The following is a 57,671-nucleotide window of genomic DNA, read 5'->3' as shown; positions in this document are numbered from 1 at the left end:
AGCCTTTGGAGCTGACTGTGCGCCCGCCAAAAGTCAGGGAGGCCGCAAGCCCCGCATCGTTCATGCCATCGGCCAGACCAACGATTCCCTCAACCATTCCGGCAACGCGCCGGCCACGCCAGTTGGTGGATAGCAAAGTGGATTCGTTCAGCTTTGGATCAAGGTCATAATTTCGGATCAACAATGGGCCATGATCATCTGACAACACCGCTTGGGAGCAATGCACCAGGTATCTGGGAGGGGACCAAAAGCTGAGGAACACAGCGGATTCCGGCGTATCGCCACAAACCTCAAGCCAGTTGTCCCAAAGGTTTTCGAACTCCGGCATGTGCTGGCGCAGGGCCAGACGGGCATCGCGCTCGTCTTTTGCGCCAACTGAGCGACGTTTGCGCATCCAGGCCGACCAACCCGGCCAGCCATGTTCGAACGCCTGACGCAATGCGTCACCGGGGCGTTCTTCCGTCAGGCTTCTGAAGTTCAGGTGCATAATGTTTCCAAAGGATCGAAAAGAGCAAATGACCACGCTTTGCGTGAAGGTCCACCACATTTCGTGAGTAGGTGAACATCATATACCATGGTGTAGTGTAGATTGACTTTCGCAAGCCAATTGTCAAGAACACGGCATGCTAAAATCACCTGTACCCCACGGCACTATTCGCCAAAATGACATTCCCGGCCTACTTAGCAGCTATCGGATCACGCAATATCCGACAGTTGTGCGCGTGAGGCGCACCATTCAAGGCGGGGGATATGGCGATCAGGACCGCAACCCCTACACATGGACCGTGTTCTTTCTGGTCGATGATCAGTGGATGTCGCTGGAAAGCGCAAGGGGTATGCCCCGCGAATGGGGCAGTCTGGACCGGCTAGAGGTCTGGTTGCGCGGTGTGGGGTTCGCGTTCTTTTGGGTGCGCAATGACATCGACAAAGTCGATCAGGCAAGCGGGGAGCCGGAACAGCCCCCCGTCTGAAGTCTTTCTAGAACCACTTGCCAGCGGTCATATCGGCGGGCATTGCCACTTCGGTTTCGGCGGTCAACGGTACACTCTGGAATTCAGCCTTGATCGCAGCATTCCAGCGCTTTGCGCGTTCCAGCAGTTCACGATCATCTGATTGCATCCGACCGCGGGCCAGAATGCAGCCAAGATCAGCCCCGTGATAGCAATATTCACCTTCTGCATAGACCCGTAGATAGAATGCCTCGTTTTCGTCACCAAGCGCGTTAATGTTGTGACCGGCTCGGGCAAATTCGATCGCGCCGTCATCATCCATGCGCCAGATCCCTGAACGCGGTGCCTTTGTAATCAATTCTACCTTGTCCTCGGTTTGCTTGAGGATCAACTGGGTCCAATAGTCATAATGATTCCATCGGCTTTGGACCTCTTCGACATCAATCTCATAATCCACGTCCATGAATTCCAGCAGATGAAACAAGAACAGAGGACAGCCACCATAGGTCGAGGTGATCAGGTTGGTGGGCGGGGACGCACCGGATACGCGTGGGTTGATCTCGCCCAGATAAACTTCGTTGGTGTCCGTATCGAGCAGGAAGTCGCAACAGAAGACGCCTTTGTAACCTTCCTTGTACAACTGGTCCCCCAGATTTCGCGCCATCTCGCGCACCTTGTCCGGCACCCCGTCCGGCAGGATCGCCGGTGAAATGTCATTGCCACACCAGCCACCCTTATAAGGTGTGATTTCCTCGAATCCCGTGATGTCGGTCATCACGGGGCCGACAAGCGTGCCGTGGCGCGTCGCGCATCCCTCAATCGTGCCGGGCAAGTGATTGATGCGCTTCATCACCTTCAGTTCTTCGCCAATGATCTTGCTGGAAAACTTGTCCCAGTCGGCCTTGGATTTAATAAAGAACGTCGTGCGCCCGCTGTCGCCATAGGGGGTCTGCACCACCAGATCCTTGCCCAGCTTGGCGCTGGCTGCCAACTTGTTCAATTGGTTGTAATTGTCGGCGGTGCCCATGGTGTTCGGCGCACTTTCCACTCCTGCCTCGTTGCCGATGCGGGTGGTTTCGATCTTGCTGTCCAGACGGTGACGCAGTTCATTTGAAGGCAGCGCGATTTTGACGCCAACTTCCTCGCATAGCTCTTCGGTTCGTTCGTCGAACATTACAAAGATCGCCAAACCCGGGTCTCGTTCGGCTACACGAGCGCGGAATTCCGGATGATCGACCAGATAGTTGCCGACTTCTTCCATCGATTGAAACACAGGGGCACCCAATTGGCTGGGTTTGAACACACGCGGGTGCTGACCTTCGAACACGTCGAAATAATTCACAAACTCCAACCCACCGACCCATTGGTCCAGCCCCATCAGGTTGAACGGTGTTGGCATCACTACATATATCGGCGTCTTGTTGCGCCGCAGATAGCGGTAGATTTCTGTCAATCCCACTAGTTTTTCTTTTGTCTCGGCCATCTTTGGCTCTCTCCCTGTTGTTGTTATTTTACGTTTGTTCGCTTCTGGTTGTTCTGTCTCCGTTTCCAGTATGGGCATCTCGACCCTGAGGCGACCATTCATCAATTCGTGGTCGCGCTACACTGGCGCAGTATGCTCTCTTGGCATAAAGCACCTCAATCATCAGCAGGCTTTCCATTTCTTATCTGAACCAGCGCGATAACTTATCAATAGTTGCCCTTCATGGAAGAAATTAACATTATAGTTGCGAACAGTATAGTCTATGATGTAGCGTTCCTTTTAACCCAAGTTTCAGGGTCCAAAAAAGGACAGCCAGTGCACCCGGCTGAGCCTGACATTAATGGCAAAAGAACGCCACATTCGGGAGGATATATCCAATGAGTACATTCACACGGCGCGCTGCGGCGGTTGCGATGTCTGGCGTTGTTGCCCTGACGGCATTCGCATCGGCAGCTGCGGCTGACACAACCCGCCTGCGGTTTCACACGTTTTATGGCACCGAAATCGATCCGATTTTGAAAAAATTCAAAGACACGGTTAAGGAAAAATCCGGCGGCGATCTGCGCCTGACCGTGTTCCACGGTGGCGAGCTTGTCGCGAGCGACCAGCTTTTGGACGCTGCCAAAAAAGGTTCCATTGACATCGCGCATGGCCATGGCGGCTACTGGTCCGGTCAGGTCGACATCGGCAACATCGAAGCCGGTTTGCCGGGCGGTTGGACCAGCCTTGACGAAGCGAAGGCATTTTTCGACAGCGAACCCGTCGATAGCCTGCTGAACGAAGCCTACACCGAAGCCGGTGTCGTATACCTCGGCAAAGGGTATGGACACGACTATGATCTTTTGACCAAGGAGCCGGTAACGTCACTTGCCGATCTGAAGACACGCAAAATCCGCGCCACTTCCAACGTGGCTAAAGTGTTGGAATACTTTGAAATTCCAACAGTTTACCTGCCGGCTGGTGAACTTTATATCGGCATGTCCACAGGTGTGATTGACGGCGCGATCTATGGCGGCCCAATTGAATACGAACAGCTCAAACTGAACGAAACCGCCACGCATTACACACGCCTTAACATGCTGATGCCGGGCTGGACTGAAACTTTCCTGGCAAACCCGGAAAAGTGGAACGCCCTGTCGGATGAGCACAAGGCGATCATGCAAGAAGCCACAGCGCAGTTCGCCCAAGACATCAATGACTGGCTTGCCGAAGGCAACCAATCCGTTGTCGACAAAGGTGACGTGTTTGAATTTGCAACTCTGCCAGATTCAGATTCCAAGGAACTGACAGTTGCGGCGCAAGAAGTTTGGCAGGAAGAGGCCGCACGTTCCGAGCGCAACAAAAAGTTGATTGATCTGTTGATCGAGAACGCCAAGGCGCAAGGGCGTCTGTAATGAGCTTGGTGACAAGATATCTTGTCGCTCAGGATGGCCTGTCCGAATTTGTCGGGCGGGCCATTGCCTGGCTCACGCTGGGCATGATCGGTGTTTTGATGATCGAGATTGTCTCTCGGTACTTCCTCAACGCGCCAACCCTCTGGGCTCATGAAACCAGCACCATGCTTTATGGTGCTTTTTGTATGTTGGCGGGCTGTTACACATTGCGCCATCGCGGACATGTGCGCAGTGAAGTCATCTGGGGCGTCTTGCCCAAACGTGGTCAGGCCTTTTGTGACATGCTGATTTTCTCTGCCGGTTTTGTCGTGCTTGCGATCTTCTTCAAGCTGTCCGTCAGCTTCGCCGCCGAAAGCTGGGCCGTGCTGGAATATTCCAACAAAAGCATGTGGCAACCGCCGCTTTACCCGATCAAAACGGTGATTCCTGTCGCTGTTGGTCTTGTTTTGCTGCAAAACATTGCCGAATTGGTGCGATCCGTCCTGACAGTGTTTAACGTCGACTATGATGATCCGCGCGAGCAGGAAGAAGAAATCGACATTGATCCTGAACTGTTGGCAACTGCGACCAAGGCCGACGTTACCTCGTCTTCCGACAACCGCTGATATCCGGGCGCAGCATGCTGCCACCCGCCTAAGGAATTACTAATGGAAAATCTGGACCCGCTGGTCATAACGGCCATCATGTTCTCGTCGATGCTGTTGCTGATGGCACTGGGTGCGCCGCTGGCTTGGGCCTTGACGATCTGCGGCGTGGGCAGTGCTTATGCAATTTACGGCGATGGCGGGCTTGATCTGCTGATCTCTTCGACCTTTAGCGCGATGGATAATTTCCTGCTGGTTGCTTTGCCGCTGTTCATCTTTATGGGTCTGGTCCTGCAACGCTCTGGCATCACGGATGATCTGTTTGAGATGATCCATAAGCTGATGGGCGGGCTGCCCGGCGGCCTTGGTATCGGGACGGTCATCATCTGCGCATTGATTGCCGCGATGGCAGGAGTATCCGGTGCGGCAACAGTGAGCCTTGGCATCATCGCCCTGCCTGCCATGTTGAACCGCGGTTATGATAAACGCTTGGTTACAGGTACGATCATGGCCGGTGGCGCATTGGGTTTCCTGATCCCGCCCAGCGTTCTGATGATCATCTACGCCTTCCTCAGCCGCGATTCCGTGGGCAAGCTTTTTGCCGCTGGATTGATGCCAGGCTTGATGCTGGCGACGATTTATATTTTCTACATCCTGATCCGCTGCCGGATTAATCCGACGCTTGGCCCCCCTGCCGAAGATCAATTTACCGCCGCTGAGAAATTCAAATCCCTCCGCTTTCTGATCGCGCCCGGACTGCTGATCTTTACCGTATTGGGCTGCATCATCGGTGGCATTACTTCGCCGTCCGAAGCTTCGGCCATTGGCGCTTTTGGTGCACTGGTGATCGCCGGTGTTCAACGCCGCCTCAGCTGGGACATGATGCGCTATGTCATGTTGTCCACAACCAAATTGATGGGCATGTTGATGTGGATCACCATCGCGGCGGTGTTCTTTTCCAAGATCTATGTTGGCGTTGGCGCCGGTGCTGTTGTGGGCGAGTTGATCGAGGATTATGAACTGTCCCCGAACCTCGTGATCATCGCTATGCTGGTCGCCTATTTCGTCCTTGGTATGTTTCTGGATGACTTCGCGATTGTGTTCATCACCGTGCCGCTGTTTGTGCCGATTGTGCGTGATCTGGGTTTTGACACCACTTGGTTCGCCGTGCTGTTCATCCTCAGCATGCAGTCGGCCTATCTGACGCCACCCTTCGGGTACAACCTGTTTTACATGCGGTCTGTCGCGCCCAAGGAAGTGTCGATTGTGGACATCTATTGGGGTGCCATTCCGTTTGTCGGGCTGCAAATCCTCGGCTTGGCACTGGTCTTCCTGTTCCCGCAAATTGCTCTTTGGTTGCCGAGTATCCTGTTCTGAGCCACTGGCACGCCTTGAGAGCCGATCTGAAATCCGCTGGATGGCACGATGGAACATCGGTGATGGTGTTGTTTGATATAGCGGTGGCCAAGACTTGTAGGTCAAGCGGCCGTGATTGAAACGGTCAATTGCTGTCAGGAACCGCCGCCCTCATAATGGCGATGCGATGCGCAGATACCCAGAGCTAATGGCGTATCAGGCAGACCTCTTTTGCGAACCGCCTGCGGCTCGGAAACGCTGAAGGCAGCAATGTTTAGCAACGATTGCAGACAATAGCGTCCTGTGGATTCAGGCGTGTATCTCGTGACAGTGCCAGAAAAGCGCAGTTGGCATTTCCAACCTCCAGGAACGGGCGCGCAAGGTTTCTGTCTGAAACCGAAAAGAAAGCCGGTGCAACCTGCCCCTTGTCGGGTGCCGCTATCATCCTGCGCGGAAACTACCGGGCTGTCCTTGAATTCCATCGGTTTTTCTTATGCTTCCTCGCGTGATCGGGCGGATCCGTGGATTGTCGCATGGCCTCGATTGACCCCTTTCTGGACTGCGTGAAACAGGGTATCCGGCCAGGAATGGAACATATGGATCGTGCCGCGCATCAGCATCGAAGATAGGTTTTTCAGGCAGCTCGTCAGGCCAACTCAACGGATACATCAGGCTTCCGGAAGGAACCTCCGATCAGATTTGCCTGAGACCACACACTTTTGTTACGGTTCGGCTCTCATCTGGAGTGGACCTTGATCGGGCTTTTCACGGGTGTCGCCAGGCAGCCGGACTTCCATCCAATGCGGCAAATCGTTGACGCCATCATGCAATTCACGAATTTGGCGTCGTAAAATATTCAGAAACCTGTTTGCCAGCGGCGAGGCGAGCCTATCGCGCGGTCGGAATGCAGAAAAAGTGAACTCGATGACAGGTTCAAACGGAATTGCCACGACATTTGGCCAGAACTTCTGCCGCACACCAAGCGGTTCAATAATTGCAACACCAAGCCCTCGCGATACCAGAGCATTTGCTTCGGCCGATGCAAAAACCTCAATCCGCATTTTGCGCGAAACGCGGTACTGCTGGAACACACCATCGGTGATATGGCGCATCCGTGTGTCGCGGGCAAAGGAAATAAACTCTTCGCCCTCAAGGTCCTTGGGGCCGACATGGCTACGCCCGGCCAGTCGATGATTTTGCGATACGATGCATACAGAATTTACGTGGATCAACGGTTCAATCGTAAGCGCCGGGTGCTGGAATTGTGTCGCTGAGAATCCGATATCCACATTGGAAGCCAAAACGTCGGGGCCGACGTTCGAGGACATGTCCATCAGCACATCGATCTCAGGATTGCTTTTGGAAAATTCGGCCACTGCGTCTGCAATCAATGTTAACCCGATCATTGGCGCTGTGGTGATACGCAATTCGCCGGTTCGAAAGGTTCGCAGATCTTCGGCAAAGCGTTCGATATCCGCCAGAGATGCAAACAAGCGGCGGATTTCGTTGTACATCAACTGTGCCTCATCCGTTGGGATTAGGCGCCGTTTTTCGCGGTGAAATAGGGTCAGGTCGAGATCTGTTTCAAGCCCGGCGAGCATCTTGCTCATCGCGGGTTGGGTAACAAACATTCGATCAGCCGCAGACGTAACGGTGCCGGTTTCCATGAACTGGACAAAAGCTTCTAGTTGTCGATGAGTTATGCGCATTTACGGAGGCTCCGTCTTTGGAACGTTACCTGCATAGTGCTGGAACGCAAAGGTTTTCACGCCAACCGCGCAGGTGGGTCATTGTGCCGGCCCATCGGTGTGGAGTCAAACTGCAGCGGGAGGCCAATGAGCGGCCCAGGGGAACAGCGCTTCTATCGCGCCGGCAACTGTAAGCAGCCGAGCCTCGCTATGCCAAGGCCCGACAATCTGCATCCCGATCGGAACTCCGCTGGATGACATGCCAATAGGCACCGATATTGCAGGGTGCCCACTGGCGTTTTGTGGAACGGTATACGGGTACCATGCCTCGCGCAGAGGGCCGTGTTCGATTCCGTTTACAACAAGCGGTTGGTCTTGCTTGTGATCAATTGAAAGCGAAGGAGTTGTGATTGTTGGAGTAATATAAAAATCAGCCTCATCAAATTGGCGTTCAATTTCATGAAATATTTCGGTGCGCGCGCGCATCGCCTTCGCCAGCATATCATAGGTATGTTGAAGACCGGGCGTGAGCGACATCCTGGCTGTCGGATCCATCCGGTCGCCAAATTTTTCAAGCAAATGACCAAAGCGGGAATACTGATAAGAGCGCATGTAGATAAGTGCATTGGCGTTGTCGTAAACGGGGTCTTCGATTTTATCGACTTCTTTGATACCGGCGTCGATCAGCCCGTTGACAGCATCGAGAACCGCGGCTTCCACCTCGGGATCGACCCAATCGTTGAGCGTGCGCATCACCACGCGCATACGCAAGCCTTTGAGTGCGGAGGCCGGATCGGCGGGTAGTATGATCGGTGCGGTGCTGCCACCGTGAGACCAAGGGTCCATATGGTTTGGTCCCTTCATCCCGTTCAATCCAATAGCCAAATCGCAAACCGTGCGGGCCATCACGCCAATGCAGGTAAACGAGCCGAATATATCAGTGGTGGTTTCATGTGGGATGGCACCCCAGGTAGGCTTGATTCCTGCAACCCCGCATGCCGAGGCCGGGATGCGGCCGGAGCCAGCACCATCTGTTGAAACGTGTAATGGGCCAAATCCCATGGCCGCGCAGATACCGCTTCCCCCGGATGAGCCGCCGCAGCTACGATCAAGGTTCCACGGGTTGTGGCTGATCCCGTTTGTCGGACTGTCGGTCAGAACCTTGTGGCCGAATTCCGGTGTCGCGGTCTTTGCGAAAGGAATGGCACCTTTGGCACGCAGCCGGGCGATTGCGACGGCATCATTATCGATAATCTGCCCCTCAAATGCGAAAGAGCCCATTTCCATTGGCAGGCCTTTGACCTTCAAAAGGTCTTTAACAGTAACAGGAAGCCCTTGCATTTCGCCCGCCGGTTCACCCGCTGCAAGAGCGGCGTCACGCGCCTCGGCCTCGGCTATTGCGGCTTCCGGATCGATGTGGGCGATACCGTTTGTTTGCTGATCCAACCGTTCGACCCGATCAAGAACTGCACGCATCAAAGTCGCCGCCTTGATCTTTCCTGCTTTCAACTCTGGCAAAAGCTCAGTCGCCGACTTGCGGCAAAGATCGTCATCATTCATCCCTATCTCCCTCGTCGTATCATGTCATATGATTTGCGGAAATTGTGTTCTTCTGACTTTAAATTCTTAGAAAAGCCTTGGCATTTTTGCCGAGCCAGCGATCTGCAATGTCAGCTTCAATCGGCAATTCACGGATCTCATCCATAACCCGTTTCATCGGCATCATTGGCCATGCCGTTCCGACAATCATCCGATCTTTTAGAACCGTGCGACCATATTGCAGCAGTGGTCCATATCCAGAGTGTTCGACGTTCAAAAGTTTTGGACGCATAGCTATCAGCCCGATCGAAAGATTTGGCTGTCGCCAAGCGACAGACAATAACTCAAGCACCCAAGGCCAACCCGGAGGGGCGGCACAGACCCGTAGTTCGGGGAAATCGCACAGCACCCGGTCGAGCATTTCGGGGCGGCCAAAATCGGGCGAGGATTTCAAAGAAAAGTTCACGCCGACATGGATGTTGACCGGGATATCCAGCTCGATGCATTTGGCATAGAGCGGATACATTCGCCGATCATCGACCGCCAGTTGGTTTTCGAAACATTGCAGATTCAGACCCTTCAATCCTAGTTCCAGCACAGCATGTTCCAATTCCCTTACGGCAGTCATGCCCTTGTTTGGATCAACGCCTGCAAAGCCGATAAACCTGCCCGGATAGGAGGCAATTACATCGGCGACCGCTTCATTGGTGATCCGACCGCCAAATGTGGTTTCGATATCGCGTCCCTTGATGACTGTCAGGTCAATCCCCGCTGTATCGCGTTCAGCGAACCACTGATCCAAGGACATTTCTCCGCGCCCGGACGCTTTTTCCGAAGCCGCATAGACACGGCGGTAATTTGCCAAATGGTTGCCATTGTTAAGGGAAAGGGTAGGTATTGGGGGCGTTGCGCCATAGTCGATGATCATCAGAAACTCCTCATCGCCAAGTGTTTTCCACGCGATCAAACGTGCCGGTCCGGTGGTCTTTGCGGGCATTGACCAATTCGGCCTTGGCCACTTTGAATGAGGGTGTGCGTGGCATGATGTCGATAAATTCAAAATACCGCGGCACTTTGAATGCAGCGAGCCTCTGGCTGGCGTAGTCGACGATCTGGCCGATCAACGCTTCGTTTGCGAGCTGGCCATCCTGCACCACAAGATAGGCTTTTACCTCTTCACCGCGCAGCTCGTCGCAAACAGGTATCAAAGCAACTTCTTCAATCTCTGCCATGTCGCGCAACACGCCTTCAACTTCGCGGCAAGCGATGTTCTCGCCAGATCGGCGGATCATGTCTTTCTTTCGCCCGACGATGAAATGATAGCCCCGGCTATCACGCCAAAAAAGATCGCCAGTGTGAAACCAACCATCCCGCAGTGCCTCTGCGCTGGCGGTTGGATTTGCGTGATAACCAAGGAAAATATCTGGTCCGCGAATGAGCAGTTCGCCAATTTCGCCATCAGGAACGTTGTTGCCTTCGTCATCGACGATACGGGTTTCGCGAAAGGGCGAAGCAATGCCACAACTCCCTGACCCTGTCATACCGCTTGCTTCCATCGGCATGAAAAGTCCTGAGCCGATTTCCGTCATGCCAAAAGCTTCGCGGGCTGTCAGGCCATAGCGGTTTTCAATTTCAGCATGGACCGACGCGCGCACGCCATAAATGTTGGCTCGAATGACCGGGTTTTCGGCGTCATGGGAGGTCGGTGGCTGTTTGCTGGCCGCTTCTGGAAACAGGCAAAACTCTATCCGGTGTTCCGAAAGCCAACGCGCAAATTTGCTGGCGCTTTGTTTGCGGCCCACAACTAGGGTGGCACGCTGGTAGACCGCCATGAGCAAAAGCCATTGCGGATCCATATAGGAAAATGGCGTCGTCGCTAGAATGCGGCGAAATCGCCGTCCATCACGCCAGGCGTTCACCATACCTGTAGTCAGCCAATACCGATGGGTCAGCAAACACCCTTTGGGCAGACCGGTGGTGCCCGAGGTATATTGGATGTTTACCAAATCCTGACCGTGTATTTCAGGCGCAGGGCAATCCCCCGGCATTGTCTCTCTTACGCGTTTGGACCAATCATTCGAGCCGACAATATAGACATCGATATTCAATTCGCAGTTCTTCAGGACGTCAGCGCACTCTTGGTGGATTAGCAATAGGCGGGCACCGGAATCTTCAATGAGGAAGGTCAGTTCACGGGCGGAGTACCGTGTATTGACCGGCACCATCACGCCCCCGATCCGCCCCAGCCCCAGCCAGACGAGAGGCATAGCAGGCACATTCGGTAGCATCACAGCCACTCGATCGCCACGCTCCACCCCGAATGAAGCAAGTAACGCTCCATAGCGCAAACTTTCGTCGCGCACCTGAGCATAGGTTGCTGAGATACCGTCATCAAAGAATTCCCAAAGGATTGAGTTGGGCGAGTCTGCCGTCGCAGCGTCCAAAAGCGCCGGGATTGAATCAGGCATTTCAGCCGCCTCGATGATGGCGCGTCGTTCAGTCGGATTTTGGCGAGGCGTTGTCAGGGGAACGGGTGTCATGGGGTTTGTTGAACCTTGGTAATCAAACGCGAAAACGGCGGAATGCCTTGAGATGACTCTACCTTGCGCGTCATAAGGCAGATGGGCAAATTGCGAATTATAAGAATGTCATAATCATAGGTTATGAAATCGCTTGGAAATTTCACTTTAAGAATCAATATATTGCAAAAACACGAGCTCATGGCGGGATCATTACCTTTAGGAATGAATTCCAATTGCTTTGATATTTGACTTGTGGGTGGCGCTCGGCGCTACACTGACGGAACGTTCGAAAAGATTGTTATCAACACCGACCCTCACGTCCATGACAACCGGAGCCGCCGCGTGCCCATACAAGACAGCGCTGACTATATTCTTCAGATCGAAAACGTCACCAAGACCTTCGCTGGTTCCAAAGCCGTGGACAATGTGGATCTGAACGTAAGACGCGGAGAGTTTGTGACACTGCTTGGCCCTTCGGGTTGCGGAAAGTCGACGCTGCTAAGGATGATTGCAGGGTTTGAAGTCCCCACATCGGGTCGCATTTCGATGCGAGGTCAAGATATGTCGAACCGCCCAGCCTATGAGCGTGAAATTGGTATGGTTTTTCAAAACCTCGCGCTGTTTCCGCACATGAATGTCTATGACAACGTTGCCTTTGGTCTGCGCGCGCGCAATCGGTTGGATGAATTGGATCGCAAGGTTAGGGACATGCTGTCGCTGGTTGGGCTGGAAGGATTTGAGACACGGCGCACCGGTCAGATTTCAGGTGGGCAACGTCAGAGGGTGGCGTTGGCGCGCTCTCTTGTGACATCGCCAGATTTGTTGCTGCTGGATGAGCCGCTTTCAGCATTGGACCTGAAACTACGCCGCCAGCTTCAGATTGAGTTGAAACGCATCCAGCAGGAAATAGGAATTACCTTCATTTTCGTGACCCACGATCAAGAAGAAGCGCTATCGATGTCTGACCGCGTCGCGGTGATGAACAAAGGGAGCGTCGAACAATTCGGGACAGCAATCGAAACCTATCACTTTCCCAAGACCGAATTCGTTGCGCGGTTTGTCGGTGAAACCAACCTATTGCGCGGTGTCGTTTCAGAGCGTTCTTCTGATGGGGCAGTAATTTGTTTAGACGATTGTGACACCCAGGTTTCCGTTTTGACCGGCACCGAGGTTGCCGCAAAAGGAGACCGTGTGGCGGTGTCTATCCGCCCAGAGTATGTGGTTCTGGGGTCGCCGGATAAACACCCGGTCTCTGCTCAAATTACATCACATAGCTTTTCCGGAGCCACAGTGACTTATGCGCTGAACAGCGTTGCCGGGCCATTGTTGGCACAGGTGCCATTCCTGCCAGACAAAGGCCACCCTTTGCCTAAAGGTCAGGCCGTATCAGTTGGATGGCCCGCAGACTCTGTAACCTTGATCCCAGAATAACCGGGACGAAACGTAACCTAACGGGAGGACCCAAAATGGAACTTACAAGAAGAGAGACGCTCGCTGGCTTTCTTGGCACTGCTGCGGCACTGACTATTCCGTCGCAGCTTGCAGCGAAGACCGGTACGCTTTTGCATGCGTCCTGGGGCGGGGGTGTCGGTGACACCTGGACCAAATCATTTTCCAAACCATATCACGAGGCAACGGGCACCGACGTGCGTATTGTCGAAGTGCCAAACCCGGAAGCACAATTTCGCGCGCAGGCCGGGCAGCCGCAGTATCATTCTGGCATCGGGACGTTTGTGCAGGGTGTGAACATGATGCGCGACGATATGCTGGAAACCTTCAGTATCGACGAATTGCCCGCCATGAAAAATATCGACGAGAAATATTGGCTGAAAACTCCGGATGGCCGTCTTGCAGGCGTTACACCGTATTTCGCCTATTATGGTATCGCGGTGAACACCAACGAAGCATCGGTTGAAGATTTCGCTTCCTGGAAAAACCTGGCGGATGAAAAATGGAAAGATCGGTTGGGGATGACACGGCCGATATACCTGTCGACCTATGATCTGACTATGTTGTCGATCGCTGCTGGCGGTGATGAATACAAAACCGAAGGCGGGATGAAACTTTTGGAGGGCATGTCCCGCAACGTGCTGAACGTATCAAATTCTCTTGCGCAGCAGAATACAATGCTGGAACGCGGAGAGGTGGCAGCGATGCCGTTTTATTCAGTGCGGGTCTGGTCGTTAAACGAGGCAGGTGTTGACTACGTCAAAATGATTATTCCAGAAGAAGGCGCGTTGCTGCTGCCATATGTCGTGGCGGCACCCAAGGGCGTGTCGGATCGAGAGCAGGTAGCCGAATGGTTGAATTATGTCGCCTCGGCTGCACCGCAGGAACGTGGTATGGCAATGTCAGGCTACCTTCCTGCAAATACAGACGCTATCGCGACCGACGAGATCAAGGTGAAACTGGGTGGTCTTGATTACAATGAATTGCGCGCGAAGCTCTATCAACCTGATTGGGGTCATATCGCTGAGCATCAGAAAGACACGGTTGCTGCCATCGACCAGATGCTCGCCAGCCTCTAACCTGGAGTAATCGGCCCGCTAGCATGCAGGCCGATTACCCATTCTGAGTTGATCCGCCCAAAATCCGGAGCGATTGTCCCTTGCCCAAATCATTGCGAACTGCCCTGTTGCTGGCCCCATCTGCGTTGTTGATGGGAGTATTTCTCGTGGGGTTGTATAGGTTGGTTCATTCGTCCCTCGTGATAGACGGGCAGTTTGATTTCAGCCAATATTCGGCCATCCTGAACCGGCCCGACTACATTGCCATGCTCGGGCGTACGATCCGCATTGCAGCACTTACGACACTGCTCTCCTTGGTGATTGGTTTCCCGACTGCCTATTACGTCGCGCGTTATGGCGGCAATCGTAACTTCCTGCTTTTGCTGATTGTTTTTCCTTGGCTCGTGTCCATAGTCGTACGCAGTTATGGTTGGGTCGTCATCCTTGGGCCGCGTGGACTGATCAATGGGCTGCTGATTTGGGGCGGGCTGACGGATCGACCGATCAAGCTGATGTATAATGATTTCGGCGTGATCCTCGGACTTGTGCATGTGCTGTGCCCGTTCATGATTATTGCTATCCTGTCTGTTCTCATGCAGATTTCACGATCGCTGGAAGAAGCCTCAATGAGTCTGGGCGGGCGTCCGGCCTATAGTTTTCGCACGGTACTCTTGCCGCTGTCATTGCCGGGAATACTGACCGGGATCACGCTGGTCTATTTGATGGCGACCGGTGCAATTGTTACTCCACTGTTGTTGGGCGGATTGGGTGACACCATGCTTGGAACCGAGATTTTCCAGGAGGTCATGCACTTCTTCGACTATCCAAAGGCAGCAGCGCTGGCGACAGTTCTACTGATCACTGCACTTGCCGTCGTCATTCCCATCCAGATTTTGGAACACTGGGTCGCCCGGTGCCTTTCCGATGGAGCCGATCAATGACCACTCGTATTATCGCCATATCAGTATTGCTGTTTCTGCCGCTACCAATCGTGATCGTCGTGTTGTCCTCATTTACATCAGCAGGCTATCTGTCTTTTCCCATCAAAGGGTTGTCGTTGCGTTGGTATGGTGAATTCCTCGGCTCGGCGGATTGGCTGCGGGTCTTGGGAACCTCGGCTTTACTGGCGTTTATTGGTGCGACGGTCAGCACTGCCGCGTCTTTCGCTGCTGCCTGGGCTGTGGTGCGTCATCGCATTCGGTTTGGAGCAACTTATGAAACCATTCTGCTTACACCGCTGATTTTTCCACATGCCGCGATTGGTGTCATCATGATCGTTACATTGTCGAGCGTGGGTTGGTTGGGGACGTTTACGGGACTGGTCCTGGTACATTGCATTCTGACTATTCCCTATGCCTACCGCCCGGTGGCCGCCGCGCTGCGCAAGGCCGATCCCGCGTTGGAAGAGGCCGCAGCCAGCCTTGGCGCACGTCCATGGCGCACATTTTGGCAGGTCTCTCTGCCGGCTGTGCGTCCGGGCCTGGTCACCTCGCTTTTGTTCAGCTTTATCATTTCCTTTGATGAGGTGACTGTAACCATGTTCCTGGTTGGCCCATTTGTGATGACCCTACCGGTCCAGGTGTTTTCCGAAGTTTTGGAAAGCGCCAGTCCGGTGATCGCGGCGGTCTCAGCCACGCTGGTTTTGTTCACAACGGTGATGGTATTCCTCCTGGACAGGGTCATCGGAATTCAGTTTTTTGTGGAACGTGATTGATGGCCGACCTTATCGAAACCCCTTTTTGGTGGGAGGAGGCCAAGCCGCGCCGTCTTGGCAACGCGCCACCCAGTCGTAGCGATGTAGTTGTGATTGGAGGCGGTTACACCGGATTGAACGCAGCGATCACGCTGCGCGGTGCCGGTATTTCTGTCACCGTTCTGGAAGCCGAGGATTTCGGATTTGGTGCCAGCAGTCGCAATGCGGGTCACGTATCCAGCGGAGTAAATCTTGGTAAATCGGCTTCATCTTCAAATGTGCATTCGCCCTTGGAAGCCCGATTGCCACCTGGCAAGTTTAAGGCCTTGAAAGACGAAGCCGCAGCTTCATTTGATTTTGTCGAAGCTCGCATGAAAGAGCTGTCAACTGATGCGCACTATTTGCGCTCTGGCCGGGTGGTATGTGCGGCATCGCCAAAACATTTCGCGGCGTTACAGGCCAAAGCACCCCATATGCTGCACGATGGTGTGCAGCTGTTCGCAGGTGACCGACAAAAGTGCGCCATCGGATCCGATCATTTCCACGGCGTCATGACAATTGATCGCGCAGGACAATTGCATCCGGGAAAATACCTGCACGGTCTTGTCGATCAGGCGCAAGCGCGGGGTGCTCATCTTTGTGACAACCATCCTGTCCGCATGATTGAGCGATCCTCCCGAGGCTGGCGCGTGAAGGCGCAAGGCGCCACGATTGAGTGTGACAAGGTTTTTATCGCGACAAATGGCTACTCAGATGGCCTGCATCCTTGGATGCGTCGCAGGATCATCCCGGCTGCAAGTTATATCATTGTGACTGATGAATTGCCTGAAGGGTTGATTAATGAGTTGCTGCCACAGGCACGTACGGGCGTAGATACCAAGCGTTTGCTCAGCTATTTTCGACCAACACCTGATCGTCGGCGTATCTTGTTTGGTGGGCGTGCGAGTTTGCGAATGCGTCCTGCGCGCGAAATCGCCGTGGAACTGGCCAAACGGTTACATAGGATATTTCCAGATACCCGTGGTATTGCCGTGCAGTACGCATGGTCGGGCAAGATTGCCTTTACCTTTGATTTACTCCCCCATCTCGGAGAGCATGAGGGCGTGGTTCATGCAATTGGTTGCAACGGTTCGGGTGTGGCGATGCAAAGCTACCTGGGTCATATGGCCGGACAGGCCATATCAGGTGGGCCTAGGTCTGCATTCTGGAACCTCGCATTCCCAAGTGTGCCATTTTACCGAGAAACGCCGTGGTTTCTGCCTGCTGTGACCGGTTGGTATCGACTTCGTGACGGGATTGACCAACTGACAGCTTAGTTCAGCATTGAGAGCGGTGCCCAGGGAAAGGCACCAATGCTTGCGGAACAAGGTGAAGATTGCTTGGCAGCCAGTGACGTTTATCCTTGGGTGTGATGAGAGAGGACCGTTGCGTTAAAAAAGTAGGGCCGTTGCGGGCAAAGGGACGTGATCGGCGTGGCCTGTGGGTTGGGTGAATGGATTATCGCAGGAATAGCAATCATCCTGTCGCTGAGCATTTTTCCTTGAATTGCAAATTGGAAAACAAGGCCTGGACGTATGACGAAGATGCATAAAAACGCTGCACATGCCTTTAAGTGCAATTCGACATCAGAACGACGGGAAGCAATGTCCAACCCGTGGCCACCAGACCCGTCCAGCCCGTAACGTGGCTGACATGACGCACAAAAGGTGATCTCGCTGCTATGCGCGGGTGATAGAGCAGCAAGAGCAGCATCCCTTGAAGGGCGATCGCAATGACATAAGCGACCACAAGCAGGATCCGTGGCAGCGGGAAGCCAAGCGCGGTGGAAGTGATACCAAGATTGCAGAGAAGACCATGCAGCCCGTAAACCGCACTAAACAAAGCAAGCCACATCAAAGGCGCAATCAAGATGCGCAGTAGGTCCTTCATAAGACCAAACCTGGCAAGTGCCCGGAAATGAGAACGATGACACCGATAATGCTGGCGTAATCGACCCAGAGGCCAACGATGGGAAGTTCAGCGCGCCGTGCGGGCGAGGTGAAGCCGTGAAGTACCCGCGCGACAAGGAAACATATCATCAGCGCAGCCAGAGCCGCGTGAAACACCCCGTAACCACCAAGCACAAACAGGGTTGCGCCGTAAGCGTGGTCTGATGGTGCAGGCGTCCTTAGCATCATCGTTGAACACGAAATGGTCAACACAAGTGCGGCTAGGAAAGCGACAACGAAGGCAGGTACAGCGCTTCCACCCCTGCGATTCTTACGGACCGCCAGACGCATCGCAATCGGGCCGATGAGTGCGCCGAAGAGACCAATACTCAACGCGAACGGCGACGCTGCAAACCAGACCGGTGGCGGCCAGCCCGGTGCTACTGTCCACAGAAACGCAAATCCGAACAGAAGAGACCCAAAAAACGTGGCGTTGGCGGTCAATAGAAACACAGTGCCCCACCATCCCGGTGAACGCTCAACCGCCGCGGCGTTCGGCAGTTCGATGCCATGTCCAATCGGCTGCATTCCGGGATCATCCCTGAGACCCAGACCCCAGACCCATTTCCACGCAAGGGCGGCAACTCCGAGTATCGCAAGCGGTACCGTCCAATAGAACTTCAACAATAGCGACAGGAAAAACACACCGGTGACGGCCGACATCAGAATGGGAAGTCTTGTATTTGCCGGATAGATAACATGCATGTCGGGACGGCCACTTGCGATGTCCACGGTCAGCGTTTCACGCCAGCCTTTGCCGGGGTCGCCCAGATACCCTTTGCCACGTGCCAGCCGAACGGCGAGGTCTGGATCATCAGCAAGCGGGTCGCGACTACTTATGTGGGGCAGGCTGGCGACGTTATAGGCGGGTGCAGGTGTCATCATCGCCCATTCCAGAGTGCTGGCGCGCCATGGATTGCGCCTGCCACGACTGGCGGTCAATGCATGCAGGATCACATCAATCAGGATCATGGCAATACCAATGGCGAGAATGAAACTACCGATTGAGGAAATCAGGTTGATCGTTGTCCAGCCGTCCTCGGGCGCATAGGTGGAAATCCGGCGGCGCTGACCCAGCAGGCCAACCCAGTGCATGGCCAGAAACGTGACGTGGAAACCGATAAAGACCAGCGCGAATGCCAATTCTCCAAGGTGAAAAAAGCGCCGACGTCCAGTGAAATGCGGCAACCAATAATAAACACCAGCAAAAATCGGAAAAACGAAGCCACCGAACAGAACATAATGCAGGTGGGCGGTGATGAATGCAGTGTCATGCGCTTGCCAGTCGAACGGTACAACGGCCACCATCACGCCTGTAAGGCCGCCGATCACGAAGGTGACGAAAAACCCGAGAATATGCAGCATCGGCAAATGCAATTCCGGCCGGCCTTTCCACATGGTACCGATCCACGCAAAAATCTGCACGCCCGTGGGCACCGCAACCAGCGTGGACGCCGCAGAAAAGAAAGCCAGACCCATATGCGGAATGCCTGTGGTAAACATATGATGGACCCACAAGCCAAAGGAGAGGAAGGCAAGGGCGACGGCCGCTGCAATGATCCAGCCATGGCCCAATAGCGTGGTGCGGCACATCACCGGCAGGACGGTTGATACGATACCTGCCGCAGGCAAGAAGATGATGTAGACCTCAGGATGCCCGAACAACCAGAACAAGTGCTGCCACAACAGGCTGTCCCCGCCGAGATCGGCCTGAAAGAACGGCAAGCCGAAAACGCGTTCAACTTCAAGCAGCACCGACCCGAGGATCAGGGGCGGAAAACCAGTCAGGATCATCAGCGCGGTGACCAACGCGTACCACGCAAAAATTGGCATCTTGTCCAGCGACATGCCGGGGGCGCGGTATTTCAGGATCGACACGGTGAGTTCTACTGCCGCTGCGATGGCAGAAATCTCGACAAAGGTGATGCCGATCAGCCAGAAATCCGTGTTGATCCCTGGCGAATAGATTGCATTGCTCAAGGGCGGGTACATGAACCAGCCGCCATCCGGAGCAATCCCGAACAGCATCGAAAAAATCAGCATAGCCCCGCCAAAAAAGTAACACCAGTAACCGTAGGCGGTCAGACGGGGAAAGGCGAGATCGCGGGTTCCCAGCATCTTTGGCAGCAAATAGATCGCCAACCCTTCGAATGTGGGAATGGCGAACAGGAACATCATGATGGTCCCGTGCATGGTAAAAATCTGATTGTAGATTTCCGGCCCTGCAAAGGCCGAATGTGGCGTAGCAAGTTGCGCGCGGATCAGCATCGACAGAAGGCCACCAACCATGAAACAGAAGAAAGCGGTAACCAGAAACATGCGCCCCAGGTCAGTATGGTTCACAGTTGAAAACCATCCCCTGATCCCCGGTTCGGACGCCCAGATCGCAGTCAGCTTCCGGTGGCGCTCAAGAGCCTTCATTCAGTTCTCCCTTCAGAAAGGCATCCCATTGGGTCGGATCATGGGCGATGACTTGAAAGGTGAAACCGTCGTAACCTGCACCGCTGAACTCTGCGCTGGTTCCTTCATAAGTGCCGGGACTGTCGGCCTCGATCCGCAGAATATTGGTACGCCCGGGTATCGCATCGAGTTTGCCGGCCAATCGCGGCACCCAGAAACTGTGGATCACATCGGTGGTGGTGATTGCCACATTGACGGGCCGACCAGCGGGAATATGCAGCGTGCCTTTGGTTTCCTGTTCTGACGCATCATCATAGGTGAACGTCCATTCCCAACGCCGAGCCTGCGCGTGGACACTAACCACGTTAGCCCCTTCACGCGGTAATAACCGTTCCCCGACAACAAGTCCGTAGGCCAGAAGGGCGGCAAGGACGACCATCGGGAAAATCAACCCGAGGCCAACAATCCAGACCCTTACCTGTGACGCCTCGTCCTTGGCGGCGCGTTTGCCCTGGAAAGAGAAAAACACCAGAAGCATCACCAATCCGAAAACAACTGACGCGCCAGCAAATAGCAGCCACCAAAGCGTAGCGATCGTCCTTGCTGCAGGACCGGCAGGATCGACGGTTGAAAGCACGCCATCGCACCCTGTAAGCAATAGGAAGAGTGCAACCGGAAAGACCGGGCGGAGGATGGTGGCAACATGGCGAATGAAAACCCGGACACTGAAGCAGAAAAACTGATCGATCCGATCAGCCAATTGCCCGGTTTTGATCAAACGGAATCTCGGATCGCGGTGCATGGCCACCCGATCCACGCAATGAGTGTTGCATTTCCAGTGGCCCTTACATTCTGTGTTCTGGGTGCTGATGTGCTTTATTGGTGGACCGGAGACGCATTTTGGGCTCGGGCTGCACTTTGGGCGGCAGGCACGGGATTTCTGTTCGGCATGCTTGCCGGATTCTCGGGCACCGCAGAACTTCTGCTGGTGCGGGGCATTCGGGCGCGCGCCCCGGCTTGGACCCACTTCATTATTGCAGTGACTCTTCTTGCACTCCTTGGGGCTAATTGGGGCTATCGGCTTTTTGGGTACGAACAGGCGGTACTTCCCTATGGCGTCTTGCTGTCGGGGCTGTGCGTACTGGTGGTGAGCTTCACGGGATGGCATGGTGGCAAACTCGTTTTTGATTATCAACTCGGCACCTCGAAGGGAAGCTGACCATTTCTTGGAACCAGCAACCAATCCGGGAAGACATTCCCATTTAGTACCGGTTTGGCCAGGACGAGTGTCAAGATTGCCACGATAGGCACAAGAACGGCGAAAATCGGAAAAATCGGCCGGGGCGGTTGGTGAAAACCCGGCTGCTCTGCGATCTTTGCGACGATATGACCGATCCAGGCATGGGCAACCACAAGCAGCGCCACAAATGCAAGCTTGGCGAACAGCCAAGGGACAAAGGCTTCACGTAAGAATATCAACCAGGTTCCCGCGATCACGGCGATGACTGCTGCTGGTGTGACACAAAGCGTATAGGTAGTATGAGTCGCGTGGCGGATGATGCGATAATCGTCCAGCGTCCCATTAGGATCGTGCCGCGCCAGCATCACAGGCAGCGCAAGTAGACCACCGCACCATATTGCCAGAGCGGCAATGTGAACGATCTTGAAAAGCGGTATCGTCGAAATCAGCCAATCTAGCACGCTGCACCGCCTGCAAGGCGCGACCAGCTACGCCGCGCCAATAGCGTGGCTGCCACAGCATAGGGGATACCTGCTGGCACCCACATGATGAGCCCGCCAAACTGTTGATCCCTCAATGGGGTCAGCCCCCAATCAAGCGGGGCAAAGGCATGAGCGGCATAAAGCGCGTTCGGCGCGAAGGTAAGGAGCGCACCCAGCATCCCCATCTGTGCAAAGCAGGCGACGACATATACCAGACGTTCCACAGGTACGTTGTCTGACCTGAGTACAGTGCGCCAGAACCAAACGGCACTTGTCAAAAGGCTGATTTGCATCAACCAGTAAACCGCGACATTTGCGAGGGCCAGGTCATATGCCACAGGGTGGTGCCACCCCCAAAGGACCAACGCAGATGCTACAAAGGGTAGGGCAATCCCATGGGACGGTTGCCTGCGCAGCGCCATTGCCAGCAGCGGCGCTGCGGCCGCGATAAGCAGAACATGATGAACCACCCGCGCCGAAAACAATGCCGAAGAAAGCGCACAAAGTGGCGAGACGAAAGCCACGGCTAAAATCGCGACTGCCGCAAGCCCTGAGGGTGCGCGCCGAAATAGGATTGTCATGCCGATCAGTGTAGCAAGAAGAAGCGGATCAAGGTTCCAGCTTGACCAAAGATCTTCGGGCAGCGGAGGTGGCCCGCAATAGATCGAGTCCAATTTGAGTGCCTCCTCTTGCCTATCGAGAGTGTCGGATAGTTCTGATGGCAAACGCAGAGAGTGCCATAATTCGAAAGTAAGTTTGGCGCGAATACTCTGTTGGCCGATGATACTGCACAGTGACTGCATCCGCAACGGAGGGTTCCAAATAGCGACTCAATCCGTTTGTGGCGCGTGGAAACTTAAAATGGCACGACCGGACGGGCCGACCTGAGAAATGTAAAGTCATTGCTGCTCAATCGATTGTTCCTGAACATGCACACGCAGTGCACCGCGCAATGCACGCGCTTGCAAAGGCGCTGACCATCTTGAGGCGGCATCGTATCCCATGCGCTTCATAGCGGCAGATTCATCCGGATGCGCGGGTAGCGTCATGGATGCCCAAATCAACGCCGCAAGGTGTCGCATATTCGCGGCGGCATTGCCTAACAGAGACAGGGCGGGCAGCAGCACCTGTTCTATTCGATCAAAATCTGTGCCAAAAGGGAAGTCCGGCAAAAGGTTAATTCGGTGCGGTGCCAGCCAATGTTCGAGAGCCTCTGACGTGTTGTTTTGATGTACAAAGGGGATCTGATAATCAGCGGAAACTTTGCCCGCCTTTTTCGCCGTATTCAGCAAGCCCTGCTGAAACCGGCTATCTGCGATTGCGATCAGGCGTTTGATCACCTCTTCATCGGTTTGTCCGCGTAAATCAGCGGCACCATATTGCGTCACCACGATATCGCGCATGTGGCGTGGAACGGTGGTTAATGGCAATTGCCAGACGATGTTCGATGTGACGCTGCCGCCGGAGCGCCGCGTGGCAGGCAGGGTCAGGATGGCACGGCCATTCTCAAGTGCAAAGGCCTGTTCGATAAAGTTGAACTGCCCGCCCACGCCACTGACGACCTGCCCTGGTTTGGCGGAATCCGACATTACATCCCCCAGCAGGCTGACTTGCATCGCGCTGTTGACGAAACGAGCCTGATCGCGTGCTGTCCGTTTTTCCCGTTCATCGCCATATAGCGCATTTGTGAAACTAACGGGCATCATGGCAATCTTGGCGCGCTCTTCAGGATCCATCGCACGCAGACGTTCATACATGTCGCGCGCTTCGACAAAGAATCCGGCATGGATCGCTGCGCCATCCACTTTGCGCTTGATGATCCCAGCCTCGAATAGCGCAAGAAGTCCACCGACAAGCATTTCAGTGACGCCGTACAACCCGGCCTTGAAAGCACCTGTACCATTTCCCCTCAGTGGAAATGGCGCGTCGTCCCAAACTTGGTCCAAGGCAACGCTATCGCGCTTTATCAGCGCGTTTGCGACGGCATCGCCAATTGCGCCGATCCCAATTTGCAAGGTGCCCCCGTCTGGAACCAGTCGTGCGACATGTAGGCCAATGGCGTGCTGCGCGTGTGACACCGGGCGGCGGACAGCGGAAAACAGCTCGAACTGTTCAGCTGGCTCCAGCATCATTTCCAATTCGGTGGATTCTAACTCTGCGCCTCCAGACATGAAAGGCAAAGCATCGTTCAACTCGCCTACCGCGATAAAGTCCATTTTCCCCGCGCGTCGCATATCGAACAGGTCCACAGATATGTCAGTGTTGCACGACAGGCTGACACGGTCCCCATGGCGGGGCATCAGTTGCGCCAGCACGTTGGGCTTTTGCGCGATCAACACGTCGCGGGCGTGGGTGTAGTTCGCAGAAATGTAGTGTTGTTGGGCATAGTTGTTGCCCATCCATGCGCCCGCCTGAAAAAAGAATTCTGAGACTTCGATGTTATCAGGCAGTCCGTCGCCCTTGATCAAATCGGCATAAAGCAGCGCGGGGTAGCGCCCGAAGAGGCGATCCATTGCAGGATTCAGAAACCGCTTTTCGATGTCCGAGCCGGGGTTCGGGCGTTCCAGCGTCAAGGCTGTAAAAATTGACAGGCGCAATGAAGGGTCGTTGACGGCGGCACGGGTCAGGGCATTGACCAATGTGACGGGTTTGCCAAGGCCAAGGGGCAAGGCAAGACGTATCTCGCCACCCACACGATCAAATATCGCGCGCGCCATCGCACATGCATCGGTGAATATTTGCGGCCCTTCAACCAAGGGCTTGCCAGCCTTCATCAGGGGTAAAGCGGGGGCCGTGCGCCTTTTCCAGCTCTTTCAGGCGCAAGATGATATCGTCAATGCCACGGCTGCGGGCATAGTGCATTGGCCCGCCACGAAATGGGGCCCATCCCGTTGCAAAGATCATCGCGCCATCAATCTGGTCTTCGCTTTCCGCCACGCCTCGCCGCAACACTTCGACACAGGCGTCCAGCATCGGCAGGATCAAGCGATCAGTCAAATCCTGCGGCGCCTCGACCATATCAGCGTCAGGATGTGGTGTACCGTCTGCCCACTCATAAAAGCCCTTGCCGGACTTTCGGCCCAGATCACCATCATCAATCTTCTTGCGCAGCACAGCAGAGATAGTCGCCAAAGGTTTTTCAAGATTGTCACGCAGTGATTCAGCCACATGAAGGCCTATGTCCAGTCCCACCTGATCGGCCAGCGTCACCGGCCCCATTGGCATACCGAATTGCAGTGCGGCTGTGTCGATAACCTCCTTGGTCACCCCTTCTTCCATCAGCACCATGGCTTCCATCAGATATGGGGTCAGCGCACGGTTAACGACGAAACCGGGATAGTCCCCGACGGTAGCAGGCAGTTTGCCAATTGCGCCACAGAACACCGCAAGCCTATTCAGCGTTCTGGCATTGGTTGCATCGCCTTTGACAACCTCGACCAGATCGATCTTTGAAACCGGGTTGAGGAAATGCAGCCCCGCAAACCGTGTCTTGGCCGGGGCGTATTTTGTCAGTTCATCCACCGACAGACTGGAGGTGTTGGAGGCAAGAATCGCATCCGCCTTCATCTTGCCTTTCAGGCCACTATATATCTTTTCCTTGAGGTCCATCTTTTCCGGTGCTGCCTCGATCACCAAATCGGCACGCCCGATGCCATAGCCTTGCGGGTCAGGCATCAACCGATCCAGCGCATCGCGGGTCTCTATACGGCTCAGGTGTTTGTTCTTGCAGATTTGCACCGCTTGTTTCATTGCACAGCCCAGCGGATCGGTTGCCACATCGCTCAACGTGACCCGTTTGCCTTTGATGGCGGCCATTGCGGCAATTTCGGAACCCATGGCTCCGGCACCAATCACGTGCACATGGGCAATGTCGTCCTCGCCCCTTCCGGCGTCTTTCAATTTCTGACGCAGGAAAAACACCCGGCGCAGGTTTTTCGAGGTGTCCGTTTCAAGCAGTTTTGCAAAACTGGCAATCTCGCCACGCTGCATATCGCTGCGGTCGTCGCCGTGTTCTTCCCAAAGTTCGATCAGTGCATGCGGAGCAGGATAGTGTTCTTTTGGCGCCTTTTGTTCCGTCTGGCTGCGCATCTGACGCGCGACCAGACTGCGCGCCGCTTCGAACCCTAGTGCACGCGCTTTAAGTCCTTGTTCCTGCTTGGTCATCTTGCCATCTACGGCGTCTTGCACGGCGGCAGCGACATGGCGTTCCTCGACAATCTGATCGGCAATGCCCAGCGATCTGGCGTGTTTGGTATAGGCGGTCTTGCCTGTCAGCATCAGTGTCATTGCCTCAGTCGGATCAATCAACGCAGGCAGGCGGAACGTCCCACCAAGGCCGGGGTGCAAGCCTAGTTGCACTTCGGGAAAGGCGAAGGATGCGCCGTCTACCGCGATGCGATAATCACAGGCCAATGCCAGTTCGAACCCCGCACCCAATGCGGCACCGTGTACCACGCAGACGGTCGGGCAGGGCAGGCCCTCTATCCGGTCCAGCACGTCATGTCCTTGTTTCAAAAGGTTGGCGGCCCCGACATCCGACATCGCATCAAAACTGGTGATGTCCGCCCCTGCGGCAAAGCCGGATTGTTTGGCAGATCGGATTACCAATGCCTTGGGCACTTCCTTCTGTGCCGCTGCGATATGCGCATCCAATTCCCTGATCACGTCCTCTGAAATCGTGTTGGTGCCGGTGCCTCTTTTATCGAGCACGAGCCACAAAATGTCGTCGCCGTCACGCCCGGTGCGCCAATGGCCATCGCCTACGCCCGAGGGGCCCAGTTCCAACTTCGTCTCGCCCAGATGTTGCAGAACATATCCGGTCATCACACTGCCTCCAGCAACATTGCACCACCCAGACCACCGCCGATGCATTCGGTGGTAATGCCGCGTTTGGCACCGCGTTTTTTCATCGCATTTGCAAGGTGCAGCACAATCCGGTTGCCGCTGGTCCCGACGGGATGGCCCAGCGATATGGCACCGCCGTCAACGTTGAGCTGGTCGCGGTCAATCCGCCCGAAGGTGCCTTTCAGACCAAGGACCTCACCACAGAAATCCGCGTCCTGCCATGCTGCCAGGCAGGACAACACCTGTGCGGCAAAGGCTTCGTTCAGCTCCCACAGATCGATGTCCTCGATCCCCAAGCCATGTCGCTGGACGATTGGTGTGGAGGCCATCACAGGACCCAGCCCCATGATGGACGGGTCAAGCGCCGCCCATTCGCTATCCTTGATCTCTGCCAGGGGTTCCAGCTTGTGTTCATCGACCGCATGTTCCGACGCGATGATGCACCAACTGGCCCCGTCGGTGATCTGGCTGGAATTGCCTGCGGTTACTTTCCCATACGGCGGTTCGAACACCGGCTTTGGTTTGGCCAGCCCTTCCATATCGCTGTCGGGACGCACGCCGTCATCGTGATCATAAACCGTGCCATCGCGATCAAAAGCGGGCATGAGTTCGTGTTCAAGCGTGCCGTCCTGTTGCGCGGCGGCAAGGCGATGGTGGCTTTCCATTGCGTAGGCATCTGCCGCCTTTCGATCAATGTTGAAGCGATGTGCCAGCACTTCCGCGGTCTGGCCCATGTTCAGCTCGGTAATGGGGTCGGTCAGGCCCCGTTCCAGCCCGATGACGGGTTTAAAGAATTCTGCTTTGATCCCGGCCATGGCGCGGGCCTGCGCCAGCGGCCCCTTGGCCGCATTCATCTGCCCGAACCATTCAACCGCAGACTGGCGCAGCGTCAAAGGCGCATGACTGAGCGCTTCGGCACCGCCTGCAAGAATCATCTGATGGCTGCCGTCGCGGATATATCTGTAGGCGGTGTCGATGCTTTGCATGCCTGAACCACAATTGATCTGCACGGTAAATGCGACCATATCTTCGCCCAGTCCCAATCGCAGGGCGGCAACGCGTGCCGGGTTCATCTCGTCGGCAATCACGTTCACGCAACCCAGGATCACCAGATCGAACAGGGTCGGGTCAAACCGCTGGCGCGCCAACAATGGACGTCCACATTGAACGGCCAGATCGACAGGCGTGAACGGCCCCGGCCCGCTTCGCGCTTTTAGGAACGGGGTGCGTGCGCCATCCACCAGGAACACGCGCTGATTTTTGGCATTGCTCATTCTGCGGCCTCCTTGGGAATTGCGTTACGGTCTTTGTGCCGTTCTGATCTCTTGTCGGGGAACAGGGCGGCCAATTCTTCGGGTGTGTATTCGTCGACAGCGATCACCTGGGAAATCAATTCGTTCATTTCGTTGATGTCTTTCATTTCAGCATCGCTCAGAATGCCCGCCTCCAAGGCCTGTTGTGGCGTTTTCTTGGCATCGCGCAAACGCTTCGTCACTGGTTCCATCGCGGTCACTTTTGCGTAGCAACGGTTGAGTAACAACACGCCGTTGCGGTCGCAGCCCTGGTGCACAGTGCCAACGATCCGATCGCGCGTTTCGGAAGGGTGATAGAGCAGATCGCTGCACTCTGCGATCAGGCGATCATTTGGCCCACGCTCTGTGCCAGCAGGCCACGTCAGGAACCGCAACACCCACGCAGCCCAGCGGGCAGGTAGATTCACAATAACGTCGTCCAGCGCCGTCTGGATGCGTTTGAAAGCCTCCGCAGCGGCATAGTTCAACACCGGCAGATCAGCTTCTTGACGGCCTTCATCCTCCCAGCGCTTTAGTGCTGCGGACAGAATGTACATCTCTGACAAGACGTCCCCCATCCGCGCTGAAATCATTTCTTTGCGTTTGAGTGCACCGCCAAGCGTGAGAAAGCAGAAATCAGCCGTCAGGGCATAGGCCGCGGACCAGCGCGAAAGCTGGCGGTAGATCTGCGTTGCTTTGCCCGCATCGGGTGCCGGTGCGAACCGCCCGCCGGTCAGTGCACGGCCCCATGCACGGAATAGGGTTTTCGTGGTGTGACCGATATGGGCCCACAGGCTCTTGTCAAACATCTCCAGCGATTTTTCCGAGTCTTTTTCCTGCAGGGCCATCATATTGTCGAGCATGTGGGGATGGGCACGGATCGACCCTTGCCCAAAGATGATCAGGCTGCGGGTGACGATGTTCGCCCCTTCAACGGTGATCCCGATGGGCACTGCGCGGTAAAGCGGTAGCAGATAATTTGACGGCCCGTCGATCACTGCCTTGCCGGAATGCACATCCATCGCATCGTTCAACGCCTCGCGCATTTTAAAGGTCGCTTGGGCCTTCATGATCGCGGAAATCACCGACAACGCACGCCCTTCGTCCAGACCAGCACAGGTCAAATGCCGTGCGGCGTCCATCGCATATGAATCTGCAGCAAGGCGCCCTAACCGGGCTTGCACGCCGCCAAATTTGCCAATGGGCAGGTTGAATTGTTGGCGAATGCGCGTATAAGCGCCCGTCGTGTGGGCGGAAAGGGCGATGGCAGCGCAGCCCATCGAAGGCAGAGAAATACCACGACCGGCAGCGAGCGCGGACATCAGCATCATCCAACCTTTGCCTGCGTAGTCTGGCCCGCCGACAATATTTTCTACAGGTATGAAAACGTCTTTGCCCATGGTCGGCCCGTTCATGAACATGGTCGAGGAAGGCAGGTGGCGCTTTCCTGTCTCGACACCGTCCAGATCGGTGGGCACCAAAGCACAGGTAATGCCGAGGTCTTTTTCGTCGCCCAGCAAACCATCGGGATCGCGTAGTTTGAACGCCAGGCCCAGCACGGTACAGACAGGCGCCAGCGTGATATAGCGTTTGGCCCAGTTGAGCCGAATACCCAAGACTTCCTTACCTTCCCACCGGCCTTTGCAAATTACTCCTTCGTCTTTCATGGCAGAGGCGTCTGACCCCGCCTCAGCACTTGTCAGGCCAAATGCAGGCAGTTCGCGGCCATCAGCAAGGCGTGGCAGCCAATAATCTTTTTGGTCATCAGTGCCGAACATGTGCAGAAGTTCACCGGGGCCAAGCGAATTGGGCACCATGACTGTCACCGCAGCAGCCACTGACCGGGTAGAAATGAAACGTATGATTTCCGAATGGGCAAAGGCGGAAAAGCCCAGCCCACCATGGGATTTCGGAATGATCATACCGAAAAACTTTTGGTCGCGCAGAAACTTCCAGACGGGGGCAGGCAGGTCGGCGGCTTTTTGGTTGATCTCCCAATCGTCGATCATCTTGCACAACTCACGGCATGGTCCGTCAAAGAATGCCTGCTCTTCTTCGCTGAGTTTCGGTGCCCTTACCGCATGCAGTTTCGACCAATCCGGACTGCCCGAGAACAATTCAGCCTCCCACCAGACTTCACCGGCCGTAAGCGCCTCGCTTTCAGTTTGCGAAAGTGCAGGCAAAACTCCCTTCGCCCATTTTTGGATTGGTTTTGTCAGATAGGTAGCGCGCAGACTCGTCATAGCATTTCCTCTATTTTACCAATTCCTGTCGGGTCGTCGGAGTTCCTGTAAGTCTATCACGAATTCTGGAAACAACCTGATCTTAAGTTTACACCTTGTCTTCGACCGGGCATTTCCGGTGGTTCAAAACGCGACCGAGGAGATTCATCCCATTTGCAAAGTGGAGGGCGCGGTTATTATTCACCGAACCTGAACTTCAACGCTGACGACGTTCACACCCCCCGGTCAACGCGCGACGGGGAGGCGTGTGGGGAAGTGGCTTGTTCCGATACGGACGAACAGGTCAAACGCGAGTGGATAAGCTCGATTCAATATTGACCAGGTTCATCCTTCTACGGTTGGGCTTGGATGGGGTATCAGTCATGATGCTCGGGAAGTGCTTTGACTTCATCTTTGGTCAGGGCTGTAGTGGCATGCACGATACCATTTTCGTCACGCATGAAATCAAGCCGCGCCATATCAAGCCCAACGGGCTTTGCGCCGATGCCCAGAAATCCACCGACATCAACGACAACTTGCGCGGACGCTCCTGACCCGTGCAAGTGCGATACATCTCCGATTTTTGCGTCGTCAGCGCCGTAAATTGCGGCCCCTTCAAGGTTGGTTGCGTTTAGCTCTTCCGCCGGAAGGCGGGGATGCAAAGAATGGTCCATGGTACTGGCCTCACTTTTGTGATTTCATTCAACTGTGTAAGGACAACTTTGAAACTTGCGTTAGGTTCCGAACTTTTATCAAAGCCACTGATCAGGCACATAACAGTGACGTGCCGGTAATTTCCTGGACGCCTGCCTCGTGCATTTTCTGCTTTGGTTCAAACGCCACCGCTATCCGTGGCAATCATCACCCACGCACTCTGGCTGCATTGCCGGTTCAATCTCAGGCTTCGGGAAGTGGAGGCGATGTTTTTGCAGTGTGGCGTTGACGGTTCATACGAAACGATCTGTCGTTAGATTACGAAGTCTGGACCACGCATTACGCGGAGCGTGCTAGGTCGGCAGTCTCAACCCGCCAATATCTTGAAACTGAATGAAGTGGTTGTGAAAATCTATGCGCGCAAGTTCTGGCTCTGGTGTTCGGTTGATCAGGATGGCATGGCCCTGGACGAAATCCTGCAAGGCAAACGCAAAAAAGACCGCTAAGACAATCAGATACCGCCGATTGGCACCCCTTGACACCTGGACGATGAAAACAAGAACCGTTTGATCGTCCAATACTCCAGCTTTTCTTGGCCCATGTCGTTTATGCGGCAACCCCTGTAGGAAACATGGCGGCGGGCGCAGGCCTTGTTCGATCAAGCTCAAGATGAACTCAAGGGGAATTAGATCGCGGCCCGGGACAGGCTGTAAGTAAATGAAGGAGGAGAGATAACCAGGAAAAAACGTGTATTTGACATCATTTTCGACGATGCCGAGGCAGGTCAGGACACACCGCGATCAGGTTCCGCCGAGGATCATGTCGGCATGTTTTTCCAGATATATACGCAGCCAGGGTGTGAAACTGACTGGCTTTTGCGCAATATCTTTCTGTAATTCCGCATGTGTGCGCCAATCTGTGTGCATGACCTCTTCAGGGTTTGGATTTACCGTCAAGTCATTCTGGGTCTGCGCGATAAAGACATCGACCAACTCGTGTTCGATCAGTCCTTTTCCAACATCTGCACGGTATTCGACCTGGCCGCGATGAACGAGATCCAGACCCGTGATTCCCAATTCTTCCGCGAGGCGGCGATGGGCACAGGCGAGGGGGTCTTCGCCCCACATCGGGTGTGTGCAGCAGGTGTTCGCCCAAAGACCGGGGGTGTGATATTTCCCCAAAGCACGTTGTTGCAGCAGGATCCTGTCCTCACACAGGACAAAGACGGAGACCGCGAGATGGCGCAGACCACGTTGGTGGACCGCCAACTTTTCAACCGGAACCAGTTTGCCGTCGACCCAGGCGGGAATCATGATGTCATTGGGGGGCATCGTGTCGTCCCTTGTCGCGTTGCAGTCACAGGTTTCTGGCAGTTACCCGCAGGCTGCGCAACCATATGCCCTAGGTGGTGTTGCGCTGGCGTGTCAAAAAGCCAGGTGAGCGCAAAACCAACGCAAGTTGGCGCGACAATAAAACACAGGAAATACCTGTCCGACCGTTTGTCGCACGGGGTGTGTCTTGGTCAGAAATGCGCTAAGTAGCCTAAAGGAACATTGGAGTAGGAGTTCACAGATGAACATGTTGAAAATCACAGCGCTGGCTCTCGCCATGGCTACCGGCCCGGCCTTTGCCGATGGTCATGCTACAGGCGACGCGGCAGAAGGCGAGAATGTCTTTAAAAAGTGCAAATCCTGCCATGCCATTACCGCAGCTGATGGAACGGAAATTGCAAAAGGCGGGCGCAGTGGTCCGGATCTCTATGGCTTGTACACACGCGTTGCGGGGGCAGAGCCGGAATTTGGTAAAAAGTTCGGCAAATCACTGGTTGCTGCCGGCGAAGCGGGTCTGGAATGGAACGAAGCGGACTTTGTCAGCTATGTTGCCGACCCAAAGGCATTCCTGCGAACCTATAACGACGACAAAAAGGCCAAGTCGAAAATGTCTTTCAAGTTGAAAGACGAAACCGACGCAAAGAACGTCTGGGCTTATCTGGTGTCGGTTGGACCCGAAGCCAACTGAGTCACAAATCCTGTTGTTGGATTTGCATGCGGCACCGGAATTTCCGGTGCCGTTTTGTTTGGGTGTATGCCTTGGCCTTTAGTTCCGGCGGACATTCTGGCCGCGGGCAGTTTAGTTGAAGTTCAAACTATTTGAGCTTGAAATAAAAGATCGACCAGAGTAGCGTTTTGCAAATAAGCCATTTCAATTGGCATCGCCGCGGCACAAAGTGTCCGCAAGGCTGCATCACAAGCACCTGTATGAACTGGGAGAAAGTAAATGATTTCAACGAAAGCTAAACTAACGCTTAAGGCATTGGGCACGGTGACTGCTGTTGCTCTTGCAATGGCATCGCCTACATTGGCCGATGGCCACGGTGGCAAGGTAAAGGTCGGATTGATCACAACCTTGACAGGCGGTGGTGCCGGTCTGGGTGTCGACATTCGCGACGGCTTTATGCTGGCCATCGGGCAATCCGGCAATGAAAATATCGAGGTGGTGATCGAAGATGACCAGCGCAAACCCGACGTCGCCGTGCAATTGGCCGACAAGATGATTCAGTCTGAAAAAGTCGACATCATGACGGGGATCGTATGGTCCAACCTTGCCATGGCCGTTGCGCCGGCAACCACAGCCCAGGGGAAATTTTATATTTCCGCCAATGCTGGCCCTGCGCAATTGGCTGGCAAAGGGTGCCATGAGAACTATTTCAACGTTGCCTGGCAAAACGACAATCTGCACGAAGCGGCAGGTGCTTATGCAACGCAAGCCGGTTACAAGAACAGCTTTATCCTTGCGCCGAACTATCCAGCGGGCAAGGACGCTCTGACAGGCTACAAGCGGATGTTTGAAGGCACGCCGTCAGGTGAACTTTACACAAAACTTGGCCAGACTGACTATGCAGCCGAGATTGCACAGATCCGTGCCTCTGATGCCGACAGTGTCTACTTTTTCCTGCCTGGCGGCATGGGGATTTCCTTTCTCAAACAATATGCGGACAGCGGCATTGATCTGCCCGTTGTCGGGCCGGCTTTCAGCTTTGATCAGGGGATCTTGCAGGCAGTGGGAGAAGCGGCGCTGGGTGTAAAGAATACCTCGCAGTGGAACAAGGATCTCGACAATGCGGCCAACAAGGCCTTTGTGGAAACGTTTCAAGCTGAGTTCGGCCGGCTGCCGTCACTTTATGCAAGTCAGGGTTTCGACACGGCGAACCTGATCCTGAGCGCGATGGCCAAGGCCGATGTCAAGGACGCGGACGCCTTTCGCGCGGCACTGAAAGAAGCTGATTTTGAGTCGGTTCGCGGGGATTTCAAGTTTGGTAACAACCACCACCCAATCCAGAACATCTATGTCCGCGAAGTGATCAAAGAAGGCGATGTTTACACCAACAAGATCATCAGTACCGGCCTGACGGCACACCAAGACGTCTATGCCGCCGAGTGCAAGATGTAAGAGCCAAACAGGGCCGCTGCACAGGGTGGCGGCCCTATAAAATGAGGCGGGTGGATGAATACTCTTCTGTTGATCGAACAGATTCTCAACGGATTGCAATTCGGCGTGATGTTGTTTCTGATGGCGGCCGGCCTCACGTTGATCTTTGGCGTGATGGGGTTGATTAACCTCGCGCATGGGTCGCTGTATATGATCGGGGCCTTCGCCGCGGCGGCGGTTGCCGGGTGGACGGGCAATTTCTTTCTTGCGCTGATCGCCAGTCTGGTTGCGGCCGCAATTGTAGGGGCACTGGTCGAACTTACGATCATTCGACGATTATATGCGCGGGACCATCTGGAACAGGTCCTGGCCACCTTCGCCCTGATCCTGATCTTTTCCGAAGCGACTCGCTGGATTTTCGGATCCTTCCCTTTGTTCCTGAACGTACCGGAGGTGTTGAAAGGGTCGATCACGCTGCCAGGTGGTATTCAGTATTCGCTATACCGATTGACAATAATCGGGATCGGCCTGGCCGTGGCAGTGGGCCTGTTCCTGCTGATTTCCAAGACCCGTGTCGGCATGCGTATCCGTGCGGGTGAAAACGACCGCGAGATGATCGCAGCTCTGGGAGTGGATATTTCGGTGCTCTATACAATGGTATTTGCTCTGGGCGCGGCCCTTGCCGGATTGTCAGGTGCGTTGGTTGGTGCGATCCAGTCGGTAGAGGTAGGTATGGGAGAACCGGTGCTGATTCTTGCCTTTGTGGTGATCGTGATCGGCGGCATCGGATCAATCAAAGGTGCCTTTGCAGGCGCAATTCTGGTGGGGCTGACCGATACCCTTGGGCGCACGATGCTGCCACTGGTCTTTGGTAGCTTCATGGAGGCATCGGCCGCCACAACAGTCGGATCCGCACTGGCTTCGATGTTGATCTATATTTTGATGGCGGGGGTCTTGCTGTTCAAACCCACCGGCCTGTTCGGGGCCACATAGCATGTTGCGTGAACGTTATATCAATCTGATCGTGCTGGCACTTCTCTTGGTGGTCCCCGCCCATGCCTATGTCACTGGAGAACCGTTTACCGTCACGCTGGCTACGCGCGCGGTGATCTTTGCACTGGCCGGTGTCGGTCTGAACCTCGCGTTGGGGCAGGGCGGATTGGTCAGTTTTGGTCATGCCGCCTATTTTGGTGTCGGTGGCTATGTAATGGGCATTCTTGCAAGCCATGCGCAAAACTACGAACCGATCCTGCAGGTACCTTTTTTGATCGAAGGCACCAATGCGATGCCGGTAATCTGGTTGGTTGCAATCGTGATGTCCGCGCTTCTGGCCTTGCTTGTCGGGGCGCTGAGTTTGCGTACAAGCGGAGTCTATTTCATCATGGTCACGCTCGCCTTTGGCCAGATGTTGTATTACTTTACGATCTCCTGGCCTGCTTACGGCGGTGAGGATGGCCTTTCGATTTATGTCCGCAACCAGTTTCCGGGGCTGAATACACTGGACCCGATCCAATTTTACGGCATCTGCTTTGTGTTGCTTTGTGCAGCGCTGTTTCTGGTGGACCGGATCAACAAATCGCCCTTTGGTCTGGCACTAAACGGGGCGCACCAGAATGAAGAACGGGTTCAGACCGTTGGAATTAATGTTTATCGCGTCCGACTGGTTGCCTTTGTCATCTCGGGGGCCATTACGGGACTGGCAGGTGCCCTGTTTGCCGATCTCAACCGGTTTGTCAGTCCGACGATGTTCTCTTGGCAGATCTCGGGAGAGATCATGATATTTATCATTCTCGGCGGGGTTGGGCGCTTATTCGGTCCTGTACTGGGCGCTGCTCTTTATATCTTGTTGGAACATTTCCTAGGGGGGTTATCGGAATACTGGTTCATCTATCTGGGCGCAATCCTGTTGGGTGTCGTGCTGTTTGCAAAGGGAGGCATCATTGGCAAATTGGCAAAGCGGGAGGTGAGTCATGACGGATAGCATTCTGTCTGTACGCAATATCCGCAAAAGCTTTGGCGCGTTGAATGCGAGTGACGGCATTTCCCTGGACCTCAGACAAGGGGAGATTCATGCCCTGATCGGCCCGAATGGAGCAGGCAAGTCGACCTTGATAAAACAGATCGCTGGAGGATTGAGACCTGACAGCGGATCAATCGAGTTTCTGGGCAATGATGTCACCAGATTGAATACCGCACAGCGGGCGCGACGGGGGTTGGGCCGTACATTTCAAATATCCGCGTTAGCGATGGAATATACCGTTCTGGAAAACGCCGTGCTGGGCGCCATCGGTCAAAGCGGTAAGGTGTTTCGGCTCTTTACACCGGCTATGAAGGACAAAGCCCTATTGGACCGGGCACGGGAGTCCCTGAAACGGGTGGGGCTGGAAGCGCAGGAAAATGCGATCACCGCTGAATTGTCGCACGGGCAACGCCGCCAGTTGGAAGTCGCTGTGGCCCTGACCCTTGCACCGCGCGCTTTCCTTATGGATGAACCCATGGCCGGAATGGGCGCGGAGGGATCAAAGGCACTGACCGAATTTCTGCAAGAATTGAAACAAGAGGCGCCAATTCTGTTGGTCGAACATGACATGGACGCAGTGTTTGCCTGTGCAGATCGGATTTCGGTGCTGGTCTATGGCAAGATCATTGCCACCGGGACTGTCGATGACATACGTGCAAACCCCGAAGTGCGCGTGGCCTATCTGGGTGAAGAGGACGCGATATGAGCCTGCTGGACATGCACGGGATAACCGCCTCTTACGGTGCGTCGCAGGCCTTGTTCGGTGTGGATCTGAACATTGACGAAGGTCAGGTTCTGGCCTTGATGGGCCGCAATGGCATGGGCAAGTCTACGACGATCAAAGTGATTTGCCGAATGCTGAAAAACACGGGCGGGACCGTATCCTTTGCGGGCCAGGACATCTCAGGATTGCCGACACACAAGGCCGCGCGGCTTGGCCTTGGGCTTGTACCGGAGGGGCGGCGGTGCTTCAGCAACCTTACCGTTTACGAAAACCTCTATGCATCGGCGCAACCCGGTGTCTGGGATTTTGCTGCGGTGCATGCGCTGTTTCCGCGGTTGCAGGAACGCGGTGATCAGTTTGCTGCGTCGCTCTCAGGGGGCGAACAGCAGATGTTGGCGATTGGGCGTGCCCTGATGACAAACCCGCGCTTGTTGATTTTGGATGAGGCGACAGAAGGACTTGCTCCTGTGGTGCGTCAGGAAATCTGGTCTGCAATCGCAACATTGAAACAAACCGGGGATCTGTCGATTTTGGTGGTAGACAAGACCCTGAGCGAACTGCGCCAGGTCGCCGATCAAGTGGTGATCCTGGAGCGGGGCAAATCTGTATGGACCGGCAGCATCGATGCGCTGAACACTGAAACAACAGACCGTTATCTTGGAATTTAGAGGGACATAAAATGCCGCATGAAGTGATACAACCAGAGGGTTGGACCAAGGCCAAAGGCTATGCCAATGGGGTCAAAACGGCAGACAACCATCTGTTTATTGGTGGGCAAATCGGCTGGACGGGTGAACAGGTGTTTGAAAGCCACGATTTTATTGGTCAGATGGAACAGGCATTGTTGAATATTGTCGCCGTCTTGGAAGCCGCGGGCGGCAAGGTGGAAGACATCGTAAGGCTGACATGGTATGTCATTGATAAAAAAGAATACCTTGCGCGACAAGCGGAAGTGGGTGGGGTTTACCGCAAGGTGTTGGGCCGCCATTTTCCTGCAATGACAATGGTTGTGGTTGCGGGCCTGATCGAGGATGAAGCCCTGTTGGAGATCGAAGCGACAGCGGTGCTTTGACGCCGAGGCAGGTGGTCGCTACCCTGGACCTGAACCCAAGGTGAAGGCAGGTAAATGATCAATCCGGTTGTTGATTTGGGCATTCCCGAAAGCGTCGGGGGGATGCAGAATGTACAGACCCTTGGGCGGATCAATGCTGTTATTAAGGCCCGCAAGGCCCCGTTTTATCGGGGCCGCCTGGATCATATCAACGTTGATCACGTCAGTCGGCCGGAAGAATGGGCAAAAATTCCGATTCTTGAAATGTCGGCTATGAAAACGATGGGGCAAGAGGCCTTTCTCCAAGCTTTCTGTGTCTCAGAGCGGAAAGACATCGTTGAATTTTGGCGGAGCGACGACACAGGCCTCTTGTTTCCGCGAACCTCACGGGATCAACGCTATGCGATGGTCGGTGTCAAACGCGCCTTGGTTCTTGGGGGATTGGGTGAGGATGATCTGACGCATCTTTCGCTGCCGATGGGAATGGACCCCACAGGTCATCTTATGGCGCAGAGTGCCACGGAAATCGGCATAGCAATGGTTTGTTGCGGGGCAGAGGATCTATCTGCTCAGCTTGATCTTGTGCGCCTGTTGCAGCCATCTGCCTGGATCGGTCGAGTGAGTACCGGCCTTGCCTTGGCGCAATTGGCGGCAAACCAGAAGGTTGATCTGGTCATTGACGGTGTGCGCAGGATGCTTTGTACCGGTGAGGCTTTGTCAGATGAGACACGGCGTTCCTTATCGCAGAAGTGGGGGGCAGAGGTGCGCGATTGTCTGGCCTTGAGCGAATTGATGATGTTGGGGTGTGAAGACGCGGAATGCTATGGTTTCCGGTTCTGGTCAGACTATTGTTACCCTGAAATACTGGACCCGCAAACGATGGAGCAGGTGGAAGAAGGTGTTGCCGGCATGTTGGTGTTGACTCCATTGGTTACCAACCATGCGACGCCTTTCTTGCGCATGAACACTGGGCGCATGGCCACAATGCGTTCGGGCAGCAGGCTGCGCACTGCTTTTGATGTTTTTCCTGTCATCCAATTGGTCGGCTAGAAGCGGGGTCACACACCGGCCTGCATCACGTCAAGCGTGGTCTGCACCAGGCTGGACTGGGGATCAGCCAGGTTACCGGTAATGTCAAAATGGTTGTACTGCGCCATTTCGATCTGCGTTACGGCGTGCCCCCTTGCGGCCCAGGCATCATGAAAATTCTGTGTCTCACGCAGAAACCCCGCGCGTTCCTGTCCGCCAACGGACAAAAGCAGTTGCGCCTGTGTCCGGTCCGGGATGTGACGGATGGGCGACAGGGTTGCAACCGTATCCATATCCATATCCATCCAGCCGTTCACTTGTGTATAAAGAAGCGGCTCAAGATCGTAGATGCCGCTGATCGCGAGAGCGGCGCCAATGGTATCTGGATGTAGGTCATAGTCGGCATGCCAGCCACCGGCGAGCACGGTGCCGGTCAGATGCCCACCCGCGGATGATCCGCCAACATGAATCTTCTGAGTGTCCAGACCGAATTGTGATCCTTCGCGGGAAAGCCAACTGACGGCGCTGCGCACCTCATGTACAATTTGTTCCAGGCTGGCATCAGGAGCCAGAGAGTAATCCATCACAGCGACGGCCACACCGTTCGCCACGAAACCCGGGGCGGCAAAGGCATTCTCTTCCTTTGTGCCAATTCGCCAATAGCCGCCATGGATCCACAGGAAAACCGGGCGGTCAGGTGCCGCGCCATAGAGATCCAGCGCGCTGCCGCTTTGCTGATCAAAGATCAGATCGCGTTGGCAGGGAAGGGTGGCAATTGCCTCTCTGCTGATCCGGGTCAATGCCGCGAATTCGTCGTCGAAGGAAGCAACGCTTTCGCGGGCGTTAAAATCATGGTCGATCTGAGGGTCAATCGAGAAGCCGCTCATTTGAATTGTACCGCATTGATGACCGGATGGCGGATGGTACCGATGCCCTCGACATGGGCTTCCATTACGTCGCCAGGCCACAGCCATTCCTGCGGATCGCGCCCTGCGCCAACCCCTTCGGGAGTGCCTGAAGCGATGATGTCACCGGGTTCCAAAGTGATGCCTTTGGACAGATCCGAAATCAATTCATCCACCTTGAACAGCATCTTTGCGGTATTCGAGCTTTGCTTCTCCACACCATTCACAGTCAACCAGAGGTCCAGTTTCTGGGGATCGGGAATATCGTCAGCAGTGACGATGCAAGGGCCGAAGGGCGCATATGTGTCCATCCCCTTGGAAAAGATCCATTGCCCCGCACGGCGGTTGTCGCGTGCAGATACATCGATCATCACGGAATAGCCAAAAACGTGTTTCAAGGCATTCTCGCGTGCGACCCTGCGGGCAGTGGTGCCGATAATAACGGCAAGCTCTACCTCCCAGTCCAGTTGTTGTGTCATGTCGCCATCGTGGTGAACAGCGTCTCCTGGGCCGACGACGGCAGTGGGTGGTTTGGAAAAAACCACCGGTTCCTTGGGAAGCGCGTCATCGGTGTCAAGCGCCTTGGCGCTTTCGGTGATATGGTCGAGATAGTTCAAACCGATACCAAAGATGTTCTTGCGTGGACGCGGGATCGGGGCCAGCAGCGTGACGGTTTCCAAAGGCAAGGCCAAGGCATTGCCCCACTCGCCGCCAGCAAGATCCAATGCTTCGCGCAACTGGCGCAGGGCTACAGGGCCGAGATCGATGAAATCGAGCATACGGTGGGGGAAATCAAGTCCGGCAGTTTCTCCGAAGCCTGCGACATCCACGACAAGTCCATCCTGGATCACACCAAGGCGGCCAGCGGATTCGACATCAATTTTATAGGTAACGAGTTTCATGTTAGTCCTGTTGTTATGTTGGCTGGTGGCCGTCGTTTTCGCCAAGCGCTTCTTCACGGTAGAGACCGAGGGCGCGGATAACGGGGAGATCGTTGAGGCAGAAAAGGACGGCATCATCGCTGGCAGAGACATTGGCATGTTCGTGCCAGGCCCAGGAAGGAACGCAAAAAATGTCGCGTTCGCTCCAGTCGAATCTTTGGCTGTTGATAACGGAGTAACCGTTGCCTTTGGCGACCTGGTAAAGGTAGCTGCCTGTATGACGATGTGCCTTGGTCGCTTCGCCCGGGGCCAGACGCTGCATGGACGCCCCCAAGGTTTTCATCACCGGGCCGTTGGTCGTGGGATTCACATATTCCATCAGATGCCCATCGAAGGGAGAGGGATCAACCGCCCCGGCGTAACGGTTCAACGCCTCATATGTCCGGTCCCATTGGTATTTGAACATCGGGGAATACCCCTTGTCCCAAGTGCCACCTCCGGGGGTGAGCCCCGCATTGCCCCATGTCCTGGTCATGTCATCGACCGGATAGCGGACCGGTTCCGAGAGGTCTGGATGCACCTCGAAAAAGTTTGCCTCCATCGCATTTACAAACGGAATGTCGAGGCCGTCCTGCCAAATGCAGGGCGTACCGGATGCCTCAACCGCATGTTCATGCCAGGTGCCGTTGGGTGTCAGAACAAAATCGTTTTTCCCCAGTGTCATCTTGTGTCCGTCAACCACCGTATAGGCACCGCTTCCTTCCATGATGAAACGTATCGCCGATGCCGAGTGACGGTGCGCGGTGGCATTTTCGCCGGGGTGCATGACCTGTAGACCCGCGTAGATCCAGCCAACAGCAGCAGAGAATTCCGTTCGTCCCGGGTTGTTGAGATAGATGACCCGGCGACCAGCCTTTTCGGGCGTCACCAGATCAACCGAGCGCAGCACCTTTTCGCGTAGATCGGCATAACGCCAAAGGACCGGACGAGAGGTGGATTGCGGTTCCCAAGGCTCGATCTTGTTGGCGACCGTCCAAAGAGCGCCGGCGTTGACATCGTTCAGTTCATCATAATAGGCCAGCAGTTCCGGCGTATCGGTGACATTGGCGCGCCCTGCGATTTCTTCGCGTTGGTTGTCAGGTTCCCTGCCCATTGTGCTCTCCTCCCCCTTGGCGTTTGGCGGCATCGTATCCACTGTGGAGACCGTGGCAAGGCGTTTGGCAAAAGAGCTATAGTTATTCGATCAACACGTCCGGTTCAAAGCCGCCATTGCGCCACGCTTCAAGGGCGGCGACAAAATTCGGGCCGCTGCGCCCATCAATGGTGCTGGTATAAAATCCGGCTGCTTTCAGGCGTTCCTGTACGGCGGCGATGGTTTCGCGCGACCAGTCGGCGGTGTTCTCGGTCATCTGCTGGATGCTTTGCCCCGAATCCTCGGCGGCACCACGCAACAACATATTGGCCGCATGATCGGGATTGCGTGGGACAACCCGGCCTTCGTCCAGAATGATCGCGCTGGCCACATAGGCGCGTGGTTCGCCTGCCTTGATCGCCCGCTTGAAATAGCCAAGGGCATCTGACGGATCACCCGTCGCTCCGTCCCGTGAGAGCACCCCAAGATTGAAAGTGGCGATAGCAGACCCAAGATCGGCCGCTTCTTTCAACAGTTCAACCGCGCGTTCCTCGTTCTTTTCAAGTCCTTGTCCCTCGAACAAGGCGACGGCGAGGTTGATCTTTGCATCCGGGCTGCCAAGGCTGGCGGCCCGTTGATAAAGGCGCAGGGCCTCGATCTGGCTTGCGGGGACACCGCGGCCGGATTCGGTCATCAATCCCAGGCTGACCATGGCGCGCAGATCACCGCGTGTTGCAGCCTCCCGGTAAAGACGGATCGCCTGTTCCAGATCGCCCGCCGCAACGGATGCACGGGCGAGCAGGGCGGTATAATGCGGCAATTCGGGGTTTTCCTTGGTGGCAGCCAGACAGGCCTGCATCGCGGAGAAAGCGTTTTCCTGAAGTTTGTGGAATGGCACACCCGAGGTCATCGCCGTGGCATCACGCGGATGCGTGGCAAGGCGTTCACATAGTTGACCGGCACGGGCGTCGTCTTCGGCGGGCAGGGTAGCAATCAGTCGGCTGGCATCTGCGATATAGACCCCTTTGGGGTATTTCTTCATGTAGAATTCAACAAGTGGCCGCATCCGGCTGCGTCTTGCCAGTTGCCACAGGCGTTCTTCCTGGGCGTCGCGTTCCTGTGGCGAATAATCCCGCGACAGGTTCGAACCGGCCAGCGAAGGATCGAGAAAGGCCAGAACTTCGGCGACATGGGTACCCTGAGGATAGCGTTCGGCGTAAAGTTCCATCAGTTGCGGATCACCTGCGTTCACGGCGACCTGCCACAGCAGTGTTTCGGCAGAGCCGGTATCGGGGCGTGGATCAAAACGGAACTGACGGGTGAGCGAAGAATTTTCCCATGGGATCTGCCGCCCGCCAGTGGCTGCCAGTACATCCTTGCGCACTGAAATCATCAGATCGGAAATATCCAGACCCGGCGTGTAAATGTGGCTGAGCAAGGCAGTGGTGAAAAAGCTGTTCCGGCCGGTGCCGTCATAAGCCACATTGTCGGGCTGCGTGGCAAAGGAAATCATGAAATCGCGGGCATTGCCAATCCGCGCCAAACCTTCTGAAACGCTGTTCACCGCCCCTTCAAACGGGTCATTTCGACAGGCATCAAGAAAAACAAACTTGATGCCGGGGGCCTGCTCCATCTGCTCCAGAATGTCATTCAGCCTGATTGTCTGATCGTTCACATCCGCGGGTGTCGCGATGCGTGCATCTACAGGCACCAAAAAGTTCTGGCCAGCCACCTGAAACCCGTGACCAGCATAATAGAACAAGGCCACATCCGCGGTTTCAATGGCGCGCGCGAATTTGTCGGCGAGGCCTGTCATCTCCTCTTCGGTGACATCCAGTCCATAAAAGACATCAAAGCCAAGACCCTCAAGGGCAACAGACATATCGGTTGCGTCATTGCCAGGATTGTCCAGCGACGTGATCTGTTCATAAGCGGAATTGCCAATGACCAGCGCGACGCGACGCTCTTTGGTTTGCTGCGCGTCGGGTTGCACCGGCCAGAGTGCGATCAGCATCAAAAGGGCAATTGATTTGATCAGTAACCCGCGCATATTTCCCCTCATCTACAATTCAACAGCCCGGACCAGCGAGGAATCAACCGCATCGAATGCCTGAATGATACGTGCACCGGTGTCGCGTTGAATACTGGTCACTTCGGGATCGTCAGCACGGATCAACGAAATCGCTTTGCGGATCTCTGATTTGGCTTCGTTGATTGCACCGCGTGCCTCGTTCACCGCATCGCGGCGGATGGCGCGGCGCTGTGCGTCGGTGGTGGCACCGGCCAGGCGTCGCTGGGCACGGGCTGCAGACGCCTTGATGCTGTCGCTGGCAGTGCGGATCGTGGCCGATACGGTTTCAAGCCCGGCAGGCAGATCATTTACGATCTCGTCCAGCGCATTGGAGTAGGTATCCAGAGAGTCGCTGAGGCAGGCCATGTAGTTATCAAAGTCCTGATCGGCACCGCCACAGGATTGAACCTGAAGTTCCAGTTCTGTCGATATGTCGTCGACAGCCTCATTGGTGGCTTTAGCCTGGGGTACTGTTTGTGTAGGTCCGCCTGTCCCGTCTCTTCGAGTCTGGGTACCACCTAGATCAGCGGATCCTCCGGTATCAGGGAAAGAGATCGTAATCGCGTCCGGTGGGTTGGTGATGGTGGTATTGCCACCTGGCACCGGGTTTACCTGCGGTGGGGCGATATTGTCTTGCACCGTCATCGTCCCGTTTGTTGTGCTGATGTCATAGTTATCAAGACCAGTACCGGTGACGGAATCAACGGTGATGGCAAAGGGGCTGTCGTCCGCCTGTGCATCGGCGTCCGCACCGGCACTGCTGAAGGTGGCAGAGGTAACCGCATCATCATTGAACAGGCCAGATGTCGCAAATTCGGAGCCGCTGAAGGTAAAGAGCTGTCCTTGCTGTTTGGTCTGGTCCAATGCGGTGACGCTCAACGGGGCCGGAATGACAGTGAGACTGCCGTCGGCAAAGACCAGTGAATATTTCTCAAGCCCTGTACCAACGGCATCGCTTGCGACGATGGCAAAGGGACCATCGGTAACCTGGGCTGTGCCCGCCGCGCCTGCACTTACAAGTGTCACACTGTCCACGCTGTCGCCTTCTGCCAATCCGACGACAGAGAACTCCGTCCCGTCAAAGACAAGGTCACTGCCATAGATCTTGGTTTGGTCCAAGGCGGTGATCGTGAGATTGCCGGGTGCGACGATGAATACACCGTTCACCAGTGTGATGTGGTAATTATCAAGCCCGGAACCCTGCGGATCGGTGATGAAAATCGCCTCTCCACCCGGTCCGGTAAACGGTGCTTCGGCTGAGGCGGAATTGCTGGTCAATGTTGCCTCGGTCACCTCATCGGAGTTCAACAAGCCGACAACGGTGAATTCGGTCCCTGTAAAGGTAAATTCGGTTCCAAACGGTTTGCTCTGGTCTTCTGCCGTGATGGTCAGGGGGGCTGGGTTGATTGTCAGCGTCCCAGGCGTGAACGACAGAGCGTAATTGTCGATTCCCGAGCCAACTGGCGCACTGCCTTCAATGCTGAATGGACCGTCAGCGACCTGTGCAGTTGAGGCGGCACCGTCGCTTGTAATGCTGATACTGGTCAATGTGTCGCCGTTGATCAATCCGATTGAGGTAAACTCCGTACCGTTAAAGAGCAGTTGTTCGCCATAGGTCTTGGTTGCGTCATTCATCACGACACTCAGGCCGCGTTGCACGACTTGCAAGCGCCCGGGTACGATCGAGATGTTATAGTTGCCCAGTCCCGATCCGGTCAAATTGCTCAGGTTAAGTGTATAGGGAGAGCCGACAACAGTTGCTGTTGCCGGTGCGCCGGCGCTGTTGACATCCGCTCCGGTGATCGTGTCGCCTGCAAAGAGAGTGGTGGCAGTATAATCGACGCCTGCAAAGGTCAGAACCTCGCCGTATGTCTTGAAGGTATCGTTGACCGTAACAGTCAAAGGCGCAGGCACGACGTTTGCGTCTTTGGGAAGTGAGCGGACGTCGAACACCTGTCCCATATCACTGGTATAGCTGGTAGGGAAGGTGAAGGTGACCGGACCGACATTCGCGTCAGACAGAATGATCTGATCTTCCATTATCGTCAGATCGCCGGTGTCCCCCAAAGGTCCGAACAGATAGTCGGCAGGGCCGCCGAAAAACTGGCCATCAACGGCGGAAAATCCGGTTGTCGTACCATTGTATTGGAAATCCGGTTCCGTTTCGGTAGGGTCACTCGCGCTGATCACGGGGTCAACGGTATAGAGCCGTGCCATATCCACACCATCCTGGGGGATAGCCCAGACATTGCCAAAGTCCCAACCAGACACCACAGCGACAGAAGAAAACAGTTCTGCATCGCGCAAACTGGCGGTGGTTTCAGCAAATGCGCCCTCAAACTGGCCCAGGCCGTTTGTATCGCCAAAGGTTTCGCCATTTTGACCGCTGGCCCCCTGACCGGTAGTTTCGAAATTCCAGAAAGAGGATAGAATGCTTTCGTCAGAAGGGTCATCTTCGCCGGCGATCCCTCCTTCTAGTCCGAAACCGGCACAACACCCCGGTTCGAGCGTTACAGCACCTGTCGCGATTGCATTGGTAATGGTTCCGTTGGTCGCATTTTCTCCAACAATTCCGCCAATGGTTGCTTCGTTCGTCAGCGCGCCAGCGGTGACAGTCACGGATGTTTCCGAATAGACATTGCGGATAATGTCGGCATTGGTTCCGACCAGCCCACCGGCAAAGGCTTCATCGGCGAAAGAAACGGTGACGCTGCCTGCGCTTTTCGAACTGATGACATCGCCAAAGTTGCTGGCACCGACAAGCCCACCCAGGCTGACCTGGCCCGAAGCGAGGTTCAAAGCGTCAGAGGGATCGATACCATCCGAAACATTGGCGTTGGCAGAACTGTTCAACAATTGTCCGAAGGGCATGAAGGCGTTGAGGCCCCCGCCATATTCACCATAGGCAACGACTGTGCCTGTCGCGCGAATGCCGCTGTTGAAGCCGCCATTAAAGCCAGCAAGGATGCCTGCATTCTCACCTGCCACATCAGCGTCCAGAATGCTGAAGTTCATCAACCTTGCATTATCACCAACACTGGAGAAGAGACCGGTATCATCCAGACCACCTGCTGACGGATATTGTCTGATGAACAAATTGGCGATCACATTGCGGTTGCCTTCCAGATCGCCGTTGAAATTCAATGGGACAAAACCGGAGTTGCGCACGCCATTGGTCAGCGGATCGAGTGACTCCCAAAATTGGGTGCCCGTAGCGTCGATGGTATCAGCCAGTTGATAGTTCGTATTGCCTGAAATCCCCTGCACACCGTAGATGTCGACAAGGCTGTATGGGGTGGCACCGCCATCACCTGCTGTCGCGCGCAAGAAGGATGTGTCGTTACCAAGCACGAAATTGCGCGCTTCAAAAGACGGCAGGCCCGAAACCGGGAAATTGTCCCCGTGCTGCACCCAGTCCCCGATGGCAATTTCAAAGGTTCCGACGTTGATGTCGCCGTCCTGGCCTGTGGCGATGAACCGGCTTGCGGCTGGGCCTGTCCCAACAGTTTCGAAGGCAGACAACCGCAGATAGCCATTTGTTGCGGTAATGGGGGCGTTGATGACGATCGAGTCATCCGTCGGCGGACCGGCGATGTCGGCAATCAGGGACAGGGTTGAATTGGTGGTCCATGTCAGCGGTGCATTAACCTCAATCCGGCCTTCGTCAGGTCCGGCACCAGAGGTTGATAGAATTTCGACAGCGTTGTTCACCGCCAGCGCGCTTTCGATGGTCGAGGCCAGGATGTCGCCGTCATCGCCGGTCAGAGCAGCTACAATGAAGATGTCATTCGGGTCCAACAAAAGGGTGCCCCAGGCACCGTTTTCTGCCGTTGTGTCGGCGAGGCCGGAAAAGGCGAGATGCCGTTTGCCAGACACTTCAACAAAGCCGCCATTGCCAGACAGAGAACCACCGCGTGCGGTGATGTTGCCGGCAAATTCGGTGCGGTCATCTGACCAGAGGACAACGCGACCGCCGTTACCGTTCTCGATACCATTGGCCTTGATGATCGAGGTTGCATCGACGGTCAGGCTTGTGGCGGTGGGCAGGCTCGGACCACCCTGAAAGGCACCACCTATACGGATGCTGCCCCCGCCATTGGTACCGCTTGCGTCGATCTCGGCACCACCAAGGGCGATATCATGACCGGTGATGGTAATATCGCCACCGTGTTCCGGCCGCAGGGCGGGCCGTGCGGATTGCGTAACCTGAATTGCAGGTCGGCTGCGTGTCTTGGTGCGCAGCTTTCCAGTTACAGACACTTTGCCACCGGCCCCGCCACCCAAGGTGATACGACCCGAACGGCCCGAAACAGTACGGGCTTCTACGACGCCACTCATGTTGATCGCGTGGCGCGCCGCGTTGCGAGCAGTGGCCGCAGACATCTGAACCGTGCCGCCGTTGGCCTGTATGGTGCCGGAATTCTCGATCAAGGCATCAAGACTGTCATCGTCCGAATTGGTTGGCAGCGCAACCTGCAAGAACCCGTCTCCGGCGAGATCAAGCGTGATGCGTTCGCCGGACCCTAGCCCGACAAAACCCAGCGGCGCCTGAATCGTCCCCGAGTTTTTGACCTTGCCGCCGATCAGGGCGGCATAGCCACCTGTCACGACCTGGATCTGGCCTGCGTTACTGACCGTTGCGGAGGATCCATTCCCCTCAAACACGGTTTGGCCGGTGACAAAATCATCGGTGCGGATGCCGAGAGTCGAGGCGACAAAGCTCCCGGTGTTTACCGATCCGGTGGTCCCGATGAAGATCCCGTTGGGGTTGACGACAAACACACGCCCGTTGGCGTTGATCTGACCATGGATCTGGCTGGTGGTGTCACCGGTGACGCGGTTCAGGATCGAGGAATCAACAGAGGGTTGATTGATGTCCACCCGATTACCTGCACCGACCGAAAAGCCGTTCCAGTTCACCACGGCGCGGTCGCTGCCCTGGTTGATGATCATGTTGTTGGCGTTTGGCGTTGTGATGGTCGCGTTGCCATGCACAACCGTGCCGCCTGTTGGCAGATTTTGCGCGGTGGCACAAACCGGGATGAGCGCCGTGGCAAATGCCAGCAGGCTGTAAAAAAGTGAATGACGGCTCTTCGTTTTAGAAGCGGAAAGAGCCCTGGATGCTAAAGCGGTTGTTGTCCGGCAGGTCATCATCACGCGTTCCCCTTGCGTATTCGATCCGCATAGTTGCGGACGAGAAATTGGATTTGCTCAATGTGTTCAGCTCGACTCCAAGACCGAAGGATGTTGCAGAGACATCCTTTGTTTCTTGTAGGGTGGGTGCCTCTAATGACACGTTCCCGTAAGCTGCGAAAATATAAGGACTGACTAAAAGTGGTGTATCGCCAAAAGATGTCTGTTGCGGCATTGAAATTTCCGCACGGGCGACAAAACCGCTGTCACCTCTGATAGAACCTGCGTCAAATCCGGAAAGCTCCTGACTGCCGGCGATGCCGAATTGTTCTGAGGTCAGCATGGCATCGCCAAAGGAGCTTTGCGCCCGTCCGGCAAGCGAGAAATTGAATTTTTCGTTGATTGTACGACGCAAACGACCCGACACGATCAGCTTGGTAAATTCTGCGTCAGCACCCTGTCGCGAAAGTGGTGTACCAGTGCCGACATCTGCTGCTGTCCGGGCATTCAGGATGTCAAATCCGCGGGACAATACGGCACCGGCTTCGATGGCTGATCCACCGTCGGTTAGCCAGAAACCGTCAACCGCAGCACGCAGCACGCTGGTTTTGTCTTCGTAGACCAGCGTTCTGACATTGTTTGGACCAACGAGGAATTGTTCGTCGGTCTGGCGTTCCAGGGTCAGTTGACCGGAAATGTTACGATTGCGGGAACGGATAAAGGGATAAAACAGGCGAACAGAGGTGCGCTCGAACCGGCTGACCGAGGGCACCGCCAGCGGGTCGGGCGCCGTGCGGCTGTCGGTTGCTTCTATGTTGAGTGTCAGCCCATCAAAGCCCACCGGAATCACCCCACCGACCGACAGGGTACGCACACGCGGGTCGCTGCCCAGAAATGCGCCAAGCCCGTTGTCATTGTCGTTGGCCGGCGAACCGGAGATCCGCGCATATAGGGTTTCGCCCAAGTCAAAGGGTGAGTTGAATTCGACGCCCGCGCTCAGGCTGACCGGGCCAAGCGAACTGGCGTTACTATTGTCAAATGCGAAAAACCCGGTCACGGGCCGGAATTCAGGTTGAAGGATCAGGGATGTACCACCGGGTGTGGCCCCTGCAGCCAGAGCGGATCCCAGCGAAACCCCGTATGTGTCACCAGCCAAAAGCAGCTGGCGTTCGATCTCGGGCAGGCGCAGGCTGCGCTTACCGACCAGGGGTTCGGTGATGCGTGTGATGCGATTGCGTACCTTTAGAGGTACGTTGGCGGTGTCGATTTCTTCTACAAACCCATCGATAACAACGATCCTGAGTTTTCCGCCATCGCGCAATTCCTGCGCAGGCAGCACAACACGGGCCAATACAAAACCGGCCTGAGTATAGGCTGTTTCCAGGTCAGAAGTGGCATTGAAAATCTCGGCGACCGTGATGGTCTTGCCAGACAGGCGCGCCCTGGTGGCTGCGTTAATCTCGGCCATCTGGGGCAGGCCGCCATCCAGATCAACATCCTTCAGATTGATCAACAGTTTTTCGGAGCCTGCCGGCGCCTTGGTGCCACGCTCACCGGAAAAGACGACACTGCCTTTGAGGCGCTGCGCATCCGGAGCGAAAGTGGAGGAGGTGATCTCACTTGCGGTTTGCGCCTGGGCATTTGTCGCGACTGTGCCGATTCCGACAGCGCAGCAAAGCATCAAAGCCGCCCAAACACTGCTTTTTTCGCGCAGCAAAATGGGGGCGAGCAGCGCACGCTTGGCAAGAATGGGTCCCAGCACGACAGACCTCCCGATACAAAGAGTTCAAAAAAAGAATTAGTTTTAATTTCTTAGTGTCAACTTACACTGCTTTGAAATCATCGCCAAGGGAAGGATTGGTCTCAGCTCCCGTGTACGTTGCGCTTTTTATGCAACTTTAAAGGCGCAAACCCGCTCACAACATGGGTGAAGGGGGGTGCGCCCCTCAGGAACAGTGCAAACCAATGCAGACTGCTTGATTGGCTGACCCGGGGTGAATGTGTCAGAGTTTAGCATGCGCACGGAAAATGACCGTGCAGTTGACCTGTCAGCCATGCGATTCATCGGGCGGCGGTCGTAACAAAGAAATACACCCATTCTCCTTTGAACCCGGCATTTTGGGCGCGGGCTGCAGCAACCTTGTCTTTGAGCCAGTCAAGGTAGGCACCGGCAGGCTCTACCAGCGGGCGCAAACCGTCATAAAGGGGTACGGAAGAGGCAAAGGCCGCTGCAATCTCTTGGCCATAAGGCGGGCCGATGGTGACAAACAAGCCTTCTTCACGGGCGTTTTCTGCGCCGACGGTCAGGGTTTCCTTTGGGACAAGGATTTGCAAGGGGGTTGCCTCGTTCGGGGTGAGATGGATCACATTGCCGTCAGCGTCAAAGTAATCGACATAGACATAGGCCGGATAATCCGGTGCCGTTAATGTCAGCACCAGCGCGTCATCGGTGAAATAGCGAAAAGCGCGTGCATGAGTGTTTTCACCGACGATCATCGGATTGGTGATTTGATCGGTTGATTGAGGTAATCCGACACCGGCAATTCCCGTCAAGGCACCACATTGCGGGGCAGGCAGGACCAGCAGATTGTCCACAACAGCAATATCGGGACCCATTTGCGCGCGCAGGGCGGACAGAACCGGCCCGCGATCATCGGAATCGGGCACATGTCCGGTCAGTTGCAGCGTGGTTGTATCAGGATCAAACGTGACCTGCATTCTTGCGCAGGGCACAGAGAGTGCGGCGCTTAGATTGTCGCGCAGGGCCGCCCCAGTTGTGCCTTCTGGTTGGGTAAAGCTCTGAAATGCAGCAAGCGACACCGGGTCAACGGGGCCAGCCGCGGGAAAGGCCAGCGTTGCCTTGGTTCTCATGACCTGCGGTTTCTGTTCCAGGGTTACGATGGTTTCGGGTGTTTCGGGCAAACTGACGACGGGCTTTGGTTGAACAAAGGTTAATGTGGTTGGCGACGGCGCCTGCACCTGCGCCGAGGCGGTGACAAATGGCGTTTGCATTGATGCCGCAACTGGCAGCCGCGATGGTAGAGCTTTGGCTGCGGTTGTGGGCAATGAACTGATAACAGGCACATTCGCCTTTGCTGCTGCGGTGCTCTGTGCTGGCAATGCCTGTTCCTCCGCCCGATCAGAGGGTGTTGCAACCGGTGAGGCGCGGGTTGATGCAATCGCGTCCCCCCCAAGTTTTGCACCCGATGATGCTTTTTCCAGCACTTCTTCGCTTTGCGGTGCTTGTTCAGCAGCGTCGCTGCGGCGCATTTCCTGCGCTGCCACGTTCAGACGGCTTTGCGGGATAGGTTGATCTGTCACCGGGTCCGGTTGCAGTGCCGCCCTCAGCCCGGCCGCCGCCCCGAGATGCAGGAGAATGGAAACAAAGATCCCCAGCATCCATATCCCAGCACCTGCCTTCATGGGCCGGCCGGTGTAACGACAAGGGCAACTTCACGCGCACCTGCCGCCTCCAACTCAGCGATCATGGGCAGAATGAAACGCAATTCGGCGCGGTGATGCGCGTTAATGCGGACCAGCGTTTCAGGTGCCTGTGCGATTTTTTCCAATATCATCACCATAGGTGCATCTGTCTGGATGCCATCCACGGCAAGGTCACCGTCTTCGCTGACGGACATGGTGATGCCACCGGCGGGCATGTCCGACCCTGTTGCAGCGACGGGGGGTGTGACCTCGAAGGGGGCGGTGGCATCCATTCGCCCGATCAACATGAAAAATACCAGCAGGAAAAACACCACATCAATCAGGGCAATGATCGTTTCGGGCGCTTGCCGTGCGGGTGGACGGGTCAACCTCATGGGCGGCTCTCAAGATGTATCACACGAATATTGCCTGCGCCCGCCTGGGTGGCGGTGTCCATTACGCTGACAAGGGCCTGCGTGCGGGCCTGTCCTGTGGGCAGGATCACGACAGACAGAGTTGGTTCAGCAGTCAACCGCTGACGCAGCAGCCTGTCCAGATCCGCAAGCGCAAGTGTTTTTCCACGAATAGCGGGTCTGCCATCCGCACCAATTCTCACCAGAACTGGTTGGGCTGTGCCGGTCTGTTGCGTGGCTGTACCGGTTTCATCGTCCTGCGCCAGGGCGGGCATCATGTTGAGATCAAGATACGTCGAAGTAACCATGAAAAACACCAGTAATATCAACAACACGTCAATCATCGCCACAAGTGAGATCAGCGCGCCTGTGGGGCGAGGACGGCGCAGGGTCAGAGGAGGAACGTCCGTCATTCTCTTTGGCTCCGGTCTTGTTCAGGCGGCGTCAGGGTTTTCCTCAACAAGCATCAAACGCCCGACGGAATTTTCAATCATCTGGGCCGCGCTTTCGGCACGCGATGACAATAAAGAGGCCCCGACCGCGGCAGGGATCGCCACCAGCAACCCGACAGCAGTGGTCAGCAAAGCCTGCCAGATCCCGCCCGCGAGCACAGAGGCATTTGCCGCACCCTGCGCCATTTCCAAGGCCTGGAATGACTGGATCATGCCCATCACGGTACCAAGCAATCCCAGCAGCGGGCTGATCATCGCGATAAGTTCAAGAACCCGCAACAGGCTGTTCATACGGGCAAGTTCCTCATTTCCGCGACGCAGAAGTTCTGCGTGCAGGGTTGCCCCTTTGAAACCACTGGCCAGAGACTTCATCGCATAGGCCATTACCCGGTCTGCCGGGCTTTTGCCATTTGCGACGGCGGCCTCTGCCTGATCCTTGTTCCCTGCCGCCCAAAGTCCTATCGCTTCTTCCCGACGCACGGCCCCGGAACGCGCAGGCAACAGCTGAAGAGTTTTCACGACGATCAATGTCAGCGAGAGCGCCGACAACAGCGCCAGGACAACAATGATTATGCCACCCGCACCCAATCCTCCTGGATCAAACGACATCACTATTTGACCAATGCAACCGCAGCGCGGCTTTGCAGGGTGAGGATTGGAAAACAGTCCATTTCTTCCCCGTTTTGCGGGCGGCAGGAGGTGAGATCGTGCAACAGGATCTCCGAAATGTCGGTGCAGGCGATTTCGGGAATTTCAAACAGTTTGAGAGTCGTGCGGCTGACCGGCAAGGGTGCGGCATCGATCGACAACAACCTGTCAATTACACCCTGGGTATCAAGGATCGCCAAGGACATCTCAAAGCCATCATAGCTGTTTTCGGTCGCATTCCTGAATAGAAAGAAAGCGCTGCATCCGCCACTTTGCGACGGCTCGATCTTATTCAGTTCAACGCTCAGTCCGGCGGATTGCGCCAGACTGGCGACGGGAAACGAAAACGCAATAAATGTTATCAAGCCGGTGATAAAACGTGTGAATATCATTGCGCATCCTTTGTTGGTTAAGCCGCGAGAGCCGTTTCAACTCCGGCGAGTGCAGTCAGGGCGGTGCTACGAATTGTAGTTGGCGTAAAGCCGTTGTCATCAACGGCCTGAAAGAAATCATTGTTCAAAGTTGTGCGATAAGTCCCGATAATTCCGATCGCCTCGCTTTTCAGCTTGTCGCGCTCTGCCGCGTCTGGCGATTTCATCAGGGCATCAAGCGTTGTTTCCAGGGCAGTGTCCAGTTCGTCGACGTAGGTAAACAGAACGCCGGTTTTTGGCGCAACATCTTCCAAACCTGGAACGTCTTTAGTATGCGTTTCAATAGCGGTTTTCAGCTTGTTCAATTCTGCACGTATTCCGATGCGGGTCTTGATCCAGTTTAGGCGGGATCTATCGTACATGGCGACATGAGCTGTTGAGCTTTCATTCACGTCGCGGGCAGGTACCACGCCCTCTGCAGCAGCGGCCTTGATCAGCTTTACCGTGTTGGCAGCTGCGGCGACAGCCTGATCGAAATCGCCTGCCTCTGCCTTGCGTTTGGCATCGTCAAAAACGCGCTGAATGCTTTCCGGATCGCCGATTTTGGCCTGCATTGCCTTGTCGACGCTGGCCTGAATTTGGCCCGATATGGACTCCCACTTTTGCTGTGACTGTGCTTGTGTCTCGCGATCGGAAGCGGCCTGCTGCGTCGGATCGCCAGAGGCTGGATCGGCGGCTGGTGGCGGGTTTTTCAAGGCTGATTCAGCCTCGGCCAGTCGTGCGTCAGCTACGGCCCAATCTTTTGCCTGAAGCGCCGCAAGCCCCTGGACCAGCTTGTCTTTGACGGGGCCGGATGCGCCGTCTTGCAGCGTATCGATGCTATTGCGTACTGCCGTTGCACGGTCCATCAGCCTTCTGGCAACGGGGGATGCAGGTTCTTCTACGGGTTCGGTGGGTTTGATGCGGCTGGCCTGCGCTTTTTCAAGTCCGCTTTCCATCTTGTTCAGCGCTTCGCTGGCCTTGTCGAGCGATCCCGCCTTGAGCAGGGCAATCACCGTTGCAGCGGCTTTGCCCAACGGGATGCCTTGAGTTCCCAAGTCAGCAATCGGGCTTTGCATTTTCCGCAACCGTTCGGCGAGATCTGCACGCTGTTGTTGTCCGGCTTCAGTCAATTGCAGTTGTTCGGGAGTCGCGGCCTGAGGTTCTGACGAAGAGGCTTGTGGGGGTGTTTGCGTGTCCGTGGCCTGTTGTGCCTGGCTCGGGTCTTTTGGGGATAGGTCGTCTTGCTGATCTTCGTCCGAGCCGTCGGATTCAAGCAGCGTCCCGTTGGAATCAAGTACGATAATTTTGAAAGAAAAATCCATGGTCTTGAGATACTTGCGCAGCTTCTTGGCAAGTCCCGGCAGTTCCTTTGGTATCTTGATGGTGAAATTCTTCGCATCAATCTCAAAGACGCCAGCCGCCACTTTGGGGCCTTTGCCCTCTTTTTTCGCAAGCCGTCCAAGTACTTCGGGGGCCTTGATGCGATCAATGATCATCAGATCCTGTTCCTTCGGGCCCGGATTATAGGCAAAATTCATTGGCCGTTTCTTGCCCATCATCACCATTTTTTTGAGCTCATCGGTCTTCATTGGAACATAGGCCATCTGAAATTCCTCGCATTTTTTGGCGGAAAGCCATTGACTTAAAAATGACGATAAGGCTGACTATTGGTCAAGCTTGCATTTGCTTTTCTGTCATTTTGACTTGGCGAAGCGTTAATTTATTTTTTGTTTTGAACCGGTTACGGTATATATTGCGATTGTTTTTGATCTGTAACGCTGTCCGCGATTACAGAAAAATAGACTAAAGGGGGGCTGAAATGGACGTTGCAAAACTGCTTGAGTCCCATGGGGATGACGAACCAAGCGGTGAAAACCTTGAATATGATCCCGGTTTCGTCGAGATGGAACTGGCGGCACAGCCGGGCGAGGAAAAGCAAGAAGGCGACAAGATCAGGGAGGCCGAAGACCCTGATTTTGCAGATGTTGTTGTCAAAGCTGTCGGCGTCCTTGAGCGCAGCCACGATATTCGCGCTGCAGTGTTTTACGCGGAGGCGATTTTGCACTCCAAGGGCCTGCCGGGCTTTGCCGAGGCAACCGCTTATATACGTGGATGTCTTGAAACCTACTGGGACAGTTGCCACCCCGAACTGGACGAAGACGACGACAATGATCCCACCATGCGGATCAATGCCGTACAGGGGCTAAACGGTTCGGACACCGTGATTCGCGCATTGCGTCGCGCGCCCTTGACGGACAGCCGGATGTTCGGCCGCATGAGCCTGCGGATGATCGAAATAGCAGAAGGAACCGCGACCGCGCCTGCGGGTATGACGGAAGTTCCAGACAGCGCGGCGATTGGGGCGGCATTTCAAGACACCGATTCGGAATCTCTTTCCAACATGTTGGCCGGCGCGCTCAGTGCGCAGGCCGACATCAAGGCGATCGATGCTATTTTTGTTGAGAGAACGCCGGGGCAGGGGCCTGATCTGGAAGACGTTCAAAAAACAATCGGCCAGATTATTCGCCGTTTGTCTGAGGTCGTTGGAAGCGACGTTGTCGTGGCGGAAGAGGGCGGCGAAGCCGCTGAGGGCGAGGGCACTGTAGCAGCCCCAGCAGCTGCAACCGGTGGCGGAGCGATCAATTCGCCTTCGGATGTTTCAAATGCATTGGACCGCATGATCGGGTATTATCACCGCAACGAACCGTCCAGCCCGATGCCGATTCTGTTGGAACGGGCGAAAAAGCTGGTTGGCGCAGATTTTATGACCATCATGAAAGAAATCGCCCCACAGGGGCTCGAACAGGTCAAAATTGTTGGAGGGATCAGAGACTGATGCGACGCGCTGCCCTTTCAGCTCCAAGTTTATTTTTCACCGCAAGACAATCCTTGCATCCCATTTTTCAAGACCAAGGAGCCCTTCATGGCCACTAGTTCCCAGAAATTCATCGCCCGAAACCGGGCCCCTCGCGTTCAAATCGAATATGATGTGGAATTGTACGGTGCCGAAAAGAAGGTACAATTGCCTTTCGTCATGGGCGTGATGAGCGATCTTGCCGGCAAATCAGAGGTCGAACAGCCTGCCGTCGCCGACCGCAAGTTCCTTGA

49 protein-coding genes and 1 pseudogene (1 of these 50 running past the window's edge) are annotated in these 57,671 nt (G+C 55.2%); 21 read left to right on the top strand and 29 right to left on the bottom strand.

The window, feature by feature from the left end:
- Window positions 1–487: the 5' portion of a C45 family autoproteolytic acyltransferase/hydrolase gene (locus tag OS190_RS16935; RefSeq protein ID WP_267159911.1), read on the bottom strand. Its footprint begins 596 nt before the window's first position; only the first 487 of its 1,083 coding nucleotides appear in the window; its start codon is at window positions 485–487; the stop codon falls past the left edge of the window.
- Between the two features lie 136 nt (window positions 488–623).
- On the opposite strand from OS190_RS16935, the gene OS190_RS16930 reads away from it, so the two are divergent.
- Window positions 624–971 (top strand): hypothetical protein, encoded by a 348-nt coding sequence (locus OS190_RS16930; protein WP_267159910.1) that lies wholly within the window; start codon window positions 624–626, stop codon window positions 969–971.
- Window positions 972–978: 7 nt separating this feature from the next.
- Here OS190_RS16930 and OS190_RS16925 read toward each other — a convergent pair whose 3' ends face one another.
- On the bottom strand, window positions 979–2,433 hold the full coding sequence (locus tag OS190_RS16925; protein ID WP_267159909.1) for a biotin carboxylase: 1,455 nt from the start codon (window positions 2,431–2,433) through the stop codon (window positions 979–981).
- A gap of 377 nt (window positions 2,434–2,810) precedes the next feature.
- On the opposite strand from OS190_RS16925, the gene OS190_RS16920 reads away from it, so the two are divergent.
- From OS190_RS16920 to OS190_RS16910, 3 genes are read left to right on the top strand one after another with little or no spacing between them, the layout of a single operon-like run.
- Entirely contained in the window at window positions 2,811–3,827 is a 1,017-nt protein-coding gene (locus OS190_RS16920; RefSeq protein WP_267159908.1) for a TRAP transporter substrate-binding protein, read from the top strand.
- Window positions 3,827–4,432: a TRAP transporter small permease subunit gene (locus tag OS190_RS16915; RefSeq protein ID WP_267159907.1), complete on the top strand. Its 606-nt coding sequence runs from the start codon at window positions 3,827–3,829 to the stop codon at window positions 4,430–4,432. The genes OS190_RS16920 and OS190_RS16915 overlap by 1 nt, the downstream gene beginning before the upstream one ends.
- Window positions 4,433–4,474: 42 nt before the next feature.
- Window positions 4,475–5,788, top strand: coding sequence for a TRAP transporter large permease (locus OS190_RS16910; RefSeq protein ID WP_267159906.1), 1,314 nt, complete (start codon window positions 4,475–4,477; stop codon window positions 5,786–5,788).
- A 701-nt stretch (window positions 5,789–6,489) separates the two neighbouring features.
- On the opposite strand, the gene OS190_RS16905 is transcribed toward OS190_RS16910, so the two are convergent.
- From OS190_RS16905 to OS190_RS16890, 4 genes are all read right to left on the bottom strand, one after another.
- Window positions 6,490–7,476, bottom strand: coding sequence for a LysR substrate-binding domain-containing protein (locus OS190_RS16905; protein ID WP_267159905.1), 987 nt, complete (start codon window positions 7,474–7,476; stop codon window positions 6,490–6,492).
- 105 nt (window positions 7,477–7,581) lie between these two features.
- Complete coding sequence (locus tag OS190_RS16900; protein WP_267159904.1) at window positions 7,582–9,015, bottom strand: amidase; 1,434 nt, start codon at window positions 9,013–9,015, stop codon at window positions 7,582–7,584.
- Window positions 9,016–9,073: 58 nt separating this feature from the next.
- Entirely contained in the window at window positions 9,074–9,991 is a 918-nt protein-coding gene (locus OS190_RS16895) for an amidohydrolase family protein (RefSeq protein ID WP_267159903.1), read from the bottom strand.
- Window positions 9,933–11,534, bottom strand: coding sequence for a class I adenylate-forming enzyme family protein (locus tag OS190_RS16890; RefSeq protein ID WP_267159902.1), 1,602 nt, complete (start codon window positions 11,532–11,534; stop codon window positions 9,933–9,935). Before OS190_RS16890 ends, OS190_RS16895 begins: the two co-directional genes overlap by 59 nt.
- Before the next feature lie 324 nt (window positions 11,535–11,858).
- Between OS190_RS16890 and OS190_RS16885 the strand changes: the two genes are divergently transcribed.
- The 5 genes from OS190_RS16885 (at window position 11,859) to OS190_RS16865 (ending at window position 17,032) form a co-directional block, all read left to right on the top strand.
- Window positions 11,859–12,947, top strand: coding sequence for an ABC transporter ATP-binding protein (locus tag OS190_RS16885; RefSeq protein WP_267159901.1), 1,089 nt, complete (start codon window positions 11,859–11,861; stop codon window positions 12,945–12,947).
- A 35-nt stretch (window positions 12,948–12,982) separates the two neighbouring features.
- A complete protein-coding gene (locus OS190_RS16880; RefSeq protein WP_267159900.1) occupies window positions 12,983–14,044 on the top strand; it encodes an extracellular solute-binding protein in 1,062 nt (353 codons plus the stop codon).
- 80 nt (window positions 14,045–14,124) lie between these two features.
- Window positions 14,125–14,964: an ABC transporter permease gene (locus OS190_RS16875; RefSeq protein WP_267159899.1), complete on the top strand. Its 840-nt coding sequence runs from the start codon at window positions 14,125–14,127 to the stop codon at window positions 14,962–14,964.
- Complete coding sequence (locus OS190_RS16870) at window positions 14,961–15,737, top strand: ABC transporter permease (RefSeq protein WP_267159898.1); 777 nt, start codon at window positions 14,961–14,963, stop codon at window positions 15,735–15,737. Before OS190_RS16875 ends, OS190_RS16870 begins: the two co-directional genes overlap by 4 nt.
- Complete coding sequence (locus tag OS190_RS16865) at window positions 15,737–17,032, top strand: NAD(P)/FAD-dependent oxidoreductase (RefSeq protein WP_267159897.1); 1,296 nt, start codon at window positions 15,737–15,739, stop codon at window positions 17,030–17,032. Before OS190_RS16870 ends, OS190_RS16865 begins: the two co-directional genes overlap by 1 nt.
- Window positions 17,033–17,324: 292 nt before the next feature.
- On the opposite strand, the gene OS190_RS16860 is transcribed toward OS190_RS16865, so the two are convergent.
- Genes OS190_RS16860 through OS190_RS16850 form a run of 3 tightly spaced genes read right to left on the bottom strand, consistent with a single transcriptional unit; the run spans window position 17,325 to window position 20,741 of the window.
- Entirely contained in the window at window positions 17,325–17,645 is a 321-nt protein-coding gene (locus OS190_RS16860; RefSeq protein ID WP_267159896.1) for a hypothetical protein, read from the bottom strand.
- A complete protein-coding gene (ctaD, locus tag OS190_RS16855; RefSeq protein ID WP_267159895.1) occupies window positions 17,642–20,125 on the bottom strand; it encodes a cytochrome c oxidase subunit I in 2,484 nt (827 codons plus the stop codon). The genes OS190_RS16860 and ctaD overlap by 4 nt, the downstream gene beginning before the upstream one ends.
- Complete coding sequence (locus tag OS190_RS16850) at window positions 20,112–20,741, bottom strand: cytochrome c oxidase subunit II (RefSeq protein ID WP_267159894.1); 630 nt, start codon at window positions 20,739–20,741, stop codon at window positions 20,112–20,114. The genes ctaD and OS190_RS16850 overlap by 14 nt, the downstream gene beginning before the upstream one ends.
- A 66-nt stretch (window positions 20,742–20,807) precedes the next feature.
- Between OS190_RS16850 and OS190_RS16845 the strand changes: the two genes are divergently transcribed.
- The gene (locus tag OS190_RS16845; protein ID WP_267159893.1) at window positions 20,808–21,323 is read left to right on the top strand and encodes a DUF2231 domain-containing protein; all 516 of its coding nucleotides are present in this window, start codon (window positions 20,808–20,810) and stop codon (window positions 21,321–21,323) included.
- Here the strand turns inward: OS190_RS16845 and OS190_RS16840 are convergent.
- The 7 genes from OS190_RS16840 to OS190_RS16810 form a co-directional block, all read right to left on the bottom strand.
- Window positions 21,296–21,805: a CopD family protein gene (locus OS190_RS16840; RefSeq protein WP_267159892.1), complete on the bottom strand. Its 510-nt coding sequence runs from the start codon at window positions 21,803–21,805 to the stop codon at window positions 21,296–21,298. The genes OS190_RS16845 and OS190_RS16840 overlap by 28 nt on opposite strands.
- Entirely contained in the window at window positions 21,799–22,500 is a 702-nt protein-coding gene (locus tag OS190_RS16835; RefSeq protein ID WP_267159891.1) for a cytochrome c oxidase assembly protein, read from the bottom strand. Before OS190_RS16835 ends, OS190_RS16840 begins: the two co-directional genes overlap by 7 nt.
- 225 nt (window positions 22,501–22,725) lie before the next feature.
- On the bottom strand, window positions 22,726–24,543 hold the full coding sequence (locus tag OS190_RS16830; protein ID WP_267159890.1) for an acetyl-CoA hydrolase/transferase C-terminal domain-containing protein: 1,818 nt from the start codon (window positions 24,541–24,543) through the stop codon (window positions 22,726–22,728).
- 31 nt (window positions 24,544–24,574) lie between these two features.
- The gene (locus tag OS190_RS16825; protein ID WP_267159889.1) at window positions 24,575–26,650 is read right to left on the bottom strand and encodes a 3-hydroxyacyl-CoA dehydrogenase NAD-binding domain-containing protein; all 2,076 of its coding nucleotides are present in this window, start codon (window positions 26,648–26,650) and stop codon (window positions 24,575–24,577) included.
- Complete coding sequence (locus tag OS190_RS16820) at window positions 26,650–27,945, bottom strand: acetyl-CoA C-acetyltransferase (RefSeq protein ID WP_267159888.1); 1,296 nt, start codon at window positions 27,943–27,945, stop codon at window positions 26,650–26,652. Before OS190_RS16820 ends, OS190_RS16825 begins: the two co-directional genes overlap by 1 nt.
- The gene (locus OS190_RS16815; RefSeq protein WP_267159887.1) at window positions 27,942–30,206 is read right to left on the bottom strand and encodes an acyl-CoA dehydrogenase; all 2,265 of its coding nucleotides are present in this window, start codon (window positions 30,204–30,206) and stop codon (window positions 27,942–27,944) included. Before OS190_RS16815 ends, OS190_RS16820 begins: the two co-directional genes overlap by 4 nt.
- A gap of 356 nt (window positions 30,207–30,562) precedes the next feature.
- A complete protein-coding gene (locus tag OS190_RS16810; protein WP_267159886.1) occupies window positions 30,563–30,859 on the bottom strand; it encodes a PRC-barrel domain-containing protein in 297 nt (98 codons plus the stop codon).
- A 366-nt stretch (window positions 30,860–31,225) separates the two neighbouring features.
- Here OS190_RS16810 and OS190_RS20585 point away from each other — a divergent pair.
- A pseudogene (locus OS190_RS20585) lies at window positions 31,226–31,330 on the top strand (IS6 family transposase); the annotation flags it as partial.
- 309 nt (window positions 31,331–31,639) lie between these two features.
- On the opposite strand, the gene idi reads toward OS190_RS20585, so the two are convergent.
- Window positions 31,640–32,170 (bottom strand): isopentenyl-diphosphate Delta-isomerase, encoded by a 531-nt coding sequence (gene idi / locus OS190_RS16805; protein ID WP_267159885.1) that lies wholly within the window; start codon window positions 32,168–32,170, stop codon window positions 31,640–31,642.
- A gap of 241 nt (window positions 32,171–32,411) precedes the next feature.
- On the opposite strand from idi, the gene OS190_RS16800 reads away from it, so the two are divergent.
- The 8 genes from OS190_RS16800 to OS190_RS16765 all read left to right on the top strand — a co-directional run bounded on the left by OS190_RS16800 (window position 32,412) and on the right by OS190_RS16765 (window position 39,113).
- Window positions 32,412–32,858 (top strand): c-type cytochrome, encoded by a 447-nt coding sequence (locus OS190_RS16800; RefSeq protein WP_267159884.1) that lies wholly within the window; start codon window positions 32,412–32,414, stop codon window positions 32,856–32,858.
- 324 nt (window positions 32,859–33,182) lie between these two features.
- Complete coding sequence (locus OS190_RS16795) at window positions 33,183–34,289, top strand: ABC transporter substrate-binding protein (RefSeq protein WP_416237419.1); 1,107 nt, start codon at window positions 33,183–33,185, stop codon at window positions 34,287–34,289.
- A gap of 54 nt (window positions 34,290–34,343) precedes the next feature.
- Window positions 34,344–35,261 (top strand): branched-chain amino acid ABC transporter permease, encoded by a 918-nt coding sequence (locus tag OS190_RS16790; RefSeq protein WP_267159883.1) that lies wholly within the window; start codon window positions 34,344–34,346, stop codon window positions 35,259–35,261.
- Window position 35,262: 1 nt separating this feature from the next.
- The gene (locus OS190_RS16785) at window positions 35,263–36,249 is read left to right on the top strand and encodes a branched-chain amino acid ABC transporter permease (RefSeq protein ID WP_267159882.1); all 987 of its coding nucleotides are present in this window, start codon (window positions 35,263–35,265) and stop codon (window positions 36,247–36,249) included.
- On the top strand, window positions 36,239–36,994 hold the full coding sequence (locus OS190_RS16780) for an ABC transporter ATP-binding protein (RefSeq protein WP_267159881.1): 756 nt from the start codon (window positions 36,239–36,241) through the stop codon (window positions 36,992–36,994). Before OS190_RS16785 ends, OS190_RS16780 begins: the two co-directional genes overlap by 11 nt.
- Window positions 36,991–37,680 carry an ABC transporter ATP-binding protein gene (locus OS190_RS16775; RefSeq protein ID WP_267159880.1) on the top strand — a complete coding sequence of 230 codons (690 nt, stop codon included), beginning with the start codon at window positions 36,991–36,993 and terminating at the stop codon, window positions 37,678–37,680. The genes OS190_RS16780 and OS190_RS16775 overlap by 4 nt, the downstream gene beginning before the upstream one ends.
- Window positions 37,681–37,691: 11 nt before the next feature.
- Entirely contained in the window at window positions 37,692–38,084 is a 393-nt protein-coding gene (locus tag OS190_RS16770; RefSeq protein ID WP_267159879.1) for a RidA family protein, read from the top strand.
- Between the two features lie 54 nt (window positions 38,085–38,138).
- A complete protein-coding gene (locus OS190_RS16765) occupies window positions 38,139–39,113 on the top strand; it encodes a phenylacetate--CoA ligase family protein (RefSeq protein WP_267159878.1) in 975 nt (324 codons plus the stop codon).
- A gap of 8 nt (window positions 39,114–39,121) precedes the next feature.
- On the opposite strand, the gene OS190_RS16760 is transcribed toward OS190_RS16765, so the two are convergent.
- From OS190_RS16760 to OS190_RS16705, 12 genes are all read right to left on the bottom strand, one after another.
- Window positions 39,122–39,979, bottom strand: a complete 858-nt coding sequence (locus tag OS190_RS16760; RefSeq protein ID WP_267159877.1) for an alpha/beta hydrolase — start codon at window positions 39,977–39,979, stop codon at window positions 39,122–39,124.
- Window positions 39,976–40,899: a fumarylacetoacetate hydrolase family protein gene (locus OS190_RS16755; protein WP_267159876.1), complete on the bottom strand. Its 924-nt coding sequence runs from the start codon at window positions 40,897–40,899 to the stop codon at window positions 39,976–39,978. Before OS190_RS16755 ends, OS190_RS16760 begins: the two co-directional genes overlap by 4 nt.
- 13 nt (window positions 40,900–40,912) lie before the next feature.
- Window positions 40,913–42,031: a cupin domain-containing protein gene (locus tag OS190_RS16750; protein ID WP_267159875.1), complete on the bottom strand. Its 1,119-nt coding sequence runs from the start codon at window positions 42,029–42,031 to the stop codon at window positions 40,913–40,915.
- A gap of 82 nt (window positions 42,032–42,113) precedes the next feature.
- Entirely contained in the window at window positions 42,114–44,060 is a 1,947-nt protein-coding gene (locus tag OS190_RS16745; RefSeq protein ID WP_267159874.1) for a caspase family protein, read from the bottom strand.
- 12 nt (window positions 44,061–44,072) lie between these two features.
- Window positions 44,073–49,235, bottom strand: a complete 5,163-nt coding sequence (locus OS190_RS16740) for an MBG domain-containing protein (RefSeq protein ID WP_267159873.1) — start codon at window positions 49,233–49,235, stop codon at window positions 44,073–44,075.
- Entirely contained in the window at window positions 49,180–50,976 is a 1,797-nt protein-coding gene (locus OS190_RS16735; RefSeq protein ID WP_267159872.1) for a ShlB/FhaC/HecB family hemolysin secretion/activation protein, read from the bottom strand. The genes OS190_RS16740 and OS190_RS16735 overlap by 56 nt, the downstream gene beginning before the upstream one ends.
- 299 nt (window positions 50,977–51,275) lie before the next feature.
- The gene (locus OS190_RS16730) at window positions 51,276–52,637 is read right to left on the bottom strand and encodes a DUF4384 domain-containing protein (RefSeq protein ID WP_267159871.1); all 1,362 of its coding nucleotides are present in this window, start codon (window positions 52,635–52,637) and stop codon (window positions 51,276–51,278) included.
- A complete protein-coding gene (locus tag OS190_RS16725) occupies window positions 52,634–53,032 on the bottom strand; it encodes an ExbD/TolR family protein (RefSeq protein ID WP_267159870.1) in 399 nt (132 codons plus the stop codon). The genes OS190_RS16730 and OS190_RS16725 overlap by 4 nt, the downstream gene beginning before the upstream one ends.
- The gene (locus OS190_RS16720; protein ID WP_267159869.1) at window positions 53,029–53,463 is read right to left on the bottom strand and encodes an ExbD/TolR family protein; all 435 of its coding nucleotides are present in this window, start codon (window positions 53,461–53,463) and stop codon (window positions 53,029–53,031) included. Before OS190_RS16720 ends, OS190_RS16725 begins: the two co-directional genes overlap by 4 nt.
- A 21-nt stretch (window positions 53,464–53,484) precedes the next feature.
- Window positions 53,485–54,111 (bottom strand): MotA/TolQ/ExbB proton channel family protein, encoded by a 627-nt coding sequence (locus tag OS190_RS16715; RefSeq protein ID WP_267159868.1) that lies wholly within the window; start codon window positions 54,109–54,111, stop codon window positions 53,485–53,487.
- 2 nt (window positions 54,112–54,113) lie between these two features.
- Window positions 54,114–54,542 (bottom strand): hypothetical protein, encoded by a 429-nt coding sequence (locus OS190_RS16710; protein WP_267159867.1) that lies wholly within the window; start codon window positions 54,540–54,542, stop codon window positions 54,114–54,116.
- Between the two features lie 17 nt (window positions 54,543–54,559).
- Window positions 54,560–56,167 (bottom strand): hypothetical protein, encoded by a 1,608-nt coding sequence (locus OS190_RS16705; RefSeq protein ID WP_267159866.1) that lies wholly within the window; start codon window positions 56,165–56,167, stop codon window positions 54,560–54,562.
- Window positions 56,168–56,382: 215 nt separating this feature from the next.
- On the opposite strand from OS190_RS16705, the gene tssA reads away from it, so the two are divergent.
- Together tssA and OS190_RS16695 are read left to right on the top strand one after the other, a co-directional pair.
- Window positions 56,383–57,399, top strand: coding sequence for a type VI secretion system protein TssA (gene tssA, locus OS190_RS16700; RefSeq protein ID WP_267159865.1), 1,017 nt, complete (start codon window positions 56,383–56,385; stop codon window positions 57,397–57,399).
- Window positions 57,400–57,486: 87 nt separating this feature from the next.
- Window positions 57,487–57,671, top strand: a 185-nt coding sequence (locus tag OS190_RS16695; RefSeq protein WP_267159864.1) for a type VI secretion system contractile sheath small subunit, incomplete at its 3' end; no start/stop codon positions are given.

It is taken from the genome of Sulfitobacter sp. F26204 (assembly GCF_026410305.1).
Taxonomy (GTDB): domain Bacteria; phylum Pseudomonadota; class Alphaproteobacteria; order Rhodobacterales; family Rhodobacteraceae; genus Sulfitobacter.
The sequence above is the reverse complement of the archived record's forward strand: the minus strand, read 5'-3'. Positions and strand labels throughout refer to the sequence as shown.

Coding starts and splice junctions, on each gene's coding strand:
- OS190_RS16930 (WP_267159910.1), top strand. CDS start 624: ATGCTAAAATCACCTGTACCCCACGGCACTATTCGCCAAAATGACATT.
- OS190_RS16925 (WP_267159909.1), bottom strand. CDS start 2,433: ATGGCCGAGACAAAAGAAAAACTAGTGGGATTGACAGAAATCTACCGC.
- OS190_RS16920 (WP_267159908.1), top strand. CDS start 2,811: ATGAGTACATTCACACGGCGCGCTGCGGCGGTTGCGATGTCTGGCGTT.
- OS190_RS16915 (WP_267159907.1), top strand. CDS start 3,827: ATGAGCTTGGTGACAAGATATCTTGTCGCTCAGGATGGCCTGTCCGAA.
- OS190_RS16910 (WP_267159906.1), top strand. CDS start 4,475: ATGGAAAATCTGGACCCGCTGGTCATAACGGCCATCATGTTCTCGTCG.
- OS190_RS16905 (WP_267159905.1), bottom strand. CDS start 7,476: ATGCGCATAACTCATCGACAACTAGAAGCTTTTGTCCAGTTCATGGAA.
- OS190_RS16900 (WP_267159904.1), bottom strand. CDS start 9,015: ATGAATGATGACGATCTTTGCCGCAAGTCGGCGACTGAGCTTTTGCCA.
- OS190_RS16895 (WP_267159903.1), bottom strand. CDS start 9,991: ATGCCCGCAAAGACCACCGGACCGGCACGTTTGATCGCGTGGAAAACA.
- OS190_RS16890 (WP_267159902.1), bottom strand. CDS start 11,534: ATGACACCCGTTCCCCTGACAACGCCTCGCCAAAATCCGACTGAACGA.
- OS190_RS16880 (WP_267159900.1), top strand. CDS start 12,983: ATGGAACTTACAAGAAGAGAGACGCTCGCTGGCTTTCTTGGCACTGCT.
- OS190_RS16870 (WP_267159898.1), top strand. CDS start 14,961: ATGACCACTCGTATTATCGCCATATCAGTATTGCTGTTTCTGCCGCTA.
- OS190_RS16865 (WP_267159897.1), top strand. CDS start 15,737: ATGGCCGACCTTATCGAAACCCCTTTTTGGTGGGAGGAGGCCAAGCCG.
- OS190_RS16860 (WP_267159896.1), bottom strand. CDS start 17,645: ATGAAGGACCTACTGCGCATCTTGATTGCGCCTTTGATGTGGCTTGCT.
- ctaD (WP_267159895.1), bottom strand. CDS start 20,125: ATGAAGGCTCTTGAGCGCCACCGGAAGCTGACTGCGATCTGGGCGTCC.
- OS190_RS16845 (WP_267159893.1), top strand. CDS start 20,808: ATGGCGAATGAAAACCCGGACACTGAAGCAGAAAAACTGATCGATCCG.
- OS190_RS16830 (WP_267159890.1), bottom strand. CDS start 24,543: ATGGCGCGCGCGATATTTGATCGTGTGGGTGGCGAGATACGTCTTGCC.
- OS190_RS16825 (WP_267159889.1), bottom strand. CDS start 26,650: ATGACCGGATATGTTCTGCAACATCTGGGCGAGACGAAGTTGGAACTG.
- OS190_RS16820 (WP_267159888.1), bottom strand. CDS start 27,945: ATGAGCAATGCCAAAAATCAGCGCGTGTTCCTGGTGGATGGCGCACGC.
- OS190_RS16815 (WP_267159887.1), bottom strand. CDS start 30,206: ATGACGAGTCTGCGCGCTACCTATCTGACAAAACCAATCCAAAAATGG.
- OS190_RS16810 (WP_267159886.1), bottom strand. CDS start 30,859: ATGGACCATTCTTTGCATCCCCGCCTTCCGGCGGAAGAGCTAAACGCA.
- idi (WP_267159885.1), bottom strand. CDS start 32,170: ATGCCCCCCAATGACATCATGATTCCCGCCTGGGTCGACGGCAAACTG.
- OS190_RS16800 (WP_267159884.1), top strand. CDS start 32,412: ATGAACATGTTGAAAATCACAGCGCTGGCTCTCGCCATGGCTACCGGC.
- OS190_RS16795 (WP_416237419.1), top strand. CDS start 33,183: ATGGCATCGCCTACATTGGCCGATGGCCACGGTGGCAAGGTAAAGGTC.
- OS190_RS16790 (WP_267159883.1), top strand. CDS start 34,344: ATGAATACTCTTCTGTTGATCGAACAGATTCTCAACGGATTGCAATTC.
- OS190_RS16785 (WP_267159882.1), top strand. CDS start 35,263: ATGTTGCGTGAACGTTATATCAATCTGATCGTGCTGGCACTTCTCTTG.
- OS190_RS16780 (WP_267159881.1), top strand. CDS start 36,239: ATGACGGATAGCATTCTGTCTGTACGCAATATCCGCAAAAGCTTTGGC.
- OS190_RS16775 (WP_267159880.1), top strand. CDS start 36,991: ATGAGCCTGCTGGACATGCACGGGATAACCGCCTCTTACGGTGCGTCG.
- OS190_RS16770 (WP_267159879.1), top strand. CDS start 37,692: ATGCCGCATGAAGTGATACAACCAGAGGGTTGGACCAAGGCCAAAGGC.
- OS190_RS16765 (WP_267159878.1), top strand. CDS start 38,139: ATGATCAATCCGGTTGTTGATTTGGGCATTCCCGAAAGCGTCGGGGGG.
- OS190_RS16760 (WP_267159877.1), bottom strand. CDS start 39,979: ATGAGCGGCTTCTCGATTGACCCTCAGATCGACCATGATTTTAACGCC.
- OS190_RS16755 (WP_267159876.1), bottom strand. CDS start 40,899: ATGAAACTCGTTACCTATAAAATTGATGTCGAATCCGCTGGCCGCCTT.
- OS190_RS16750 (WP_267159875.1), bottom strand. CDS start 42,031: ATGGGCAGGGAACCTGACAACCAACGCGAAGAAATCGCAGGGCGCGCC.
- OS190_RS16745 (WP_267159874.1), bottom strand. CDS start 44,060: ATGCGCGGGTTACTGATCAAATCAATTGCCCTTTTGATGCTGATCGCA.
- OS190_RS16740 (WP_267159873.1), bottom strand. CDS start 49,235: ATGATGACCTGCCGGACAACAACCGCTTTAGCATCCAGGGCTCTTTCC.
- OS190_RS16730 (WP_267159871.1), bottom strand. CDS start 52,637: ATGAAGGCAGGTGCTGGGATATGGATGCTGGGGATCTTTGTTTCCATT.
- OS190_RS16725 (WP_267159870.1), bottom strand. CDS start 53,032: ATGAGGTTGACCCGTCCACCCGCACGGCAAGCGCCCGAAACGATCATT.
- OS190_RS16720 (WP_267159869.1), bottom strand. CDS start 53,463: ATGACGGACGTTCCTCCTCTGACCCTGCGCCGTCCTCGCCCCACAGGC.
- OS190_RS16715 (WP_267159868.1), bottom strand. CDS start 54,111: ATGTCGTTTGATCCAGGAGGATTGGGTGCGGGTGGCATAATCATTGTT.
- OS190_RS16710 (WP_267159867.1), bottom strand. CDS start 54,542: ATGATATTCACACGTTTTATCACCGGCTTGATAACATTTATTGCGTTT.
- OS190_RS16705 (WP_267159866.1), bottom strand. CDS start 56,167: ATGGCCTATGTTCCAATGAAGACCGATGAGCTCAAAAAAATGGTGATG.
- tssA (WP_267159865.1), top strand. CDS start 56,383: ATGGACGTTGCAAAACTGCTTGAGTCCCATGGGGATGACGAACCAAGC.